Source organism: Aeromonas rivipollensis, from assembly GCF_010974825.1.
GTDB lineage: Bacteria > Pseudomonadota > Gammaproteobacteria > Enterobacterales > Aeromonadaceae > Aeromonas > Aeromonas rivipollensis.
The window spans coordinates 1-51,309 of the sequence record NZ_JAAILA010000027.1 but is presented as its reverse complement, the minus strand read 5'-3'; the positions used below and the strand labels follow the sequence as shown (position 1 = coordinate 51,309).

The following is a 51,309-nucleotide window of genomic DNA, read 5'->3' as shown; positions in this document are numbered from 1 at the left end:
TCTTCGTGTTTGAATTCAGCATTAAATGAGCGACGTAATCTTGTCAGTGAACACCTCAAGTCATGGTGGCGACTGTACCGACTAAAATGGTGTTCGGGATGATTAGGCCACTACACATGTATTTCAACTGAGCACAAGGAAGAGCGCGATTGGAACACCACAAAACTGACAAGGCACCGCCTGATTTAAATGAATTAAAAGAACAAATAGCGTTGGAGTACGGGCGAGCTCTCCTCCAGTTACAGCAGTTTGAATTGATGCTCAAAGCAGCCCTACCCACTCTAAAGGTGAGTGGGTTCTCCGATGAGTTAGCTCGTAACGTAGAACGTGACCGCCAGCTTCTAGGCGGAAAAACGCTGGGGCATTTGGTTGGTCAGTGGAGCCAAAGAACGACGTTGGAGAATGAGCAAGAAATTGATGATGACGCTCTAAACGGCCGAGCTTACTTCCGTGTCAGTTTTGGCCTAGAAGACGGGGAGTGGATGAATGAAAAGCTCAAACAGTTGGTCGAGTTACGAAATGAGCTGGTTCATCATTTTCTGTCACGTTTTGCATTGAACTCGGAGATTAGTTGCCAAGCTGCAATCAGCTATCTGTCTACAGCAGCCAGTACCATCAAGAGCAATAAGGATACGTTGATTTCCCTCCTGACTGCGTTTGAAGGTGGGAAGAAAGAACTTTTCGAGTTTATTAACTCACCAGTCGGAAAGAGTCTCTATTACTACGGCGTTATCCCTGGTGAACCGATCGACAATTGGGAAAACACAGCCATCGTCCAACAGATGAAATTTACAGAACACTCAATAGCTAAGGATGGCTGGGCCCAGTTAAATGAAGCCATCCGTAGTATCGGGCAAAGATGGCCAGATTTATCCCCCAAGCTGTACGGATGTCGTAGTTGGCGGGAGGTTATTCATCGTTCCCAGCTCTTCGAAGTAGACAAACGACTATCTCCCACTGGTCTGATGATGTGGTATCGCACCCGCCGGGCCTAAGAGAGTTTTGCTAATTTCTGCCGCTTGCACACTCAGAACAGGAGCGAAGTCGCTACACCACCTGCCACGGTCTTAATCAGATCAAAGGTCATGTCGAGCCCCTTGGTTGCAAAGGTCTCTTTGGTCTTGATCCAGACTGTATCGCTACAGATTGCATCTAAAAATTCGTGGCCTGTCCATGTAAGTCGAGTCGCCGTGAAATTTATAGGGCCACCGCCAAGAACTCGGCTCATTTTTCCTTCAACTAGTCCTGCTTCAATTAGCAGTTCCATGTGGTAGGAGATTGCATAAGCGACACTCACATCAGTAAGTTCGAAATCTCCAAGTGATAAGTAATGGTCTGTGCTAGGCAGACTCTCTAATTTTGTGAGTACATCTCTCACGGTGTCCCAATTCCTTTTCATTCTTCATCTCCGGCGTAAGTTGAAACGGATGTGTCTTTCCCTGAATTCGCCAACAAACTCATTTTCATAATCGTTTCTTTTATTTCTAGTTTTATCTTTTCTACATACTCTGAAATTATTAAGTGATCACGCCAATCTAATTCGATAGCCCAACGTTCACGCTGTGACGGTTGGCAGTAGATGGTCCCTTCAATATCTGACTTGATTTTGTGTATCGGAGCACACAGCAGCATTGAGTGATGTTCATCAGTAAAATACATGACTCCTTTCTGCTCTGATACGTTCAACTTAATACGGCTGTGCTTTACAGTCACTTTATAATTAGGCTGCATCTACAAAGGCTCCTGCTTCAAATTAACAAAGCCTATGTTACTAAGAATCAAGGAAAAATCCATGGGGCGGGGTGGAAATTTATGAAGTGATAAGGAGCTCTCATTCTGGTATAATAAGCTCAACTCCAGGCGCAAAGTAAAATAGTTGCGCTACGTGGCGTGACTTCTCAAATAAAATTATAATTGTGGCGCTGACAACAAAGTGAGATTATTATTAAATAATGCTATCAAATCATCACAAAATGAGAGTAAGAAAATAGGAATGTGCAAAAACGCTATTTTCACTATAACCGCAGTATGTCACCACACCTATGTCCGCCCTCGGTTAATTCTGGAAAAAATCTGAACGCCCTCTTCAGTGATTAAGCGCCCGCTATTTCCCCCCGTACTCCTTCAATTCTCCAGCCAGCCGGTCGCCCTGAAGTTCTCTTTCTGGGACCGTCTGAACGCTTGTCTGCACCTCTTTTTGTCCCTGCCCCAAGTTATCCCCTTGCTAACACATAGGCGATCCCTTGCGGCCTCCTGTCGTGTGTCTCTACCTTTTATTAGTCCCTTTTGGGTATAGATCCGCCAGCATGTCGCTCATGCGCCGACGCTGCACAGCGATGGCGGGGCCAGGGAAGCCATAGTGCGACGTCACCGCCAGCTGTTTCTGTCCCGCTTTCCCGAACTTGGGGAGCTGGCCTTCGCCCACAGCTGGTCCGGGCTCATCAGCGTGAGCCGCAATGGGGCGCCGCTGTGGGGCCAGTTCGGAGCAGATCTCTACGCTGCGTTGGGATGCAACGGGGCCCGGATCAGCAAGCAAACCATGGCGGGCAAGGCACTGGCCGATCTGGTGTGCGGGGTGGAGAGCCCCTGGGGCGAGCAGATGCGCGCTCTGGGCACGGCAAACTATCTCCCGCCACGGCCCTTTCTGGATCTGGGGGTGCAGGGTTATCTCTGGAAAGAGCGGCTGCTGGGGGCGGGGGAATACTAGCACCTGGCCACCATAAAGGCGTGTTATCGCGGGGCCTGTGCCTGGGTTGATCGGGCGCAGGCCCCGCGATGTTTTCACTCAAGGGGGGCGACGGGGACCTGCCGCTTGAAGGGGGTGGCGTTGTTGGCCTTGCGGTGTTCCGAGACCAGGATCAGCAGGCGCTGCAGGGCGATGAAGCTAAACAGCAGCAGGCCTATGATGATCTTGGTCCACCAGGAGCTGAGGGTGCCGTCGAAGTTGATGTAGGTCTGGATCAACCCCTGGATCAATACCCCGAACAGGGAGCCGAATACTGTGCCCACCCCGCCGCTCAGCAGGGTGCCGCCGATCACCACGGCGGCGATGGCATCGAGCTCCACCCCGACGGCGGCGAGCGGATAGCCCGCCGAGGTGTAGAGCGCGAATACGATGCCCGCCAGGGTCGCCAGGGTGGTGGAGAGCAGGTAGATGCGGATGGTGATGTGGCGCACCGAGATCCCCATCAGGGCCGCCGAGGTGGCGTTGCCGCCGATGGCGTAGACGTTGTTGCCAAAGCGGGTGCGGTTGGCGAGCAGGATGCCAAGCACCACCACCGCCAGCATGATGAGGGCCAGCAGGCTCAGGCGACCGCCCCCCGGCACCTTCCACGACAGGCTCGACAGGTAGGTGAAGCTGGGGTGATCGATGGGCAGGGACTGCTCCGAGATGAGGAAACTGGCCCCTCGCAGGAAGAACATGCCCGCCAGGGTGATGATGAAGGCGGGGATCTTCAGGGTGTCGATGAGCCAGCCCATCAGGGCGCCGAAGCCGGCCCCGAGCACCAGCACCAGGGGGATGGCCAGCAGTGGACTGACCCCCAGATCCCCGATGAGTTTGGCCAGCAGCACGCCGGTGAAGGCGATGACGGCCCCCACCGACAGATCTATGCCCCCAGAGAGGATGACGAAGGTCATGCCGACCGCCACTATGCCCAGAAACGCATTGTCCGTCAGTATGTTGCAGATGATGCGGGTGGACATGAAGGCGGGGAAGGAGGCCAGGCAGAGCAGATAGCCCAGCACGAAGACCATGATGGTCACCATCAGGGGGAGGTTGCGTTTAAACATGGCGAGTCCCTCGCTGGAACAGGTGGTTGAGGGCCGGCGACTGCATGACCAGCACCGCCAGCACCACCATGGCCTTGACGATCTGGTTCCACTGGGGCTGGTAGCCGGAGAGCAGGATCCCTGTGTTCACCCCCTGGATGATCAGTATGCCGATCAGGGAGAGCGCCAGGTTGAAGCGCCCCCCCATCAGGGAGGTGCCCCCTATCACCACCGCCAGGATGGCGTCCATCTCCAGCCAGAGCCCGGCGTTGTTGGCATCGGCACCGCGGATGTCGGCGGCGACTATCATGCCGGCGACGGCGGCCATGAGGCCGCTCAGCAGGTAGGTGGCGATCACCACCATGGGGGTGTTGAGCCCGGCGTTCTTGGCGGCCTTGATGTTGATCCCCACCGCTTCGATGAAGAGGCCGAGGGCGGTGCGCTTGGTCAGCAGCCAGAGCAGCAGCGCCATGCCCAGGGTGATGATGACGGGGGTGGGCAGATAGAAGAGGGAGCCGCTGCCGATCCAGGCGAGGGCCTCGTTGTTGAAGGTGATGATCTGCCCCTCTGTGATGAGCTGGGCTATGCCCCGGCCCGCCACCATGAGGATCAGGGTGGCGACTATGGGCTGGATCTTGAACACCGCCACCAGCAAGCCGTTCCACAGGCCGCACAGCAAGCCTACCCCAAGCACTGAGGCGACGATGACCGGCAGGCTGTGGCCGCCGGTGGCCAGACTGGCCATGGTGGCTCCGCTGATGGCCATCACGGCCCCCACCGACAGATCGATGCCGCCGGTGGCGATCACCAGCGTCATGCCGAGGGAGAGCAGGGCCACAGGGGCACAGCGGTTGAGTATGTCGATGAGGCTGCCAAACAGCCGACCATCCTGGACATGGATGGCGAAGAAGTTGTCGGCGACCAGGGCGTTGATGAGCAGTACGCAGAGCAGGGCTGTGCATTGGGCCGTGCCCGTGGGCAGGGCTCTGCGGGGGCGCGCCGGCCCGCCAGGAAGGGGGAGGGTGGATGACGTCATATCAGGCCTCGCATGCAATGGCGTTCATGATGGCAGGGACGCTGAGGGCGTCCGTCGCAAGTTCTGCCACCTGTTTTCTGTCGCGCAGGACTATTACCCGATCGGCATAGCCCACCAGCTCTTCGAGCTCAGAGGAGATGACCAGCAGGGCCAGCCCGTTGGCGCAGAGGGATTCGATGAGGCGGATGATCTCGGCATGGGCCCCCACGTCTATGCCCCGGGTGGGTTCGTCCAGGATCAGGAATTGCGGCTTGGTCAGCAGCCAGCGGGCCAGCAACACCTTCTGCTGGTTTCCCCCTGACAGAAACTGGATGGGCTGCTCCGGCCCCGGGGTCTTGATGGCCAGCTGCTCGATGAGGCGGGCGGTGATCTCGTCCTGCTCCTTGCGGGGCAAGGGGCGCAGCCAGCCCCGCTGGGCTTGCAGGGCCAGCATCATGTTTTCGCGCACCGAGGCCGAGGCGATGATGCCGGCGCTCTTGCGATCCTCCGGGCAGAAGCCAAAGCCATTGGCGGCCGCCTGGCGTGCACTGCGAATGGTCACCGGCTTGCCCCGCACCCGGCACTCGCCACTGTCTCTTGGCACTATGCCGAACATCAGCTCGGCGGTCTCGGTGCGACCCGAGCCGAGCAGGCCGGCCAGACCCACTATCTCCCCGGGCATGACGTCGAGACTGAAGGGGGCTATGACCCCGCGCTTGCCATAACCCCTGAACGACACCGTGGGCTGGTTGCTGCGCAGTGTCTTGCCGGCCCGCTTGAGGGCGTTTTCGTCAAGCTCGTGCCCCAGCATCATCTTGACCAGATCCAGTTGCGGCAGCGCGGCCGTGTCGCGGGTGCCGACCAGCTCGCCGTTGCGCAGCACAGTGATGCGATCGCTGATGGCGTAGACCTGATCGAGAAAATGGGTGATGAAGATGAGGCTCACCCCCTGATCTCGCAGGTTCCCCATGAGGGAGAAGAGCATCTGCACCTCGCTGGCATCCAGGCTGGCGGTGGGTTCATCGAGGATGAGGATCTTGGCCGACAGTGAGATGGCCCTGGCGATGGCCACTATCTGTTGCATGGCGACCGAATAGTGGCCGAGGGGCAGGGAGACATCCATCTCGAAGCCGTATCCCGCCATGATGGCCTGGGCCTGCCGGGTCATGGCGGCTCTGTCGATGAAACCGAAGCGGCGGGGCTCGTGGCCGATGAAGAGGTTGTCTGCCACCGACATGTTGGGCAGCAGGTTGACCTCCTGATAGACGGTGCCAATCCCCAGACGCTGGGCATGGGCGGTGTCCGTGGGGGAGATGGGGACGCCATCGAGTTCGATGCGCCCGCCGTCGGGCTGATAGACGCCGGTGAGGGTCTTGACCAGGGTGGACTTGCCGGCGCCGTTCTCGCCGAGCAGCGCCATGATCTCCCCCCTTCGCAGGGAAAAGTCCACCTGATGCAGGGCACGCACCCCGGGAAAGGTCTTGCAGATCCCGCGGGCGTTCAACAGGACATCCTGAGTGTTTTCTGACATGAATAGGGGCTCTCCGATATAACACGCCATATCGCAACCCAGCCGATATGGCGTCTTATTCAACTGGCTGGCTCAGCGGGCGAGCGGCATTAATAACCCATGTCTTTTTTCAGCTCGAGCTGAGCCTCTGCACTCTCAGGCTCGAACAGAATAGACTCCGTCTTGATATGTTTGGGGGGCAGGGCGCCATCCTTCTTATAGGCCAGCAGGGCATCGAAGGCTGGGCCCGCCATATTTGGCGTCAATTCCACCGAGGCATTGGCTTCGCCGGCCATCATCGCCTTGAAAATATCAGGCACCCCATCGATGGAGATGATCTTGATATCCGTGCCCGGTTTCAGCCCGGCTTCTTTAATTGCCTGGATGGCGCCTATGGCCATGTCGTCGTTGTGGGCGTAGACGGCGCAAATATTCTTGCCGTTATTTTCCGCCTTGATGAAGCTCTCCATCACCTCCTTGCCCTTGCTGCGGGTGAAGTCGCCGGACTGGGTGCGGATGATCTTGATGGTGGGCACGGCCGCGACGGTGTCGAGGAAGCCCTTCTTGCGATCCAGCGCCACGCTGGCCCCCACTGTGCCTTGCAATTCAACCACATTGCAGGCCTTGCCATCCTGCTGCTTGATGAGCCACTGGGCCGCCACTGCCCCTTCGTGGACGCTGTCTGCGGCGACCCCGGTCATGAAGAGGCCGTCATCTTTTACCGTGATGTTGCGATCCAGCAGGAACACCGGGATCTCGGCCTCTTTCGCCTCCTGCAATACCGGATCCCAGCCGGTCTGCACCACGGGGGCAATAAAGATGGCATCTACCCCCTGGGCAATGAAGGAGCGGATGGCCTTGATCTGGTTCTCCTGTTTTTGCTGGGCATCGGCAATTTTCAGGGTGATGCCGCGTTTCTGTGCTTCCGTCTTGGCGACCGAGGTTTCCGCTGCCCGCCAACCGGATTCAGATCCTATTTGAGAGAAGCCCACCGTCATCTCGGCAGAATATGCAGAGGCAGAGAGAATAAGGGTGCTGATAATGCCCGCCAGTTTCACTTTCTTATACATGTGACACTCCTTTGTGATGCATGGTGAAATAAACCGGAACGCGTCAGGTTTTTATTGTACGGGTCAAGGTTATAGGCTCTTGGGTTTAACGACGGGAGGTGGCTCACAGAAAATTTTCAGCAGCATGATGCTTCATACAAACAGCAGACAAGTTCATATATGGCGCCATTTTTATGCTTATTTACATGCATATTTATTCCGGAAGCCATGGTGTCCGGCTCGTCATGGAAGGGGCTGTCATTCTCTTGTGGGGTAGACCGCCCCGGGGGAATGAAGTGCCGCCAGGCGAGGGAAGGCGATCCCGGTCGGTCGGAGCCTAAAATGGGATTCGTTCAGGGTTGAAATTACGCAGCACGCCCCCTACACTGCCCGCCCCAAACAGCCTGGTAGAGAGGAGGATAGAAGATGAGAAGAGTCATTCTCACACCCTTGCTGGCTCTTGCCATGAACGGATGCGGGGGTGGAGAGGGCGGGAAAGACGATGCCATTCCCCCCACGATAACAACGTATTTCGAGGCATCCACCCAGAGCACCCAGGGTGGGCAGTTGAGCCCGGCCAGCCTGCGCCTGAGCGCCGGTGAGCAGGGCAGTTTCACCGTAGCACCCGACGCCGGTTATGTGTTGGCGCAGATTGCGGGTTGTGAGGGGACGCTGGACGGCCACACCTATACCACGGGCCCCATGCGCGGCGATTGCCAGGTCTCGGCGAGCTTCACTCAGGAGACGGCCCCCGTCTATTTCGAGGCCACCACCCAGAGCAGCCAGGGTGGGCGGCTGAGCCCGGCCAGCCTGCGCCTGAGCGCCGGTGAGCGGGGGCGTTTCACCCTAGCGCCCGACGCCGGCTTCGTGCTGGAGCACATAGAGGGCTGTGACGGCACCCTGCAGGGTCACGACTACATCACAGGCCCCATGGGCGCCGATTGTCAGGTGTCGGCTCGCTTCATCAAGCATGCCGCCCATGCCATTGCCCGTGAGGATCACGCCCTCGCCAGCGACGTGGAGCTGATCGCCCATGCCCGTGGCGCCATCGCCGACAGCGAGGCGCGTCGCACCGAATTGGTCCGCACCCTCTATCAGGGTCTGGGGGCCATCAGCTGGAACCCGAGCCACGACTCCATCACCTTCTCCAGCTTCCAGCCCGAAAACACAGTGACCCTGCTTCCCTCCAACATCAATGGCAAGGGGGAGAGCGAGATCCGTGGCCTGGTGATGGTCTCCGAGCAAGATGACTATCGCCGGGCAGCCATGGGGGCGAACCTGTTTGCGGTGGATCGCACGCCCCAGAGCGAGGCACTGCTCAAGGGTCTGATCGGCTGGCTGACCCGGGGGAGGGATAGTGATGACGATGGTCTTCGCATCCTGACCGCCCAGGTGCCGAGTCGCGCCGACAGCTGGTATTTCCCCCATAACGAGGGGATCCGGGACTGGCTCAAGGCCATGTATCCGGACGCGCACAGCATCAACCAGGCCGATGAGTGCGATTATCAGGCCCTCGGCGCCTGCATCGACCGCATGGCGCCGGATCTTATCGTGATAAGCGACCTCGATCGCCAGGGGCTGGGATACCAGGGCATAGCCCAGGCCATCGCCAAGGCGAAGGCCGCCGGGATCCCGCTGCTGCTATCCAACTACCGGCGAGAGGCGAGCCCCTTGCTGGCGCCCCTCTATCTGGAGATGGGGCTGGTGACCTGGGGCAACTACTGGTCGAAGCTCAAGGTCAGCAATCTGGCGGCGAGCACCATCATGGCGCCAGATCCCCAGCTGATGGCGGTCGATACGCTGCTGAGCAACCTTAAGGAGGGGGAATTCAGCACCCAATGGCTGGATGCCTGCAGCGGCAACTTCCTCAACTGCGGCGGTGTCGATGAGTTCAATCTGCAGTTCAAGAATGGCGCCGACTGGCTCAGGAATGCCGCCATCACCCTGGACAAGGCGGGGATCAGCCCCTTCGCCCGCGACGGCTTGGCACTGTTGCCGGCCAGCCTGCTGCTGGCCGACAAATACCGCGCCGCCATCGATTACCCCATCGCCTGGGACGAGCATCAGGCCTGGCAGCGGGCGATGTTTGCCGACTGGCTGGTGAGCTATGCCCGTGTTCGCAACCTGGCCCAGCCGGATCTGGGGGAGTATGTCGTCGATCGCAGCCAGGTGTTCAAGGGAGATCTGGCCCATTACGCCTATCCCGCCGTCATCAGCGACAGCCGCCGCATCTCGGTGCCCTATTCCGGGCAGTGGACCTCGACGGGCTGGTATGCCCTGCCGGGGCAGCGTATCACCCTGAGTCGCACGGATACTGCGGATGTTTCCGCTACCATTCGACTCAATTACCACAGACCCAACACCAACAGGGCCTATGAGCAGAAGGTCTATCGGGCGCCGCTGGAGTTGGCCAGCGGGCGGCTTCCTCTGAACAAGGGCGGCAGCGTCAGCTTCACCTCGCCCTATGGGGGCCCTGTCTATCTCTATCTGGAGGGGGGAGACGGGGCGCTGCAAGTGGAGCTGACCGCCACCGGCGTGACCCGCCATCCAGCCATCCTGGACTTCAGTGATGAGCAGCAGATCCGGGACTTCAACGAGCGGCTGGAGCAGACCGAGCTGCCCCATGTCGATCTCAGAGCCGATGGCGCCGAGCAGCATCTGCGGCGGGATCGCTTCACCGGGGCCATCGGGGGGGCCATTGCCGACACCGATGCCCTGCTGGAGAGCATTTCCCGGGATCATATCAACAGCGTCTATACCCTGGCGGGCTTCAAGATCCAGGGCAAGCGCCTGGAGGAGTCGCTGCCTGACGAGGTCCGGCGCGCCTGTGTCGCGCTGCTGGGGGATCTGTGTCTCGACGAATCACTGCATACCCGCACTATCATCCAGCATGCCAACTACGACCAGAATGCCCATTGCGGGGTCGGCTGCAGCGGCAACCCCTGGGACTCTTCCGGCAGCATCAGCCCGACCGGTTGGCTGGACAATCACGAGCTGGGGCACAACCTGCAAACCCAGCGCCTGAATGTGCATTATGCCGCCGCCAGCGATGCCGACAACTGGCGCGGCTATGGCAGCCGGGCCGGGGAGAACTCCAACAACATCTTCCCCTATGTGGTGAAGTGGCAGGCCCACTATCTGCGCGACGGCAACCAGGCGCCCATCAAAGATGGTCACATGAACCACAAGGATCTGTTCTACGCCTTCATGTCCGACGCGGCCGGGGTGAAGGATAAGAGCGGCAATCGGGTGGTGCTGGGGGCCAGCTGCAAGGTGCTGGATGCGGGTGAGAGTCGCTACGAGGCGCCCTGGCAGAGCAATGCCTATGCGGTCCACAACGGCTATCGCATGGCATTTTATATCCAGATGGCGCTGCGCGCCCACGGCATGAGGCTGGCGGATGGCACCCGCCTGAGCAACGGCTTCAATATCTTCACCCTGCTCTACCAGCATTCACGGATCTTCGGCGCCGTTGCCGACAACGAGAGCGACTGGAATGCCAACAGGGACAGGCTCGGCTTTGGCCTCTTCCCCTTCCAGGGGCATGGGGTCTATGGCGGCAAGCAGGTGAGAGACATACCGGGCAACGACTTCATGCTGGTCGCCCTCGGCAGGCTCACCGGCCTGGACTGGCGTAGCCACTTCGATCTGCTGGGTCTGCGCTACTCGACGCTTGCCGCCGCTCAGGTGCAGGCGAACCAGCCCTCGGGCGTCCTGCCCATGGGGATGTACGTGCTGGAGGACGATCTCCCGCCCGCCAACATGAGCGAGGGGCTGACATTCCTGCCCCTCTCAAGTACGGATGGCAGCACCCTCTGGCCTCGCGACCAGGGATCGCCGGCCAGCTGTCCTATTCCCTAATAAAGAAAAAACGCCCTCAGGGGCGTTTTTTCTTGGTCAGCGCAGGCTTGTCGAAGCAGGCGGGCGGTACTCGCGTTGAGCCTCGTAGCCCTGCGGGGTGACTCACTCCTGCAGCAGGCCGAGAAAGGCCTTCATGGCGGGGGTGACGCTGTGCTTGCGGGTGATGAAGGCGATGGTGCCGGCGCTCGCATCGCTCAAGGAGTGGCAGGGCAGCTTGAAGAGCTGATGGGCGGTGGCGGCGATGCCGGCACTGACCACGGCGCAGCCGAGGCCGTGGCTCACCCCGTTGGCCAGGTGGAACAGGGAGTCTGTCTCCAGCACTACCCGCAGGCTGAGCTGCTGGCGGGCGGCGGCCTCGTCGAGGTAGCGACGAAACTGCATGGTGGCGCTCGGCAGTATCAGGGGGAGATCCTGCAAGTCCGCCAGCCTCAGGGGCTGGCTCGGGGAGAGGTGCGGGGGCAGGGGCCCCAGCAGCGCCATGGGGTTGGGGTGACGCAACTGGACGTCGAGGGCGCGGCGCTGATGTTCGGTGAGCAGCTCGTCAAAGCCGAGGCCGATGTCGGTCTGGTGCAGATCCAGCTGCTCGAGCAGGGTGCCGTGGGTCATCACCGACAGGCGCAGGCTGACCTTGGGGAAGGCGTCGTTGAAGCGCTTGAGCAGCGGCATGATGTCGATGCTCGACTGGGGCACCATGCCGATGCGCAGGACCCCCGAGAGCGCGCCGCCAAACAGGCTCAGCTCCTGGCGCATGGCGTCCTGCTCCAGCAGCATGCGCTCGGCGTGGCGCAGCACCACTTCCCCCGCCTGGGTCAGCGCCACGAACTGGCTGTTGCGCACCACCAGCTCGGTGCCGAGGGATTTTTCCAGCGCCGTGATGCTGGCGGACAGGGTCGGCTGGGTGATGAAGCAGGCCTTGGCCGCCTTGGCGAAGTGGCGGTGCTGGGCCAGCTCGTAGAAATAGTGCAATTGCTTGATGTTCATCGAAGAGGAAGCGCCTGGCGTGGAGGATGGCTGACAAAGTTAATCAATCGACATCGTCATGGCAATAGAGTTTTTCTATCGGTGAATAGATTTGTTTCATTGGTTTTGGGGGACTGACTTATCTAAACTTGAGGCCCGAATACACGTTATAAGCGTCTCGCATGATCCCATTCAATTCACGGTTGCCCAGGCTGGATGAGCTGGTGGAAGAGGTGGCCGTGTCCGTCAACATCAATGGCATCAACCACGCCGTCATGATGGCCACCCCGGATGATCTCGACGACTTCGCCATCGGCTTCCTGTTTGGCGAGGGCATCATAGGGGGCAATCACGATGTGCACGACATCCAGATCACCCCCTCGGAGCACGGCGTCGTGCTCGACATCACCATTGCCAACCGCTGCCTGGCAGCGCTTGGCCAGCGCAAGCGTCGCCTGGCCGGGGCGAGCGGCTGCGGCATCTGCGGGGTGGAGGCCATAGAGCATGCGCTGCCCGAGTTGATCCCGCTGACCCCGGGCGCCCCCTTGGATACCGAGCGTCTGCGGGACTTGCGTCAGCGCATCGCCCCCTGGCAGAGCAAGGCTCGCCAGAGCGGCGCCCTCCATGCCGCCCTGGCGCTGGATGATCGCGGCGAGATCCTGGCCTGCCGGGAAGACATAGGCCGCCACAACGCCCTGGACAAGCTCATCGGCATGCAGCTGCGCCAGCCCACGCAGGCCACCACCCTGGTCATCACCAGCCGCTGCGGCAGCGAACTCATTCACAAGGCGGTGCAATTTGGCGCCGCCCACCTCATCAGCCTTGCTTCTCCCAGCCAGCTCGCGGTGCGACTGGCCCTGAAATACAACCTGACCCTCATTCATGTGCCCAGATCCGATGCCCCGGTCTGCTATGCCAGCCCCCGCGCCCAGGATCAGTTCGGAGACACCCATGTCCAGTCATATTGAGAAACCGGCCAAGGCCGGCGGCTTTTCCTCCCTGCAGTCCACCTTCAAGCAGGTGCTGCAGAGCCAGAAGACCCGGCAGAACATCAAGAACCTGTTGCGGGTCAACCAGACCGACGGCTTCGACTGCCCGGGCTGCGCCTGGGGTGACAACAAGCAGGGGGCCTTCCAGTTCTGCGAGAACGGCGCCAAGGCGGTGGCCTGGGAGTCCACCGGCAAGACGGTGGGGGCGGCCTTCTTTGCCGAGCATTCGGTGCGCCGCCTCTCTGCCCAGAGCGACTACTGGCTCGAATACCAGGGGCGGTTGACCGAGCCCCTGCGCTACAACCCGGCCACGGATCATTACGAGCCGGTAAGCTGGGAGCAGGCCTTTGCCCTCATCGCGGAAAAGCTCAAGAGCCTGGCCAGCCCCGACGAGGTGGAGTTCTACACCTCGGGCCGCGCCAGCAATGAGGCCTCCTACCTCTATCAGCTGTTCGGCCGTCTCTATGGCACCAACAACTTCCCGGACTGCTCCAACATGTGCCACGAGGCGAGCGGCGTTGGGCTCATCCAGTCCGTCGGGGTGGGCAAGGGCACTGTGGTGCTCGATGACTTCGACGCCGCCAAGGCCATCTTCGTCTTTGGCCAGAACCCGGGCACCAACCACCCGCGTATGATGAATGCCCTGCGCAAGGCGGCGCGCCAGGGCTGCCAGATAGTCACCTTCAACAACTTGAAAGAGGTGGCCCTCGAGCGCTTCGCCAGCCCCCAGAGCCCGGCGGAGCTGCTGACTCCGGCGGCCACCCGCATCAGCCACCAGTACCTCACGCCGAAACTCGGCGGTGACATGGCGGCGATTCGCGGCATGGCGAAATACATCCTGGAAGAGGAGGGGGGCCGCATCGATCTCGCCTTCATCGAGCAGCACACGGCGCACTTTGACGACTACCTGGCGCAGGTGAAGGCCACGGAGTGGGCGCAGATCGAGGCGCAATCCGGGCTCAGCCGGGAGGCGATCACTCAGGCGGCGCAGATCTTCGCCCAGAGCGAGAGCGTGATCAGCTGCTGGGCCATGGGGATCACCCAGCACAAGCACTCGGTCGACACCATTCGCGAAATCGTCAACCTGCACCTGATGTGCGGCCAGATTGGCAAGCCGGGGGCGGGGCTGTGCCCGGTGCGCGGCCACAGCAACGTGCAGGGCAACCGCACCATGGGGATCAACGAGAAACCCAACGCCGCCTTTATCGACCGCCTGGAGCGCCGCTTCCCGGTGGGCCTCAAGCGCACGCCGGGGCACAACGTCTACGAGGCGCTCAAGGCCCTGCACGCAGGCAACAGCAAGGTGCTCGTCTGCCTTGGGGGCAACCTGGCGGCTGCGGCGCCGGACACCGACTTCACCTATGAGGCGATGCGCAAGAGCGAGCTCAACGTGCAGATCAGCACCAAGCTCAACCGCAGCCATCTCATGGTCTCCCAGGATGCCCTGATCCTGCCCTGCCTCGGCCGCACCGAGCTCGATCTGCAGCGCAGCGGCATCCAGAAGATCACCGTGGAAGATACCTTCAGCATGGTGCACGCCTCCACCGGCATGAACGAGCCGGTCTCGCCGCTTTGTCTCTCGGAGATCGACATAGTCGCGCGCATGGCCGAGGCGACACTCGGCAGCGAGCGGGTGGACTGGCTGGCCCTGCGGGACGACTACGCCCTGCTGCGCGACCTCATCGCCGAGACCATAGCCGGCTTTGACGACTTCAACCGCCGCATCGAGGAGCCCTGCGGCTTCCACCTGGAGAACGGCGCCGCCCTGCTGCGCTGGAATACCGCGAGCGGGCGCGCCGAATTTCGGGCGAGCCGCTTGCCGGACTCCATCCTGCCCGAGTGCACCAGCCACGCCGAGCAGATGGTGGGCGAGCCCGTGCTGCTGCTCCAGAGCCTGCGCTCCCACGATCAGTACAACACCACCATCTACGGCATGGACGATCGCTACCGCGGCATCAAGGGGCGGCGCAACGTGGTCTTCATGAACGAGGAGGACGCCCGTCGCCTGGGGCTGGCCGAGGAGCAGCAGGTGGACATGACCGCCATCTGCAACGACGGGCGCGAGCGGGTGGTGCGCGGCTTTAGCGTCATCTTCTACGAGATCCCCAGGGGCAACATCGCCGCCTACTACCCGGAGACCAACCCCCTGGTGGCCATCGACAGCATAGGGGAGGGCTCTTTCACCCCCACCTCCAAGTCGGTCCCCGTGCTGGTGACCCCAAGCCAGGCACAGGCCGCCAGCCTCGCCGTCAATCTGTAAGCGTCCGCGTCTCGAACCCCTGCCCAGGCAGGGGTTTTTTCATGCCCGCTCTTCACCAGGACCTCTCGTTTGCCGAAGCTGTACGGCGATTGTATGGCGCACCATCTTGCTGTGGTCGGGGTCGGGGGATGCCGCTATGCTGCGGCCCTCTTCCGGCCCCTGATGCAAGGCGGCCGGCAACCTGAACCCCGACGTGCCTGCCGAGCAGGGTGGCCCAGCGCCGCCGGTTTGCCGTGCGCGATCCTGTGCGGAACCCACACATGCGCAATGCAATCTCCCCCCTGATGGCCGGCCTGGCCTTTATCCTGGCTGCCAGCCCCGCAATGGCGGCGGATCCCGCCAAGGAAGAAGCGCAGACGCGCGGTGACGAGCGAAAGGCAAAGGCGGCCAAGGAGGGCGAGCGTTCCCCCTGGTTGTTCGTGCCACTGCTGAGCTCCAGCCCCAAGCTGGACACGGCGGCGGGCCTGATGATGGGTTACCTGCACCAGTTCGATGAGGGCTCGCGCCCGTCCCTGTTCACCCTGTCCGGCAAGTACACCACCTCGGCGTCCCTGATCACCAGCGCCTTCGCCAAGACGTCGTTCGGGGCGGATCACCACCGCATCGTCGGTGGCGTCATCCTCGGCGACATCAACAACAGCTACCAGGATTACCTCGGCACCGGCCATGCCCTCGAGACCAACGACAACTTCCGCTCCGCCTTCCTGCGCTACCTCTATCGGGTGGAGGGGGACTGGTTCGTCGGCGGCATGGCGGCCTACTCCAACTACGAGGTGCAGGGACAGGATCTGGAGTCGGATCAGATCCTGGACGAGCTGGGGCTGGAGGGATTCACCTCGGGGGGGCTGGGGCTGGTGGTGCAGCACGACTCCCGGGACAGCGACTTCAGCGCGACCAGGGGCTGGTATTTGAACGTCAACAACCTGGCCTACCGGGAAGGGCTGGGGGGAGAGGGGGACTTTGACATCTATCGGGTCGACTATCGGGGCTACTGGAGTCACGGGGATGGCAATGTGCTCGCCTGGCGCAATCGCAACCAGTTCTCCCACAACGCGCCGAGCGGCTCCTATTCCCCCATCTACCTGCGTGGCTACACCCCGGGGGAGTACCTGGGTCAGCACATGTCGGCGGTGGAGGTCGAGGAGCGCTACCAGCTCGCCGAACGCTGGACCCTGACGGCCTTCGCCGGGGTGGCCTGCCTCTACGGCGACGCCGTGAACGGTGAGTCCCTCGACTGTGGCGACAGCGACAACATCTATCCCGCCTGGGGGGCGGGGGTGCAGTACCTGCTCAAGCCGGAGGCGGGCATAGTCGCCAACCTCGAGTATGCGATGGGCAAGGACGACAACGCGGGCATCTACCTCAAGATGGGCTACAGCTTCTGACGCCGGGCCTCAGGCGCCGGCCACCACCACGCAGTTGCGGCCCCTGTGCTTGGCCTGATAGAGCGCCTTGTCCGCCTGCTTGAGCACGGCACCGAGATCGCTGGCATCCCCCGGCCAGTGGGCGACCCCGAGGGAGATGGTGATGCACCCGGCCTGCTCCATCTCGTGGTTCGCCACCGTCTGCCGCAGTCGTTCGGCGATCCGCTGCGCCTGCACCAGGGAGACCCCGGGCAGTAGCAGCAGGAACTCCTCGCCGCCGCTGCGGCACAGGGCGGCATCGGCGCGCAGATCCCGCTGCATCAGGGTCGCCAGGGCGACGATGACGGCGTCCCCGACGTCGTGGCCGAAGCGGTCGTTGATGGCCTTGAAGTGATCGATATCCAGGGCGATAACCGCCAGCGGCCGGGACTGCGCCTGATAGTCGTCCAGCATCTGCTGCATGGCCCGCCGGTTGAAGAGGCCCGTCATGGGGTCTGTGTGACTGTCGGTGTGAAGCTGGTCAATCTTGGTGTTGAGCAGCCCCAGCCCCTTGAGGATGGCCTGCTTGAGCTGGGCCGCCTCGAAGTACCAGGCGCGGATGCTGGAGATGTTGGAGGCCGCCTCCTGCTGATCCATCAGCCTGGCCCTGTTGGCCAGCTGCCGCAGGGGGCGGGAGATGATGGTAGCTGAGAGCCAGATGATGAAGAGGATGAAGAGGGTGACCGGGATCATCCCCTTCAGGATGTCGAGCATCTGCTCATCCAGCCCGGCCAGGGTGGCGCTGCGGGGACGCTGGGCCACCACTCCCCAGCCCGCACCGGCCACGGGGGCGAAGCCCGCCAGCATCTCGGTTCCCCGGGAGTTGAGCACGGCTTGCGCCCCCTGGCGCCCCTGCAACACCTCGTCCACCACCACATTGTCACCTATCTTCTGGCCGATGCGCTTGGGGTTGGGGTGGTAGATCAGCGTCTTCTGCCGGTCGACCACGTAGAGATAGGAGCCATCCTGGTAGTAGTGCTGGCCCAGCAGGCTGGAGAGCACGCTGGCGGATTCCAGGTAGATGGTCCCGGCGACATAGCCGAGGTAGCGCCTGTCCGTCGAGAACACAGGGTAGGAGAGGCTGATGAGGTAGTTGCCCGAAAGGGAGATAAGAGGGTCCGAGATGGTCGGCTGCTGGTTGGCGAGGGTCTGGCGGGCGCTGCGGGAGCTGAGCTTGGCCCCCTTCACCTTCAGGGTCTCGGGGGAGACGGCGACTATGGTGGACTCGGTGTTCACGACGGCCACCGAGTTGAAGGTGTTGGTGCGCTCGCGTAGCTGGGTCACCTCCTGCTCCAGCCCCGCGATGTCGTTGGCCTGCAGCAGCGGCGCCAGCAGGGTGGCGCTGTAGGCAAGCTGCCCCTGGGCCGCATTCAGCATGGCCTCGGCGGAGGCGGCCAGTTTGGTGGCATAGACACGGTTGGCCTCCAGGGTACTGTCGATCAGCAGCTGTCGCTGTGCCTGATGGATGGCGTAGAAGCTGTTGCCGAAGGTGGCCAGCACGCCGAGCACGGCCAGGGCCAGGATGAGGCGATGGAGATCAAACCTCAGCAGCCAGTGAGATAGCATCGGAGAAACGAGTCCTTGTCGGTTGGCGCCGGGCGCCGGAGCCATGGTGCAATTTTACGGGGGCTGGCTGCTCAAAAGCTACCGTTAATGTGGTTCTCGAACGATGCCGCGTCATGTTCCAGCACAGCCCTGATCACCCAGAGTGGTGAGGGCGGGATCACCGAGCTCGGCCACCGTCTGCCAGAAGGGGGCTATGAGGGGGTTATCCCCTCCCGGCGGGCGAATGAGCCCTATGATCCAGCTCGCCTCGGCCTCGGTAAGGGGCAGGGAGATCACGTCAGGGTGCTCTATGGTGGTGGAGGAGGGTACCAGGGTCCAGGCGATGTCCGCGGCGGCGGTGGCGATGCCGGCGGCGAAGTCGTTCACATACTGGATGTCACGAAAACGCAGCCCGCTCTGGGCCAGGTAGTGCACGAACTGATCGTGAAAGGAGGGGGCCTTGTCCCGGCGCAGTATGGCCAGCGGCCTGTCCACCAGATCCGCGAGCCCCTTCACCCCGGCGTAGCTGGCGGGCAGCACGGCAATGAAATGGGCGCGCACCACCGGCAGGCAGTGCCAGCCCTTAGGGGCGGGCAGGCGGCAAAACCCCAGATCCAGCCGGCCCTCGGCGAGCGCCAGCAACTGGTGATGGGTGGAGAGATCGTTGAGCTCGATGCGCACCCCGGGGCGCGCCGCCCGCAGGCGGGCGATGGCCGCGGGCACCAGCAGCTTGGTGGCGACCCCGAAACCGATGCGCAGGGTGCCGCCGTTGCCCGCCAGCACGTCCCGGGCGCTGCGCCCGAGCTGCTCGCTCTGGGCCACCAGGGCGCTGGCGTCCGCATAGAGCGCGCGCCCGAGCAGGGTGAGCCGGGTGCTGCTGGCGTTGCGCTCGAACAGCTCGCCGCCAAATTCCCCCTCCAGCCGCCGGATCTGCTTGCTCAGGGCCGACTGGGTGATGTGCTGGCGCGCCGCCGCCTGACCGAAGTGCAAGACTTCCCCCAGGGTGACGAAGGCCTTCAGATCCCGCAACTCCATCACGACTCCTTCATTCCTGATTGGAATATTGAATGGCAAAAATTGTCATTGGACGGAATTCTAGAACTGTTCGATGCTGATGCCAATTCGTTTTGACCCCCGCCCATGCCCCAAGGGGAGAGGCGGCACCATCCTCAAGCAGCAGGAGACAAGCCAGATGCACCATCCCAAGTTCAACGACTTCCCCGCGGATTTCCTCTGGGGGGCCGCCTCTGCCGCCTACCAGGTGGAAGGGGCCTGGAACGAAGACGGCAAGGGCCCCTCGGTGTGGGATCTCTTCACCAAGTTGCCGGGCAAGACCTTCGAGGGCAGCAACGGGGACGTGGCGGTGGATCACTACCACAGGGTGGAAGAGGACGTGGCGCTGATGGCCGAGATGGGGCTCAAGGCCTATCGCTTCTCGGTGAGCTGGCCGCGCATCTTCCCAAGCGGGCGCGGTGAGGTGAACGAGGCGGGACTCGCCTTCTACGAGCGGCTCATCGACGCCCTGCTGGCCCACGGCATAGAGCCTGTGCTGACCCTCTACCACTGGGACCTGCCCCAGGCCCTGCAGGACGAATACGGCGGCTGGGAAGACAGGCGCATCATCGACGACTTCGAGCACTACTGCGTCACCCTCTATCAGCGCTTCGCCGGCAAGGTGAAGTACTGGGTCTCCCTCAACGAGCAGAACTACAACCTGACCAACGCCTACCAGCTCGGCACCCATCCGCCCGCTGTGCAGGACAGGAAGCGCTTCTTTGCCGCCAACCACATCGCCTTTCTCGCCAACGCCCGTGTCATCAAGGCGTTCCGTCAGCATGTGCCAAACGGCCTCATAGGCCCGAGCTTCGCCTATTCCCCGGCCTATCCGGCCTCCTGCGCCCCGAGCGACATGCTGGCGTTCGAGAATGCCGAGGAGTTCACCAACCTCTGGTGGCTGGATGCCTACTGCTTCGGTCGCTACCCCCAGGCGGCGCTCGCCTACCTGAGAGAAACCGGCGAGGCCCCCGAGATACTGCCGGGGGATCTGGAACTGCTGCGCGAAGGCACCCCCGACTACATAGGCGTCAACTACTACTACACCCTGACCTTCACCGACAATCCCCTCGGCGGCCAGACCATGCAGCGGATCAACACCACGGGGCAGAAGGGCACAACGCCATCGAGCGGTGTGCCGGGTCTCTACAAGACCACCCCCAACCCGCACCTGGAGACCAGCAACTGGGACTGGGCCATAGATCCCACCGGGATGCGCATCGCCCTGCGCCGCCTCTCGTCCCGCTACGGCCTGCCGCTGATGATCACCGAGAACGGCCTCGGCGAGTTCGACAAGCTGACCGCAGATGGCCGGGTGCAGGATGACTACCGCATCGCCTACCTGCACAGCCACCTCAAGGCCTGCCAGGAGGCGATGCAGGACGGGGTCGAGCTCATCGGCTACTGCGCCTGGTCTTTCACCGACATCCTGAGCTGGCTCAACGGCTACCAGAAGCGCTACGGCTTCGTCTATGTGGAGCGCGACGAGCAGGGGGGATCCTTGCGCCGCATCAAGAAGGAGAGCTTCCACTGGTACAGCCAGGTGATCGCCTCCGGTGGCAAGACGCTGTAAAGCGTTGACTTAAGGCGCGGGCGCATGGCGCCGCCCCAATGCAAAGGCCCCCTCGGGGGCCTTTTTCGTGGCTTTTTCATGGCGGCGTGCAAGCCTTGGGCGCCCATCCCGGCCTAGATAAACATGCCCCCCGAGGCCTCGATGCGCTGGGCGGTGATCCAGCGGTTGTCATCGGAGAGCAGGGCGGCGATGACACCGCCGATGTCGTCGGGCTGGCCGACTCTCCCCAGCGCCGTCTGGCTCGCGAGGAAGGCGTTGACCCCCTTGTCGTCGCGCACCACGCCGCCGCCAAAGTCGGTCTCGATGGCACCCGGGGCCACCACGTTGACGGCGATGCCGCGGGGGCCCAGCTCCTTGGCCAGATAGTGGGTCAGCACCTCCACGCCCCCCTTCATGGCGGCATAGGCGGCGTAACCCGGCATGGCGAAGCGGGTGAGGCCGGTGGAGAGATTGATGATGCGCCCGCCATCACGGATAAGCGGCAGCAGCCTCTGGGTCAGGAAGAAGGTCCCCTTGAAGTGGATGTTGAGCAGGGTGTCGAACTGTTCCTCCGTGGTCTGCTCGAAGCTGGCATGAATGCCGATGCCGGCATTGTTGACCAGGTAGTCGAACTGCGGCCGTTGCCACTCCCGGGCGAGCAGTTGCTTCACCTCCTCTGCGAAGGCGGCAAAGGAGGCGCTCACCCCCACATCCAGCGCCAGGGCATGGGCCTGGACCCCGAGCGCCTGGGCCTCGGCCACCACGGCGGCCGCCTCGTCGGCCTGGCTGCGGTAGGTGATGATGAGATCCACCCCCTTGGCCGCGAGGGCGAGGGCGCTGTGTTTGCCAAGGCCACGGCTGGCGCCTGTGATGAGGGCTATGGGTCTGGTCATGGTGTGACTCCTGTGGGTGGCAAGGGCTCGGTGCGAGCCGACCGGATCACTGTATTGTTCCTTTATTGCCGGATAAATAGCGTGATAATGAAATCACTGTTCCGTTTGAAGAGACAATCAGGTCATGGATCAACTGGATGCGATGAGGTTGTTCGTGCGGGTCGCCGAACTCGAGAGTTTTACCCGCTGCGCCGAGCAACTGGGCATCCCCAAGGCGACCCTCTCCGCCGCCATCCGCCGGCTGGAGGAGCGCATGGGCACCCGGCTCTTGCTGCGCACCACGAGACGGGTGCAGCTCACCACGGATGGCCAGCTCTGCTACGCCAGGTGCCGGGATCTGCTGGCGGACATGGAGGAGTTTGACGGCCTGTTTCGCCAGGGGGGCCAGATCTCGGGGCAGTTGCGGGTAGACATGCCGAGCCGGATGGCGCGCCATCTGGTGATCCCGGCGCTGCCCGCCTTCCTGGCGCAGCACCCCGACTTGCAGCTGATGCTGAGCAGCACGGACAGGCGGGTGGATCTGGTGCGCGATGGCTTCGATTGCGTGGTGCGGGTCGGGGCGCTGGAGCCCTCCAGCCTGGTGGCGCGCCCCTTGGGTCACTATCGCCAGATCAACTGCGCCAGCGCCGCCTACCTGGCCCGTTACGGGGTGCCGCAGACCCTGGCGGATCTGGCCGGGCACCGGCTGGTTCATTATGGGTCGGGGCAGGGGCGCAGCGATCCCGGTTTTGAATACCAGCAAGCGGATGGCAGCCGCGCCCTCTTGCCGATGGCGGGGGCCCTGATGGTCAACGACAGCGAGACCTACCTGGCGGCGGCGCTGGCGGGGCTTGGCATCATACAGATGCCGAGGGTAGGGGTGGAGGGGCTGCTCGGGCGCGGCGAGCTGATAAGCCTGCTGCCCCGGTGGCAGGCGCCGCCGCTCCCCATCCACGCCCTCTATGCCCATCGCCGCCAGCTGGCGCCCAGGGTCCAGCTCTTCATCCACTGGCTGGCGGACCTGCTCGCCGGGGCCCTGGCCGGGGAGTCAGAGCCGGCTGCGCCTTGAGCGGTATTCGCTGGGGGAGAGGGCGAACGCCTCCTTGAAGAAGCGGGTGAAGCTGCTCTGGCTGGCAAACCCGAGGCGCCCGCCCACCTCCTGCAGTTGCAGGCCGGGATCCTGCAGCAGCCGGCAGGCCTCCTCCCTTCTGACCTGCTCCAGCAATCCTGAGAAGTGGCACCCCTCCTCGCGCAGGTGGCGGTTGAGGGTCCAGCGGGTCAGCCTGAGGGCCTCGCAGATCCCCGCCAGCAGGGTGGGGGAGTCGACGCTCTCCTGCCAGAGCCGCTGGCGGATGAGCCCGAGCACCCGCTCCCTGTAGTGGCTGCTCGGGCGCAACTGCCGCATCTGGCCGTCGAGCTCCCCCAGCAGCAGGGGTTGCAGGGGGCCGTTGCAGCCCCCGTGGGCGAGATCGAGCAAGGCCGCGGGGAAGCGCAGCTCAAAGCTTTTTCCCCGTTGCAGCCGATCCCCCAGCCAGGCCCCCAGCTCGCGCCACAGCCTGGGCCGCACCGGGGTGGGCAGCACCAGTCGGCCCTGGCCTGGGTGGTAGAACTGCAGCAGGGCATAGAGGTGGCCGAGGTTGGCCAGGCTGCTCATGGCGATCACGTCCGGGTGATCGGACTCCGAATGGTAACTGAGCCTGGCCTGTCCCTCTTCCTCCCGCAGCAGTATCCGGTCGCACTCGCCAATGAGGGGGCGGTAGGCGAGGAAGAAGTGCAGGGCCTGGCGCAGGGTGGCGGCGTTGCAGCAGAGGCTCGCCAGCGGCAGGTAGTCGGCGAAGAGCCCCGAGAGCGAAGGGGGCGACCACTTGTGGGCCATGTCCACATGGGGGGCGACCTGGGTCAGCAGCCGGAAGTGGCGCTGGGCGTCGATCCGCCCCTGGGGGAGCAGCAGCTCTTCTCTGGCAATACCGGCACCTTGCAGGAGCTGGGCCGGATCCCGTCCCTGTCTCTGCCAGTGGTTGAGGCAGTGCAGGGCTATCCGGTTGGAGACTGTCTTCACGGCGAAAATCCTTGTCGGCGGTGGCCCACCATCATCCGCCATTGGCCATGAATTGCCGTGAGCCAGGTTCGGCTTCATGTTTCAGAAATGTAACCAAGGGTAACCCTGCAACCCTTTTCACACTTTTCGATCTTGCTCCCAACCGGCAATTCCCTGCACCCGCAGGGCAAGTGAGGCGGGCCGATTTTGCATAGAGTGGCCACTCCTACACACACATGGAAGATAACAATAATGACATATCCCCCCTTCGCTCTGACCCGCCTCACCCTGAGCATGGGCGTCCTGCTGCTGGCAGGGTGCAATGGCAACGACTCCAGCCCCAAGCCGGAGCAGCCCACCCTGGGGCACCGCACCGTCAGCCTGATCGAGCAGGATGGCCTGCAATTCAAGGATCTCGATGGCAGCGGCGCCCTGACTCCCTATGAAGACTGGCGCCTTGGCGCCGCCGAGCGGGCCCGGGATCTGGTGGGCAGGCTCTCCCTGGCCCAGAAGGCGGGCCTGATGATGCACGGCACCCTGGTGCTGGACGCAGACGGGCGGGTCAACCTCACCGCCATGGACAAGATGCTGCGCGAGGATGGCGTCAATACCTTCATCACCCGCATGGCGGGGGATCCGGCGGCCATTGCCGACGACAACAACCGGCTGCAGGCCCTGCTGGAAGGGGTGGGGCTCGGCATCCCCATGACGGTGAGCACGGATCCCCGCAACCACTTCACCCATGATCCCAACGCCACCAGCATAGGCGCCGGGGCCTTCTCCCAGTGGCCCGAGACCCTGGGGCTCGCCGCCATCGGCGATGCCGCCCTGGTGCAGCGCTTTGGCGACATCGCCCGCCAGGAGTACAGGGCCGTCGGCATTCACGAGGCCCTCTCCCCCCAGGCGGATCTCGCGACCGAGCCGCGCTGGGGCCGCATCAACGGCACCTTCGGTGAAGACAACCTGCTCGCCAAATCCCTGGTCAAGGCCTACATAGAGGGCTTCCAGCAGGGGAGTGACGGCATAGGCAAGGAGAGCGTGGTCACAGTGGTCAAGCACTTCGCCGGGGCCGGCCCCCAGAAAGACGGCCTGGATGCCCACAACCCCTGGGGCAAGGAGCAGGTCTATCCCGGCGGCCAGTTCGCCTATCACCTGGTGCCCTTCGAGGGGGCCTTCGAGGCCAAGGTGGGGGCCGTGATGCCCTATTACGCCCTGCCCGAGGGGCTGACCCATGAAGGTCAGGCCATCGAGGAGGTGGGCTTTGGCTTCAACCGCCAGATCCTCACCGACTTGCTGCGGGGCCACTTCAAGTTCGACGGCGTGGTGCTGAGCGACTGGGGCATAGTCAACGACTGCAACGCCCGCTGCGAGCAGGGGCTGACCCAGGATGAGGTGACGGCGGGGGTCAGCCCCTGGACTGTGCCCTTTGGCATGTCCTGGGGCGTGGAGAAGCTCACCAAGGCCGAGCGCTACGCCAAGGCCATCGACGCCGGGGTGGATCAGTTTGGCGGCGTGGAAGATCCCGCCCCCCTGCTGGCGGCGGTGCAGAGCGGCCTGGTAACCGAGGCGGCGATCACCACCTCGGCCGAGCGGATCCTGGAGCAGAAGTTCGCCCTGGGGCTGTTCGAGAACCCCTATGTGGATACCCAGGCCGCGGTGGCCCTGGTGGGCAAGGCCGAGTTCCAGCAGGCCGCCCAGGCCGCCCAGGCGGCGTCCCATGTGTTGCTGAAAAACGAGGGGGCCCTGTTGCCACTCAAGGCGGACGGCAAGCGGGTCTACCTGCATAACGTCAATGCCGAGGTGGCCGCGGCCAACGGCTATACGGTGGTGACGGATCTGGCCCAGGCCGATCTCGCCATAGTGCGGGTCAATGCACCGGGTGAACAGGATCCCCGCTTCCCGTTCGGCAGCATCCACTTCGGTCAGCTCGGCTTTGCCAGCGCAGATCAGGTGGTGCAGGAGACGGCCCACGAGGGGATCTATCGCGGGGCAGACGAGTACGCCGCCATCCAGGCCGTCGCGCAGGCCGGGGTGCCCATGGTGCTCTCCGTCTATCTGGACAGACCCGCCATCCTGACCGAGGTGGCACCGGCGGCGCAGGTGTTGCTGGCCAACTTCGGGGCCCTGGATCAGGCGCTGTTCGACGTCATCAGCGGCAAGGCCAAGGCCAGCGGCAAGCTGCCCTTCGAGCTGCCCTCCAGCTGGCAGGCGGTGCAAAACCAGCACCCGGACGTGGCGAAGGACTCCGCGAACCCGCTCTACCCCTATGGTGCCGGTCTGGCCTATTGAGGGCGAGCCCGACATCCATGATCACCAAGGCGCCTGCGGGCGCCTTTTCCATTGCCGCCATCGACAATCCCGGTTTGGCGCAAGGGGCTGGCTTGGGCATAATGACGCCCCATCAGGGGTTGCCGCGCCTCGCGACCGCGAGAGGCTCGCGAGGCGAGCGCACCCAGCAAGCGCGCAGAGGAGACAAGATGAAATTTATCGGAGCCCACGTCAGTGCGGCCGGCGGGGTGGAGAACACCATAGCCCGCGCCCAGGCTATCGGGGCCAACGCCTTCGCCCTGTTCACCAAGAACCAGCGCCAGTGGCAGGCGGCGCCACTCTCCGAGGCCAGCATCCGCGCCTTCAAGGCGGCCTGCGACAAGGGGGGCTTTCGCCCCGAGCAGATCCTGCCCCACGACAGCTACCTCATCAACCTGGGTCACCCGGATCCCGACGCCCTCGCCAAGTCCCGGGATGCCTTCCTGGACGAGATCAGGCGCTGCGAGCAGCTCGGGCTCTGCTACCTCAACTTTCACCCCGGCAGCCACCTCAAGCAGATCCCCGAGGCGGCGAGCCTCAAACTGGTGAGCGAGTCCATCAACTGGGCGCTGGAGCGCAGCCAAGGGGTCACGGCGGTAATAGAGAACACCGCCGGCCAGGGCACCAACCTCGGCTGGTCGTTCGAGCACCTGGCCACCCTGATCGAGGGGGTGGAGGACAAGAGCCGGGTCGGGGTCTGCTTCGACACCTGCCACGCCTTCGCCGCCGGTTACGAGCTGCGCACCCCCGAGGGGTGCGCGGCGGTGTTTGCCGACTTTGACCGCATCGTAGGCTTTGAGTACCTCAAGGGGATGCATATCAACGGTGCCAAGTGTACCTTCGGTAGTCGGGTCGATCGTCACCACAGCCTGCGGGAGGGGAACCTGGGGGAAGCCGTGTTCCACCACATCATGAACGATCACCGTTTCGACGGCATTCCGCTGATCCTCGAGACCATAGACGAGACGATCTGGGGCGACGAGATAAGTTGGCTGCGCAGCCTGGCCAGGACCTGAGCCGCAGAGCAGCCTGAGCAGAGACCGGTGCCGCGCCTTCCCTCGCCATAAAGGGGGGGGAAGGGCATTACCCATACGAGGAGACGAGATGCAATCACAGGGAACAGCGCCACTGCTGCGCTGGGGGATAGCCGGGGCGGGAGCCATCGCCCGACGTTTTTGCCGCGACGTCAATCTGTACGCCAGGGGCGGGCGCGTGGTGGCGATCGCCGCCCGGGATCAGGGGCGGGCCGACGAGTTCGCCCGTGAGCTGGGGTTGGGGCTGGCCTATGGCAGCTATCAGGCCCTGGCACAGAGCCCCGAGGTGGAGGCCGTCTATGTGGCGGTGATCCACCCGGAGCATGCCGCCCTGATCAGGCAGATGCTGCTGGCGGGCAAGCACGTGCTGGTGGAGAAACCGGCGGTGACCCGGGTGGCGGATTGGGACGCCCTGGTGGCGCTTGCCCATGAGCGCGGCCTGCTGCTGCTCGAAGCCATGAAGGTGATGTGCTTCCCCGCCATGCGCGCCCTGTTGCAGCGGCTGCCCCTGCTGCCCGCGCCTCGCAGCCTGCGGGCGGCGTTCGGCTCGGCCCCGGCTCCGGTCGGCAAGCTGTTCGATCCTGCCCTCGACGGCGGCGCCGCCTGGGATGTGGGGGTCTATCCGCTCTGGCTCTATGCCGCCTTCTGCGAGCGGCTGGGGCTCGCGACCCAGGCCCCCGAGGTGGCGCTGGACAGGGCGCCCGGGGAGGTGGATCTCGCGGCCCGCTTCAGCTTCGGCGGCCCCTTCTCGGCGGAGCTTGGCGCCTCCATCGTCGAGGATCTCGATCGGGATGCCTGGCTCTCGGGGGAGGCGTGGACCCTGGTCATCGAGGGCAAGTGGTGGAATCCCCAGCACATTCGCTGGCAGGGGGATACGCCGCCTGCCGCCTGGCCGGCGGACATCTACCTGCCGGTACAGGGGGGCGGCATGCAGCACGAGGCGGATCACTTCGCCGATTGCCTGCGCCACCGGCTGCTGGACTCCCCCTGGGTGCCCCACGCCCTGACGCGGCGGGTGCTGGGCTGGGTCGAGGCGGGGCTGCACCGGGGGGGCTGATGGCGCCGCACGCTATCTCGCAAGAGATCCTCCCAACACCTTTCTTGAACAACAGAGGGCGCCACGGCGCCCTCTGTTTTTTGACTGCGGCTCAGGGGGCGGGCAGGGTCTGGGCGCGGCAGAAGGCGAGGAAGCGGCGCAGGGCCGCGGAGTGGAACTTCTGCTTGTGCCAGACGAGGGAGAGCTGGCGGGGGAAGGTCTGGCTCGGGGTGAGCGCCACCAGGCGGCCGCTGTGCAGGCGATCGGAGACAGCGAGGCGGGAGATAAAGGAGATGCCGAGCCCCTTCTCCACCGCCAGCATCACCGCCTCCAGGGTGTTGAGCTCGAGCCCCGCCTGCCAGCGCGGCAGCCTGGGCTGGATCTGCTGCTCGAACTGCTCGCGGCTCCCTGACTGGGGCTCGCGCAGTACCCAGGTCTCGCCTGCGAGCAGGCGAAGGGGCAGCTCCAGCTGCCCGGCCAGGGGGTGCTGGGGCGGGGCTATGATCAGCATCTCGTCTTCGAGCCAGGGCTCGCTCACCAGATCCGGGTGATGGTTTTCCCCCTCGATGAGGGCCAGATCCAGCTCGAAGTGGGCGAGGGAGTGGCACAACAGGTGGGTGTTGGCGATGGTCACCCTGGGGGCGGATCCCAGCTCCTGGGCGCCCCCCGCCAGCAGGCTGGGCAGCAGGTAGTTGCCTATGGTCTGGCTGGCCCCCAGCCGCAGCTGGCCGCTCGGCTCGGCGTCCGGGCCAAACAGCTGCTCTATCTCCTGCATCCGGGTCAGCAGCTCCTCGGCGGCCGGTTGCAGCAGGCGCCCCTCGTTGTTGAGCTGAAGCCTGGGATGCACCCGATCGAACAGCGGGGTGGCGAGCTGGCGCTCCAGCTCCTGCAACGACTGGGAGACGGCCCCCTTGCTGAGGCAGAGCTCGCTGGCCGCGCCCCCCAGGTTGCCGTGGCGGGCTATGGTGGCGAACACCTTGAGTTGTTGCAGGGTCAGCTTCATGTCGTTTGATTTTCCTAAACGCTTAGTTCAATTCATTTAGATATCGTAAACGATAGACCCTCTTTATCCTATGCACATCGTCATCAACAAGAGGGTACCAGTCATGATCGCACGCACCCGTCGCTCCCTTGCCGCCGCCCCGACCCCCATGGCCGGGCTGGCACTGGGGATCGCCAGCCTCGGCTGGTGTTGGGAAAATGCCGGTCAGTTCGATGGCCGCCTGCAACTGCTGGGGGCCGCCATCGCCGCCGTGCTGCTCCTCGTCCTCACCTTCAAGTTCCTGCTGCACCCGCGTCTGCTGTGGCAGGATCTCGCCCACCCCGTGGTGGGCAGCGTGGTGCCCACCTATGCCATGGGGACCATGGTGGTCTCCAAGGCGGTGGGGCTACTGGCCCCGACCCTGGGCCAGGGGCTCTGGCTGTTTGCGGTGATCATTCACCTGGTGTTCCTCGCCACCTTCGTCTGGCACAGGGCCAAGGCGTTTGAAATTCACCACATGGTGCCGAGCTGGTTCGTGCCGCCGGTGGGGATCATAGTGGCCGACGTCGCCTACCCGGGTGGCCCCTTCGCCGCCCTGGCCAATGGCCTGCTCTGGTTCGGCATGGCCTGCTACGGCCTGATGCTGCCGCTGATGCTCTATCGCCTCATCTTCAGCCACGAGGTGCCGGATGCCGCCAAGCCCACCATCGCCATCCTGGCGGCCCCTGCCAGCCTGTCGCTCGCCGGCTACCTCACCGTGAGCCAGGATCCGTCGCTGCTGCTGGTGGCCGTGCTGCTGGGGATAGCCGTGCTGATGACTGGCATCATCTACCTGGCCTTCATCAAGCTGCTGCGTCTGCCGTTCTCGCCGGGCTATGCCGCCTTCACCTTCCCCCTGGTGATCGGCGCCACCGCCCTGTTCAAGGTGGGTCACCTGTTGTCGCAGTGGCCAGAGGCGGCCCACTATGCGGCGCAGATCAACCAGCTGGCCTATCTGGAGCTCGGTGCGGCGACCCTGATCGTCGGTTATGTGGCGCTGCGCTACCTGATGTTCTTTCTGCCCCTCGGTCAGGTCGGCATGCTGGAGCAGCCCCTGCGCCGCTAAGGTCGCAACCCGTCTCTACCAAGAGCAGACCCCGCCTGGCGGGGTCTGTTGCATCCGGGGCTGGTACAAAGCGTGAGCAGCGCCCACGGCCTGGGGATCAGGGGGCGCTGTCAATCCGTGAAAAGGCTCAAATTGTCGCTCATTCAGGCGATATTAAGGTGGTTTTCACTGGTATTACCTGTCAGGATTGCCGTAATTGCCCACTTCTACTGTTTGATAGTACCCATGTCCTCCCAAGATCCCGTGTTTGACTCCGCATTCCAGACCCGTTTGCTGCACCCGCGTTACTGGGTGAGCTGGCTTGCCCTCGGCGTGCTCGGCGTGCTCGCCTATGTGCCGCCCCGTTGGCGCGACAAGCTGGCCGACGCCCTGGCGCCCCTGGTGCTCAAGATCTCGAAAAAGCAGGTCTATATCGCCAGAACCAACCTCGCCATCTGCTTCAAGGAGCAGAGCGAGGCAGAGCGGGACGCCATACTGATGACCTCGATCCGGGTCGGCCTCAAGAGCCTACTGGGGTTTGGCGAGTTCACGGTGCGCAGCCCCGAGTACCTGATGAAGCGCATCCAGGTGAGCGGATGGGAACACATCGAGGCCGAGCAAGCCGCCGGTCGCCCGGTGATCCTGGTGGTGCCCCACAGCTGGCCCATCGATGCGGCGGGCTACTACTTCTCCCAGCGGGGCCTGCCCATGTGCACCATGATGAAGAGCGCCCGCAACCCTGTGTTCGACTGGCACATCAACCGCGAGCGCGCCAAGAATGGCTGCCGCGTCTATGAGCGCAGCGCCGGCATCAAGCCGGTGATCAAGGCGGTGAAATCCGGCCTTAGCTTCTTCTACCTGCCGGATCAGGATCATGGCCGCGAGGCCAGCCTGTTCGTGCCCTTCTTCAAGCATCCCAAGGCGACCCTGCCGGCCCTGCCACGGCTGGTCAAGCTGACCGGTGCCCGCGCCGTGCCTGTCTTGGCCTGCTATGACGAGGCGGCGCACTGCTACCGGCTGGAGATAGAGGCCCCCTTCGCCGACTACCCGAGCGATGATCTGGTGGCCGACACCTGCCGCATGAACGACAGCGTGGAGCGGCAGCTGACCCGTCACCCGGGTCAGTACATGTGGTTCCTCAAGATCTTCGATACCCGCGAGGATCAGGAGGGGGAAGACGGCCTCTACGAAGAGGGGATAAGGCGCATCCGCAAGGGACTCAGCCCTCATTCCTGAACCGCAACTTAATGCGTCTTTATAAGTGGCCCCATGTGGGCCACTTTTTATTTCTAACTAGTCTGATCAGTGACTTGGAAACCCCGCTTGGGGGATACCGGGTAGAAAAAATTGTCAGGATCACTAAAATGACGGTCTGTTTTGATGATTCGATGGCGACCATGTCCGCACAAGATCCGGTGTTTGACACCTCCTTTCATCTGCGTCTGCTGCACCCCCGTCTGTGGGGCAGCTGGCTGGCGCTTGCCCTGCTCTCCCTGCTGGCCTGGATCCCGGCCAGCTACAGAGACAAGCTGGCCGATGCCCTGGCCCCCCTGCTGCTGCGCTTCTCCAGGAAGCAGGCCTACATCGCCGAGACCAACCTCAAGATCTGTTTCCCCGAGCTTGACGCGGCCGGGCGCGAGCGGCTGCTGCTCAAGTCCATCCGGGTCGGCCTCAAGACCTTCATGGGTTTTGGCGAGCTCACCTGGCGCAGCCCCGCCTTCCTGAAAGGGCGCATCAAGGTGCGTGGCTGGGAGCATATAGAGGCCGAGCTGGCCGCCGGGCGCCCCATGATCTTCGTGGTGCCCCACACCTGGGCGGTGGACATGATAGGCCGCTACCTGACCGATGAGGGGGTGCCCCTGTGCACCATGATGAAGAGCCCCAAGGATCAGGTGTTCGACTGGTATATCAACCGCGAGCGCAGCAAGGGCGGGCGTGTCTATGAGCGCAGCGTCGGCATCAAGCCCGCCATCAAGGCCCTGCGCAGCGGCGACAGCTTCTTCTATCTGCCGGATCAGGATCACGGTCGGGAGGCGAGCATCTTCGTGCCCTTCTTCGGCCACCCCAAGGCGACCCTGCCGGCCCTGCCCAAGCTGGTCAAGCTGACCGGCGCCCGGGCCGTGCCCATCCTGGCCTGCTATGACGAGGATCAGGGCTGCTACCGGCTCGAGGTGGAGCCGCCGTTCGATCCTTATCCCACCCAGGATCTGGAGGCAGACGTCAACGCCATGAACCGCATGGTGGAGCAGCAGCTTGGCCGCTTCCCCGAGCAGTACATGTGGTTTCTCAAGATTTTCGAGACCCAGGCGGATAACGAAGGGGAGGATGGCCTCTATGAGGAGGGGATCCGGCGCATCCGCCAGGGGTTGCCCCCCGAGCCTTGAACCACAGGGCTCCCCTGCGGGTCGTGTTGACAGCCAGGGAAAGGCGGTTGGGGCAGGGCAAACCAGGCCACCCCCGGCAAGGGGCCGGTGGGGGACCAAAGCGGGGCCCTGTCTGGCCTACCGCCACGCAAACAAGGTGCAAACAAGGTGCAAATAAGGTAAAAGGGCGGTCATGAAAATTCCAAATCGAATCCAACCTCTGGTTGATGACGGCCTGGTCGACGATGTCATCAGCCGGCTGATGAGCGGCAAAGAAGCCGACGTCTATGTGGTGCGCTGCGGCGACGAGATCCGCTGCGCCAAAGTCTATAAAGAGGCCTCCAAGCGCAGCTTCAAGCAGGCCGTGGTCTATCAGGAAGGGCGCAAGGTGCGCAACAGCCGCAGTGCCCGCGCCATGGAGAAGGGCTCCAAGTACGGTCGCAAGCAGCACGAAGAGGTGTGGCAGAACACAGAGGTGGATGCCCTGTTCAAGCTGGCCGCCGCCGGCGTGCGGGTGCCCACCCCCTATGTCTGCCTGGATGGCGTCCTGCTGATGGAGCTCATCACAGATGCCGAGGGCAACGTGGCGCCCCGCCTCAACGACGTGGCGCTCTCGGCCGAGCAGGCGCTCATCGATCACGGCAAGGTGATCCGCTACGTGGTGCGCATGCTCTGCGCCGGCCTCATCCACGGGGATCTCTCCGAGTTCAACGTGCTGGTGGATGCAGAGGGCCCCGTCATCATAGATCTGCCCCAGGTGGTGGATGCCGCCGCCAACAACCAGGCCAGGGCCATGCTGGAGCGGGACGTCAACAACATGCGCAACTACTACGGCATCTATGCGCCCGAGCTGCTCAAGACCCGTTATGCCAGGGAGATGTGGGCGCTGTTCGAAGACGGCAAGCTCACCCCGGAATCCGAGCTGACCGGCCTGTTCGAGGAGAGCACCGAGGCCATCGACATCGATGCCGTGCTGCACGAGATCGAGAGCGCGGAAGAGGAGGCGATGGAGCGTCGGGCCCGCATGAAGGCCGAGCAGGAAGAGGAGTTCTGATGCGAACTTGAGGTGTTCCCTCTGCCTACATCCCCTGTGTTGGGGTGCCGGATTTTAGCAGGCTGGTTGTGGAAGGGTATTGCAATAATGATGAGGGGCAATGTGCCCCTCTTCGTTTAAACGGCGGACCCAGCCGGGAGCCTTAGCCCACTGAACAAGTCGGGTCAGCAAGCCAGCCGATTGGCGCGGCGCGCAACCACAAACACCAGCGTACACAAGGCGATCGGCACCAGAAAATCCAGAACACTCCCCAGTTCCCAGACTCTGGGATCGAATCCGCCCCACCAGGGCATGTTGGCCCTCCGCCCCTGGCCGAACAGCGCTATCCACCTGTATTCCGCCTGTGTCTGCTCTCGTGCGACAAACCATATGCACCCAATGAGGCCGCCATATCCCCAATGCCCCAAACGATATCCGATCAGAGCCTGTATCGAGACCGCTGCGCTGGCGTGATAGAAGGGAGATAAATCCATAAACAATCCTTGGTACTCACCGAGAGAGCCCGCCACCTGCTTTGTGTAAACGGCCTGTGCCAATGCGGGTAAGCGGGTCTGCGGGCAGCTTTTTGTAGATATATGCCATTACGACATGCCTGCCTCGCCGGGATCAGAGCCCGGCCAGGGGCGGGGCCTTGAGGCGGGGGCCGGGGTAACCCTTGACCTCGCCGAAGCGGGGATGGCCGCTCTCCCAATCCGAGGCTGCGGTGCGAATGGCCTCCGGGCTGAAGCTCACGAAGTTCCACCAGATCTGCAGCGGCTCGGCCAGGGGCTCGCCGCCGATGAGCAGCAGGCGAGTGCCCGGGCCGAGTGTCACCGCCAGCTCCCGGGTGCCCGGCGGCAGATAGAGGAGCTGCTCGGGGGCGAGCGCCTCCCCTGCTATGGTCGCCTCTCCCTGCAAGGGGAAGAGGCCGTGCTCGAAGGCCGGATCCAGCGGCAGCACTATGTGCCCGCCATGGGGCGAGTGCAAGTCCAGCCCGAGGATGGGGGAGAAGCTGAGGGTGGGGGCTTGGCGCCCGGCATGGTCGCCGATGAGCAGGGTCAGGTTGGTCTCGCTCTCCTGCCAGCTGGGCAGCAGGGGGTAGTGATCGAAGCGGGGTTGGGTCTCCTGATCACGCTCAGGCAGCGCTATCCAGAGCTGGGCGGCGTGCAGGTCGGGGTGGCCCGCCAGGGACTCCTCGGTGTGGGCTATGCCGCGCCCGGCGGTCATCAGATTGACCTGGCCCGGGCGGATCACCTGCTCGCTGCCGAGACTGTCACGGTGCAAAATCTCCCCCGCCAGCATCCAGGTGAAGGTCTGCAGGGCGATGTGGGGATGGGGCCCCACGTCCAGCCCGGGGGCGTCGGGGGCGAAGCGGGTCGGCCCTATGTGATCGAGAAAGCACCAGGGGCCTATGGTGCGCCGCTCCTTGACCGGGAGGGCGCGGGCCACCGGGATGCCGCCCACGTCGGTGAGGCGGGAGGAAATGCGTTGCCACTGTTGAGTCATGTCGTGCTCCTTGCTGGGCGGTGATCCTGCTGCATCAGGATAGTGTATCCCTCGCGCTCGCCGAGAGGGGGGGCTAGCGGCGGCGGCCCCCGCCCCCGAAGCTGCGCATGGGGGTGAAGCCTGGCCTTATCGCCGGTCTGACGGTGGGGGCGCGCACTGGGGGGGCCATGGCGCGGGGAAGGTGCGGTCTGGTATCCACCCTGGGCTGGGTCCCGGGGAGCAAGAGGCCGTTATTTGTCTTGGGCAGGGTGGAGGGTATCAAGAGGCCGCCGTCGACCTTGGGCCGTGCCCCTGGGGTCAGCAGGCCGTTCTCGGCCCTGGGGAGAGTGCCCCCCTTGTCATCCAGCGGTGAGCGCGGGCCCCTGTCCGGGTTGCTGACGCTGGGTTTGTTCTGCCGGTTGTCACGCAGGGCCTGTTGCTGCTCCGGCGTCATGGCATTCCAGCGGCCCGCCAGCTCCCCTCGCAGGGCGGCCACATCGGGCTGGCCATTGTTCTCCTGCCAATCCTGATACTTCTCCTTGATCTCCTGCTGGCGCTCAGGATCGAGCCCGCTCCACCACTTCTTGATCAGCTCGTCAAAATCCCCCTGGTTGTCGCAGCACCAGGGGTAGTAGTCATCCCAATAGCCGTAATAGTCGTCATACCACCAGTAAGAGGCGCCATAGTGACCGCCGTAATAGTCACCAGCGCCAAGCCCCACGCTGGCGCCTGACGAGGAGGTGTTGCTGCAGCCGGCAAGGGCCAGGGCCAGCAGGGGAATGAGGAGGGCGATGCGCATGATGCTCCCGGTGCCACGAAAGGACGCAATGGACGGATGATAACCTGACTATGCACCAATCCGGCCGCGGATGGCAGACCCAGCCCCCATCAGGCGCCGGGTAGCGAGGATCTCCCCGGCATCGAGGGCAGGAGAGGGAGTGGTGGGCCCTAGATTACACCCTGCTGCATAGCCCCGCAGGCTAGTAGCCAGCCATTTGGGTCAAATCGTGCCACCTGATAGTGCGACTATCCCGCCTCGGCACAGTCGACCATATAACGGCGCCAGGTGGCATTCGAAACGGGTCGGTTCTGGTTGATGCTGCATCTTGATGGTGGTGTCGGCCATTTAATCTGCTGCCACTATCGGCAATACCATGACGCAGGCCTCTCGGCCCAGATGGGTCAGCAGACGGCGCACATCGTCGAGGCGGATGAGCAGGGTGGCGGTATTGACCAGCGGGTGGCACTGCACCTGCTCGGCCTGCCAGATACGCTCGTCCACCACCAGCTCCACGGCATGCTCGCTATCGCGCACCATGGCGAGCAGGGTGACCGAACCCGGGGTGAGGCCGAGCACTGCCTCGAGCCGTTCGGGGGAGCCAAAGCTCAGCCGCTTGACCCCGAGCCGTGCCGCCAGCGCCTTGAGATCGACCCGGCTCTCCTCCGGACTTACCACCAGAAACAGCCGCTCGCTTTTCGGATCGCGCAAAAAGAGGTTCTTGGTCTTGGCAGCGGGCAGGTCGGGCAGCAGCCTGCTCGCCTCCTCGCAGGTGAAAACGGGGGGATGATCGATACGCTGGTAGGGGATGGCGAGCCGATCCAGCAGGGAATAGATTGCCACAGTGACTCCTTTCGTCGGCGAAGCGCCGTAATAAAAGGGTTGATGAGGATGACGACGGGATCGAGCTTACCAGTTTGACTCAGGCCCCGCAGCCTAGGGTGACGATTGCGAGCAGGCACTGTATGAACGTACAATAGTCCCATCCCAAGACCGACCCCTATTGCCCATGACCGCGACCCAGCCCCCCGTTCCCGCCGACCCGCCGCTCGACGGCTTTATCCTGACCCGCCACGGTCGGGACGTGCGCGGCCGCGACGGGCACGCCGCCACCACCGAAATCGTGATGTGGCTCTGGAGCGCCCAGGGGCCGGTGCGGGTGGTGGTGCCGGGGCAGGAGCCGGTGTTCTTCCTGCCACAGAGCCATATGGCCGAGGCCGCCGAGCTGTTCAAGGGCGCCGGGGTGAGGGGGCGGTTTCGCCGCCTGCCCATGCACACCTTCGACGGCCGCCCTGTGGTGGGCTGCTATTTTGCCACCCTGAGCGCCTTTCACCGCGCCATCGAGCTGCTGCTCATTCGCGGGCTGGAGCATTTCGAGGCGGATATCCGGCTGCCGGAGCGCTTCCTGATGGAGCGCTTCATCACCGCTGGCGTGCGCTTCGATGGCCGGGCGGTGAAGAAGGGGGGCAGGCAGGGCTACTGGGAGGTGAACGAGGCACGCTGCGCCCCCCAGGCGGTGACGCCGACCCTCTCCTGGGTGTCGCTGGACGTGGAGTGCGCCATGGACGGGGCCCTCTTCTCGGTCGGTCTTTACAGCGAGCAGGATGCGCGGGTCATCATGATAGGTACCCCGGAGGCGGATGCCGACAGCTGGGGCACCCAGGTCGAGTGGGTGGCGGATGAAAGTGCCCTGCTCGGCGCGCTGGAGAGCTGGTTCCAGCGGCACGATCCCGATCTGGTGATCGGCTGGAACGTGGTGAACTTCGACTTTCGTCTGCTGCTGCGCCGCGCCGAGCTGGGCAAGCGGCGACTGCGGCTCGGGCGGGGGCGCGAGCTCTGCTTCTGGCGCTCGTCTCGCAATGACCCCCAGACCGGCAACGTCATCATCCCGGGGCGCATGGTGCTCGACGGCATCGACACCCTCAAAAGCGCCACCTGGCAGTTTGCCAGCTACAGTCTGGACGCGGTGGCAAGCGAACTGCTCGGTCGTGGCAAGGACATCGAGGATGTGGCGAACCGGGGGGAGAAGATCACCGAGTTGTTCCACTCCGACAAGGAGGCGCTGGCTCGCTACAACCTGGAAGACTGCAAGCTGGTGTGGGAGATCTTCGACTACTGCCACCTCATCCCCTTCGCCATAGAGCGGGCTTCCCTCACCGGGCTGGAGCTCGACAGGGTGGGGGGCTCGGTAGCCGCCTTTACCAACCTCTATCTGCCGCGGCTCCATCGCGGCGGCTACGTGGCCCCCAATCTGCCCGCAGACGGTGGGCTGGCGAGCCCCGGCGGCTATGTGATGGACTCCAAACCCGGTCTCTATCGCCATGTGCTGGTGCTCGATTTCAAGAGCCTCTACCCCAGCATCATCCGCACCTTCTGCATCGATCCCATGGGATTGGTGGAGGGGCTGCAACACCCGGAACAGGCCATTCCCGGCTTTCGCGGCGCCCTGTTCTCCCGCGAGCGGCACTTCCTGCCGGATCTCATCGCCACCCTCTGGGCGGCGCGGGACAGGGCCAAGGCGGCCAGCAACAAGGCGCTCTCCCAGGCCATCAAGATCATCATGAACTCCTTCTACGGCGTGCTGGGCTCGGGGGGCTGCCGCTTCTACGATCCGCGACTTGCCTCATCGATCACCCTGCGCGGTCACAGCATCATGCAGCAGACCCGGGAGTGGATAGAGGCTAAGGGGTTCGAGGTGATCTATGGCGACACCGACTCCACCTTCGTTCACCTGAACAGGGAGACCAGTCCGCAGCAGGCCGAGCAGACAGGCCGCGAGCTGGCCGCCATGATCAACGACAACTGGACGGCACTGATCAGGCGCGAGTTCGATCTGCCCTGTTATCTCGAGATCGAATACGAGACCCACTACCGCCGCTTCCTGATGCCCACCATCCGCGGGCTGGAGAAGGGGAGCAAGAAGCGCTATGCCGGGCTGGTTGGCGGCGAGGGGCAGGCCGGATCTGAGCAGCTGGTGTTCAAGGGGCTCGAATCTGTGCGCACCGACTGGACCATGCTGGCCAAGCAGTTTCAGACCCGGCTCTACGAGCTGGTGTTTCACGACGAAGATCCCAGCGGCTATGTGCGCACCATGGTGGACGAGACCCGTGCCGGCCTGCACGACGATCTGCTCATCTATCGCAAGCGGCTGCGCCAAAAACTCGAGGAGTATCAGAAGAATGTGCCCCCCCATGTGCGGGCGGCGCGGCTGGCGGACGAGGAGAACCTGCGCCGCGGCCAGCCCCAGCGTTATCAGCACAGGGGCACCATCGCCTATCTGATGACCCTCAATGGCCCCGAGCCGCTGGAGTACAGGCGCAGCGCCATCGACTACGAGCACTACATCGACAAGCAGTTGAGGCCCATTGCCGACGCCATACTGCCCTTTATCGGCGAGTCGTTCGACCGGATCTGCGGCCAGCAGCTGGATCTCTTCTAGCGAGCTAGTCCCCACAGCCGGGGGCTGACCCGGATCAGGAGGGTCGGAAGGGCAGGGAGAAGGCGCAATGCAAAAAGCCCGCTCGATGAGCGGGCTTTTCTAATTTGGTGCGTCCTAGTGGATTCGAACCACCGACCCCCACCATGTCAAGGTGATGCTCTAACCAGCTGAGCTAAGGACGCAGGGTGCGCAATGCGGCTTTTTCATTTGCCAGAAGTGGTGGGTTTAATTGGATTCGAACCAACGACCCCTACCATGTCAAGGTAGTGCTCTAACCAACTGAGCTATAAACCCACATCTGTGTTCAATTGTATTAAAACCAACGACATCGCCTACGCCATGTCAAAGTACTGTTCTAACCAACTGAGCTATAAACCCACATCTGGAATATCTGTATTTCTTTCAAACTGAATGGTGCGTCCTAGTGGATTCGAACCACCGACCCCCACCATGTCAAGGTGATGCTCTAACCAGCTGAGCTAAGGACGCATAATCAGTGTTCTGTAATGGTGCGTCCTAGTGGATTCGAACCACCGACCCCCACCATGTCAAGGTGGTGCTCTAACCAGCTGAGCTAAGGACGCATCACAGAAAAAGTGGTGGGTTTAATTGGATTCGAACCAACGACCCCTACCATGTCAAGGTAGTGCTCTAACCAACTGAGCTATAAACCCACTCGATGAAATGAATTCGAACCAAAGACACAATCTTCACCATGCCAAGTTCATGCTCTGACCAACCGAGCGTTAAACCCACTTCAACTACGCCAGCACTGCTGACGTGGTCGGCATACTACCCATGCCCCCCAAGGCTGTCAACAAGGGACATGCACAAAGGAGACTGTTTGCCCAGTTCTTGCGCAGCCTGTTGATTTTGCAGGCGAGCCGCTCGATTGAGCGGCGCTGTGGCGCCCTTTATTGGGCCCGGGAAAGGGTAGTGCAGGCCTCGGGACTCGCGAAGCGACCATAGATGAATCTCAGCCTTGCACCCAGCATCAGGGCCGCGCCGGTGAGGCCGACGATGAAGCCTACCCAGAAGCCCTGGGGCCCCATGCGCGGCACCACCCAGTCGGTCAGCCCCAGGATCATGCCGGTGGGCAGCCCCAGTCCCCAGTAGGCGACTATGGTGACGTAGAAGATGGCCTTGGTGTCCTTGTAGCCACGCAGGGCCGCGGCCGCCACCACCTGCACCGAGTCCGAGACCTGATAGATGGCGGCGAAGAACAACAAGGTAGCCGCGAGGGTGATCACCTGGATGTCATCGGTGTAGATCCCCGCGATATGTTCGCGCAGCAACACCGTCAGGGCGGCGGTACCGGCGGCCACCGCCATGCCCAGCATCAGGCCGGTACGGGCGGCGACGCGGGCGTGCTCCGGCTGGCCTTCCCCTATGCTGTGGCCGACTCTGATGGTCACGCCGACGCCGATGGAGAGCGGCAGCATAAACACCAGGCTGGAGAAGTTCAGGGCTATCTGGTGGCTCGCCACCGTCTCGGCGCCGAAGGGGGCCAGCATCAGGGCCACCACGGTGAACAGGGTCACCTCGCAGAAGATGGCCATGGCGATGGGGAAGCCTAAGCGAAACAGGCGCCAGATCCGGCTGCCGTTGGGGCGCGCGAGCTGGGCGAACAGATTGATCTTCTTGAAGTGGGGGGAGAGCTTCACGTAGGCAATCATCGCCAGCAGCATGGCCCAGAGCACTATGGCGGTGGCCACGCCGCAGCCGACCCCGCCGAGCTTGGGCATGCCGAAGTGGCCGTGAATGAAGATGTAGTTGGCGGGGATGTTGACCGCCAGTCCCACGAAGCCAATCACCATGGTGGGCATGGTGTGGGAGAGCCCCTCGCTGAAGTTGCGCAGCACCTGGAACAGCACGAAGGCGGGCAGACCCCAGAGGATGGCGTGCAGGTAACCGGCGGTCTTGTCCGCCATCACCGGATCCACGTCCATGAACTGCAGCGCCAGCGGGCTGAAGTAGAGCGCCACCATGGCGATGGGGGTCACCATCAGCGCCAGCCAGAAGCCCTGGTGCACGGCCGGGCGGATCTCGTCCCGCTTGCGGGCCCCGTTGAGCTGGGAAACGATGGGGGTGAGCGCCATGATGATGCCCTGCACCAGCAAGATGATGGGTAGCCAGAAGCTGGAGGCGACCGACACGGCAGCGAGATCCACGGCGCTGACCTGTCCCGCCATCACGGTATCGACGAAGTTCATGGCGATCTGGGCCACCTGGGCCACCAGTATGGGGCTGGCTAGACGAACGAGCTGCTTCGCCTCGGTCCAATAACGTTGCACTGACACCTCCGAGTGGATCAGATAAAAGAGAAAAGAACGGGTAAATGAGAGGGGCTTTTATCTCCTGCCGGGAGGAGACAAAACGCGGGGGTGTCATTCTAGCCTGAAAATCCGCCAACGGGGAAGGTTGGCGGCGCATTTCTACCCGGGATCAGGCGTCCTCGTGATCGCTGATCAGCAGGTTGGCGGCGGCGTAGGCGGCCTGCTCGCGCAGATCTGCGGGCACCCTATCGTCGCTCGCCACGGCGTTGAGCGCCCGTATGCTGGCGGCGATGGCCTGGGGCACATAGCCCTGCTCACCTGAGCCTATCTGGTTGTAGGCGATGCGAATGGCTTCACAGCATTGATATACCTGCATTTTTGTTTCCTCGTTAAGCCTGGATTGAATGGGGTCACTATAACGATCGGGGCCTGCCTTGTCAGCCGGCATGCTTGTCTTGCACTGTGGCCGGGGGTAACCTGCCGACAATTTTGTTACAGCGTGGAGACGAGACATGTTCACCGGCATAGTACAGGGGACCGCCGAACTGGTGGCCATCGAAGAGCTGCCCAACTTTCGCACCCATGTGATCCGCATGCCGAGCCCGGCCTGGGGCGAGGGGCTGGCACTCGGCGCCTCCGTGGCCCACAACGGCTGCTGCCTGACGGTCACCCGCATCGAGGGGGAACTGGTCAGCTTCGATCTGATGCAGGAGACCCTGCGCCTGACCAACCTCGGCTCGCTGGCTGTCGGGGACAAGGTCAATGTGGAGCGGGCCGCCCGCTTTGGGGACGAGATTGGCGGCCATGCCATGTCCGGCCACATCATGGGCACGGCCGAGGTCAGTGCCGTCATCGACACCCCCAACAATCGCCAGCTGTGGTACCGCCTTGCCCCCGCGCTCATGAAATACGTGCTGACCAAGGGCTACATCGGCATCGACGGCATCAGCCTGACCGTGGGCGAGGTGCGCGGCCATGAGTTCTGCGTCAACCTGATCCCCGAGACCCTGGCCCGCACCAACCTGGGTTGGGTCAAGGCGGGCTGGCAGACCAACATAGAGATCGATCCCCAGACCCAAGCCATAGTCGACACCGTGGAGCGGGTGCTGGCGGCGCGCCAGCCAGCCTGATCCGCCCAAGTCCGCCATCTCAAGCAGGGTCCGCAGCAGGGGGCCCTGTTCTGTCTCGTGAATATGAGGTGAGGCTTCGGGCAGAACGCCATCCCTTGTGTGGCAGCCAACCCTGGCTTACGGAGCCTGAGCTTCAGAGGCTGGCCTAAGGATGAAACCGTGCCTACACTTCTTGTGTCTGGCACATCCATGAGCCGACAACCATCACATAAGAGACAAGGCCCCTTGGCGAACTTCAGGATGATTTGAGGTTCTCCGAGGGGCTTTTCTTTATGAGGGAATGTGCCGCGAAGGGGAGGGACTCAGGCATCTGGGGAGAAGCAAGCAGGGGATGGGCGGCATGGCGTCGCCCCAGTCCCCCTCGCTTGCCTGGTCAGCGAAAGGCAATCAGAACATCTGCTCGTCGTCCGCATCCACAAACAGCTGCAAACAGTCGCGGGCTTCGTCCCGGTGCAACCGCAGGTGGATCGGATTGCAACAGGCCATGCAGTCCTCGTAGAACTCCTGATCCCCCTGGCTGGCATCCAGCTCGACCCGGGTGTGGTGGCCGCAGTGGGGGCAGACGATGCGCTTGCTGGTGTACTCGATCATGGTGACCTCCTGGGGCCGACTGGCCGCCTCTTTCCCCTGATTCTAGTCGGCAAGAGGCGGCGCAACCGCGAGCGGGCGCACGTTTATGACAGGGATCAGGGGATGCGCCTAGCCCCTAAGGTCTGATCCGGCGCACCCCTGGTTCCGTGCGGATTCACCCCACCCAGCGGGCCAGCATGTCTGCATCCAGTTCGGCCAGCGAACGCAGCTGGTGATCGGCGATGGCCAGACGGGGGTCGCCCACCAGCGCCGGGTCCGGCACTATCAGCGCCTGCATGGACGCCGCCTTGGCCGCCAGCAGGCCGGTGAAGCTGTCCTCGATGGCCAGACAGTGCACAGGTTCGACGCCCAGCTTCTCGGCGGCGTGGATATAGACGTCCGGGTGGGGCTTGCCAAAGCGCTCCACCTCGGCGGAGTGGACCGCCATGAAGCGATCCTGGATGCCGAGCTTGCCGAGCACAGCCTCCACCATGGTGAAGGGGGAAGAGGTGGCCAGGCCAATCTTGAGACCACGGGCCTCGATGAGGGAGAGGGCCTCCAACACGCCCTCCTTGGCCTGACCTTCCTGCAGGATGAGTGCTATCACCTGATCCAGGATGCGTTGCACCACCTCTTCCTGGGTCGGGCCGCTCCAGGGACGCAGGCGATACCAGTGGGCCACCAGCTGATCGATGCGCACCCCTATGGTGGAGTTGCAGTCTTCCTCGGTGTGGAAGTGGCCCAGCTCGGAGAAGACGGCCATCTGGGCCCGTTGCCAAAAGGGTTCCGAGTCGATCAGAACACCATCCATATCGAAGATCACGGCAGTTAACATCTTGTACTCCTGACATAGGTGAAGGGGGGATTATAAGCCCGACGCCTCAATGGAAAAGGGGCAGAAGCCCGCCCCTTGCGCCGGATCACGCAGATAAACGTTTGTTTTTACGTGACAAAGAATGCGCTCTAGAAGAGCACCTCGACCCGGGCGGCGACCGCCTTGGCCTTTTCCACCGCCTCTTCGCACCCTTGCCCACGGGCCAGCGCCACACCGAGACGACGGCGACCGGCGATCTCGGGCTTGCCAAAGAGACGCAGCTGGGCGCCCGGCACCAGGGCCAGCGCCTCGGCAACCCCCTGATAGCGGATATTCTGGCTGTGGCCATCGCGCAGCACCACGGCGGAGGCACTCGGCCCGAACTGGGTGATGGTGCCGACCGGCAGCCCCAGGATGGCGCGCACGTGCAGGGCGAACTCGGAGAGATCCTGAGAGATCAGGGTCACCATGCCGGTGTCGTGAGGGCGGGGAGAGACCTCGCTGAACCACACCTCGTCACCCTTGATGAAGAGCTCCACCCCGAACAGGCCATGGCCACCCAGGGCCTCGACCACCTTGGCGGCGACCTCCTTGGCGCGGGCCAGCGCCAGCTCGCTCATCGCCTGGGGCTGCCAGGATTCGCGGTAGTCACCGTCTTCCTGACGATGGCCTATGGGATCGCAGAAGTGGATGCCGTCCACGGCGCGCACAGTGAGCAAGGTTATCTCGTACTCGAAGGGGACGAAGCCTTCGACTATCACCTTGCCACGGCCGGCGCGGCCCCCCTCCTGGGCATAGGTCCAGCTCTCGTCCAGCTTGGCGAGATCCCGCAGCAGGCTCTGGCCCTTGCCGGACGAGCTCATCACGGGTTTCACCACACAGGGCAGGCCTATGGCCTCGACAGCGGCAATGAACTCCTCCTTGCTCTGGGCGAAGCGGTAGGAGGAGGTGGGGAGGCCGAGCTCTTCGGCGGCGAGCCGGCGGATCCCCTCCCGGTTCATGGTGAGCTGGGTGGCGCGGGCGTTGGGCACGACCCTGACTCCTTCCTGCTCAAGCTCTGCCAGGGTATCGGTGGCGATGGCTTCAATCTCGGGGATGATGAGGTCGGGCTTGACCTCGGCCACCAAGGCGCGCAGGGCGGCGCCATCGAGCATGTCCAGCACCTGGGCGGCGTGGGCGACCTGCATGGCGGGGGCGTGGGCGTAGCGGTCGGCGGCGATCACTTCTATGCCAAGGCGTTGCAGCTCGATGGCGACTTCCTTGCCGAGTTCGCCTGAGCCGAGCAGCAGGGCACGGGTGGCGCCGGGGCGGGTGGCAGTTCCAAACATCTGATCTCTCCTGATGTCCATGGTCAGGGTTGCTGACCCGAGTGAGTAAAAAAAGAGGCACGCATGGCGTACCTCAGGAAACGGATTTGTGGGCGCGCTGCTCCAGATGGGTCAGCAGTGTGATGGCGCCTATGATGATGGCAGCGCCGAGCCACAATCGGCCGGGGGGCGCCCAGCCAAATACCAGCCAACCCGCCAGTACGTTCATGGGCAGCTTGGCAAAGTCAAAGGGTTGCACGAAGGAGGCCTCGGCCACGCTGTAGGCGCGGGCGATGGACATCTGGGCCAACGCCGACAGCACCCCTGAGACCGCCACCAGCAGCCACTGGGTTTCGCTCGGCCACTGCCATTCGGGCAGGGCCAGCATGGCGTTGAAGGGGGTGCTGAAGATGAGCAGGTAGACCACTATGGTGTGGGACGATTCGCTCGCCGCCTGATAGCGCACCAGCAGGGAGTAGCCGGCCCAGAACAGGGCGGCCGCCACTGGCAGCAGGGAGGCCCAGCTGAAGTCATCGGTCCAGGGAGCCAGGATCAGCATGGCCCCGACAAAGCCCGCCAGGGTAGCCAGGATGCGCGCCCGGCTCACCTGCTCCTTGAGCAGCAAGGCCGACCCTAAGGTGGCAAACAGGGGGGAGGTCATCAAGAGCGCTATGCCCTGCCAGATGGGCACGGGCACCGCCAGCGCCCAGAGCCAGAACTGGATGCCGATGACCGCCAGGGCGACCCGCAGCAGGTGCAGCCGCAGCTGGTTGGTCATCAGGGATTGGCGCAGGCCGTGGCGAACGAGCCAGGGCAGCAGGCAGATCAGGGCGACCAGATACTGGTGAAAGGCGACCTGGGTCGAGGGGAGGCCGAGCTTGAAGCTGACATACTGGCTCAGGCTGTTGACGGCGGCAAAGCAGAGGCCTGCCACCATCATCCAGACGGCGCCGGCAAAGGGGGAGTGCCTGCGGGAGGGTGCCATGGGATCCGGGTCACTGAAAAAAGTGCGGCGGATCATAACGGCAATCGTTTGTTCTGCCAAGGCCGGGGTGCTTGCTGAGTACCTCGCTGGCGACTAAGTGCACAAGCATCAAAATATTTGAATAACTTGAGCATCTATTTTCGCTATCCGCCTTGAACCTCAATCTTTATAGTGACCTCCATCGACAGCACAGCTGTTCAACCGACAACCAAATGGAGTTTCACCATGGCCAATATCCTCGTTCTCAAGTCCAGTATCCTGGGCCAGTATTCCCAATCCAACGCCCTGATCGACGGCTACCTGGCCGAACGCCAGGGTGACAGCGTCACCGTGCGTGATCTGGCAACCCTGAACCTGCCGGTGCTCGACGGCGAGCTGGCCATGGGGCTGCGCGGCGGTGAAAACCTGAACGAGCGTCAGCTGGCCGTGCTGGCTCAGTCCGACGAGCTGGTGGCCGAGCTCAAGGCGAGCGATCTGGTGATCATTGCGGCCCCCATGTATAACTTCAACATCCCGACCCAGCTGAAGAACTGGATCGATCTGGTGGCCCGTGCCGGCGTGACCTTCCGCTACACCGAGACCGGTCCGGTCGGCCTGGTGGAGAACACCCGCGCCCTGGTGGTCAGCCCCCGCGGCGGCCTGCACCTGGGTAACCCTACCGATCTGGTGACCCCTTACATGCGCACCGTGCTGGGCTTCATCGGCATCAACGAGGTGGACTTCATCTACGCCGAGGGCATGGGCATGGGTCCCGAGGCACAGGCCAAGGGCATAGAGCAGGCCAAGGAGCAGCTGGAAACCCTGGCATACTGATGCCGTGACGCTTGCCTGCTCACCCAGGTCCAGAAACAACAACGCAGCCATCAGGCTGCGTTGTTGTTTTCAGATGGCAGAGACGCCAATCTTCAATCCCAGATGAAGCGACGGCAGCCGCTGCCGACCAGCAGGCAGACCGCCACCAGGGATCCCAGCAGCAGGCTGCTGAGCCACTGCTCTGTACTCTGGGGCAGATGAGGGGAGAAGAGGCCGATCGTGAAGAGGGCGCTGATGATGATCAGGCTGGTCTGTCGGGTCAGGATCATGGTGTCGTCCTTGGCTGATGGTGAGCAAATTAAGGCTAACCGCCGTCTGTGACAGCCTGATGTATCCATACCTCAGGCCCAGGGTCCAGCGGGGTTGCCTCTCACCTTAGCAGTTTTTGCCGCCACGGCCAGCGCCACGAGACAGCTTGTGATCCGGATCCCTATCTGAACTGCTTTTGATCAGGCTGGTAGTGGAAATCGCCGCTGGCCAGCCGCGCAGTCAGGGCCTCCTTGTCGAGATCCTGCGCCCGGCAGAGATCGTCCAGATCGGCGTAATGATCACGAAGCTGCATGTTGACCAGGCTCAGCAGCATGTTGATGTCCATGGTGGCAAAGCGGGTCAGTGTCATGATTGTTGCTCGCTGTCCAGCAGGTGGAGTTGTTCTATGGCGTCGCTCACGCTTTGCAGATGCTGCCGTATGCTCTGGCGCGCCTCGGCGGGCAGATAGTCGGTGAGGGTGTGCTGCCAGCTGCCCGCTTCGGTCTTGAGCTGCTGGAACAGGGTGAGCCCCGCCGGGGTGAAGGAGACCAGACTGATGCGCTTGTCCTGGGCGCTGCTTTCGGTGAACAGAATGCCCTTCTCCACCAGACGGTGGATCTCGCGGGAGATCCGCACCTTGTCCATTCCGCTCGCCTCCACCAGCTCTTTCTGGCTGATGGGGTAGTGGGGGCCAAGCACCATCATCAGGCGCCATTGGGGCACCGTCAGCTGGTACCGCTGCTGGTAAAATTGTTCAAAGGTATCGCGCACCATTTCAGCGGCATGGACCAGCTGATAGGGGGGATAGTGCGCGAGCAGCTCTATGATCTTCGACATATGACATCCTGCTGTGGCGGCTGCATCGGGTGCAGTTTCTCTTGATACTTTGACCTTGATGATACGTAACACAAGGGCATTTGTCTGAACGGGCACCAGAAAAATGTGCGTTTGCGCACGTGTTGCGTCACGGATCCGGCAACCAGGGTCTCAACTGGCCTTGCTGTTTACACTTTTACGCAGCCAGATCAAGGCATTATGAGCAAGCCAGGCCTCGCGGCTCTGGAGCGCATAGAGCGCAGCCTCGTCGCGGCTTCCCCCCTGCCAGTGGCGGGGTTCCTGCTTGGGCAGCCTGCGCTGGCCCAGCAGGGTGGCGGGCACATGGGGGTTGGCGCCAAGGGCGGCGGCCAGATGGGGCTGCGCCGCCTGCTCGCCTTCGGTGGCAAACACCATCAGCGCCTTGTTGTAGCGCAGCCAGCAGGAGGCTTCATTGAAGCGCACCAGCAGGTCCTGCAGGGCGGCCCAATCCCCTTGCCAGGCATAGAGGCTGGAGAGAGGGTGACGACAGCCCGGTTCGTCGGCCTGACAAAGGTCGAGCAGGGCCAGGTATGCCTGGCGGGCCTGCTCCTGCTGCCCCAGTCGCAGCAGGCAATCGGCCCGACCCGCCTGGGCCGCGATCAGTGGGCGGGCCTCGGGGGCGCTCCAGCCGCGGCCTGCGTGTTGTTGCCAGAAGGCCTCGTCGAACAGGGGGCTGGCATCGGCGATGATGCGGTCAAACCAGGAGAGGCGGGCGAGGGGATCGCGGCACTGCGCCGCCTGCTCGAACCACTGCTGCCACTGGCGGGTCTGTTCGTTGTCGGGAAGCGGTTCTTCTTCATGCCGTGCCCCATCCTGATCCAGGGTCAGCAGAAGGTTGAGGGCCGTCTTCATCTGCTGGCGCTGCCGCTTGCAAAAATCCAGGAAGGGCAGCTCGCTGGCCGCGGCCTGATGCAGCATCTGGGCCATGGGCCTGTCACGGAACAGGCAGAGCTCGGCCACCAGGCTGAAGCGGTGCCGGGTGGCGGTATCGTTCAGATCCGTCGGCGTGGGCCAGCGGGCTACACCCTGACTGAAGCCGTAACTCCACTGGCCGAGGGGGTGGCTCTGCTCGAATACCTGCTCTGGGGTCTCGTTAGAGAGCCGGCACTGGCTCGGCAAGACCAGCTGGGCGTCGTCGGCCTGGGCCTCCAGCTCGGCGATCAGGTGATGCAGCGCCTCGGCACTCTTCTCGTCAAGCTCGGCGTCACGGGGCAGCAACCCGGCCAGGGGATCTTGCCAGTCAGGGGCGGTCGGCCCCGTCAGGCGGGCGCAGAGAAAGCCGTGCAGGGCCGGGTAACTCATGTCCTGCTGGCTGTGGCTCTGGATCCATTGATTGAGATGACGGGTACGAGTGGCTGGGTTCATCGACGCTTCCTCTGGATTTGACGGCCGCGAAGTCTACCTAAAAGTGGGGTTATTTGCAGCCAAGGGGCGACCGAGTGCTGCTAATATCGCCAGTACGGGGCCGCCCCGAGGTGAAAATCCTGTGGGGGGACGGGCAAGGGACTAGGTCCTGTCACGGCTCTGGGGTAACATGCGCGCCTGCATGAAAAACCTGAGCCCTTGTCCTCCCTCAGCCGACGACAGGGGCGATGCGCATTATTACGGGCCATGAACTGCAGGCCCATCCAGATATTGAAAGAAGAGATCACCATGTTACAGATTGGCAAGATGAACACCCTCACCGTAGTCGAGCTCGAAGATCGTGGCGCCTGGCTGGCCGCGGGGGAATATGGCGAGCTGCTGTTGCCCAAGCGTCAGCTGCCGGAAGGCGTCGCCGAAGATGGCGAGGTGTCCGTCTTTCTCTATCTGGACGCAGATTGCGAGCCGGTGATCACCACCGACAAGCCCTTTGCCATGGTGGGTGACATCGTTGGCCTCAAGGTGGTCAACGCCAACAAGATCGGCGCCTTCCTCGACTGGGGCATGAAAAAGGATCTGTTCGTGCCAAGCCGCGAGCAGAACAAGCCGATGCAGGTGGGCCATGTCTACCTGGTGCACCTGATGCTGGACAACGAGGGACGCATGGTGGGCACCAGCCGCCTCGAGCGCTTCCTGCGCGTCGATCCCCCCTTCAAGGCCGGTGACGAGGTGACTGCGCTGCCGGGGGAACACACTCCCCTCGGCATCAAGGCAGTGGTCAACGGCCAGTACTCCGGCATGCTGTTCAAGAACGAGGTGTTCGGCCGCTTGATGACGGGCCGACCGCTGACCGCCTGGGTCAAGCAGGTCCGTGAGGATGGCAAGCTGGACCTGACCCTGCAAAAACCGGGGCAGGATCGGATGGATGATGCCGGCGGCCGTATTCTCACCCGCTTGCAGAAGCAGGGCGGCAGTCTGGCGGTGGGGGACAAGAGCGAACCCGAGCTCATCTACAAGATGTTCAACATGAGCAAGGGCACCTTCAAGAAGGCCATAGGCGGGCTCTACAAGCAGGGCAAGATCGTCATCGAAGACAACTGCATCACGCTGGTTGCAGCAGAGACCAGCTCGGCCCAGGACGGCGAATAAGGTGCCGAGTCCCTGCATCGGCGACTGCCGGGCCAAGGATGGGCTCTGCCTCGGTTGCGGCCGTACCCTGACCGAGATAGGCCAGTGGTCCGCCATGGACAGCGAGGCCCAGCTGGCCCGTATGGCCGAGCTGGATGGCAGGCGCAGCACTCATCAGTGCCCGGGATGCGGCGAGCCGGCGTTTTGCGCCGTCTCCGCCGGTGAACCCATAGAGCGCTGCTGGTGCAGCCAGCTGCCCCCCTTGCCCATGAGCGAGGCGAGCGCCTGCTGGTGCCGTCGCTGTCTGGCCAAGGCCATAGCGGCGCGTCCTTGAAGGGGTAAACCGCAGAGACGAAAAAGGCGCCAGGGGCGCCTTTTCTTATGGCTATGTCCCAATTACG

At 63.2% G+C, this 51,309-nt stretch carries 46 protein-coding genes and 5 tRNA genes; 20 read left to right on the top strand and 31 right to left on the bottom strand.

Going from position 1 to position 51,309, the window contains the following annotated elements:
* Positions 1-149: 149 nt before the first annotated feature.
* Complete coding sequence (locus G4923_RS16490) at positions 150-995, top strand: OST-HTH/LOTUS domain-containing protein (protein ID WP_163137719.1); 846 nt, start codon at positions 150-152, stop codon at positions 993-995.
* 32 nt (positions 996-1,027) lie between these two features.
* On the opposite strand, the gene G4923_RS16485 is transcribed toward G4923_RS16490, so the two are convergent.
* Together G4923_RS16485 and G4923_RS16480 are read right to left on the bottom strand one after the other, a co-directional pair.
* On the bottom strand, positions 1,028-1,399 hold the full coding sequence (locus tag G4923_RS16485) for a DUF2513 domain-containing protein (protein WP_163137718.1): 372 nt from the start codon (positions 1,397-1,399) through the stop codon (positions 1,028-1,030).
* On the bottom strand, positions 1,396-1,731 hold the full coding sequence (locus G4923_RS16480) for a hypothetical protein (protein ID WP_163137717.1): 336 nt from the start codon (positions 1,729-1,731) through the stop codon (positions 1,396-1,398). Before G4923_RS16480 ends, G4923_RS16485 begins: the two co-directional genes overlap by 4 nt.
* A gap of 628 nt (positions 1,732-2,359) precedes the next feature.
* On the opposite strand from G4923_RS16480, the gene G4923_RS16475 reads away from it, so the two are divergent.
* The gene (locus G4923_RS16475) at positions 2,360-2,707 is read left to right on the top strand and encodes an FAD-binding oxidoreductase/lyase (RefSeq protein ID WP_163137716.1); all 348 of its coding nucleotides are present in this window, start codon (positions 2,360-2,362) and stop codon (positions 2,705-2,707) included.
* Between the two features lie 74 nt (positions 2,708-2,781).
* Here the strand turns inward: G4923_RS16475 and yjfF are convergent, their stop codons facing one another.
* The 4 genes from yjfF to ytfQ all read right to left on the bottom strand — a co-directional run bounded on the left by yjfF (position 2,782) and on the right by ytfQ (position 7,366).
* A complete protein-coding gene (yjfF, locus tag G4923_RS16470) occupies positions 2,782-3,792 on the bottom strand; it encodes a galactofuranose ABC transporter, permease protein YjfF (protein WP_163137715.1) in 1,011 nt (336 codons plus the stop codon).
* Complete coding sequence (gene ytfT / locus G4923_RS16465; protein ID WP_163137714.1) at positions 3,785-4,807, bottom strand: galactofuranose ABC transporter, ATP-binding protein YtfT; 1,023 nt, start codon at positions 4,805-4,807, stop codon at positions 3,785-3,787. Before ytfT ends, yjfF begins: the two co-directional genes overlap by 8 nt.
* A 1-nt stretch (position 4,808) precedes the next feature.
* Entirely contained in the window at positions 4,809-6,317 is a 1,509-nt protein-coding gene (gene ytfR / locus G4923_RS16460) for a galactofuranose ABC transporter, ATP-binding protein YtfR (RefSeq protein WP_163137713.1), read from the bottom strand.
* A gap of 89 nt (positions 6,318-6,406) precedes the next feature.
* Positions 6,407-7,366, bottom strand: a complete 960-nt coding sequence (ytfQ, locus tag G4923_RS16455) for a galactofuranose ABC transporter, galactofuranose-binding protein YtfQ (protein ID WP_163137712.1) — start codon at positions 7,364-7,366, stop codon at positions 6,407-6,409.
* Positions 7,367-7,771: 405 nt separating this feature from the next.
* Here ytfQ and G4923_RS16450 point away from each other — a divergent pair, with 405 nt between their 5' ends.
* Positions 7,772-11,206: an ImpA family metalloprotease gene (locus tag G4923_RS16450; RefSeq protein WP_205597021.1), complete on the top strand. Its 3,435-nt coding sequence runs from the start codon at positions 7,772-7,774 to the stop codon at positions 11,204-11,206.
* 102 nt (positions 11,207-11,308) lie between these two features.
* Here G4923_RS16450 and G4923_RS16445 read toward each other — a convergent pair whose 3' ends face one another.
* Positions 11,309-12,187, bottom strand: a complete 879-nt coding sequence (locus G4923_RS16445) for a LysR family transcriptional regulator (protein ID WP_163137711.1) — start codon at positions 12,185-12,187, stop codon at positions 11,309-11,311.
* 161 nt (positions 12,188-12,348) lie between these two features.
* Between G4923_RS16445 and fdhD the strand changes: the two genes are divergently transcribed.
* The 3 genes from fdhD to G4923_RS16430 all read left to right on the top strand — a co-directional run bounded on the left by fdhD (position 12,349) and on the right by G4923_RS16430 (position 16,800).
* Positions 12,349-13,134: a formate dehydrogenase accessory sulfurtransferase FdhD gene (gene fdhD, locus G4923_RS16440; RefSeq protein WP_163137710.1), complete on the top strand. Its 786-nt coding sequence runs from the start codon at positions 12,349-12,351 to the stop codon at positions 13,132-13,134.
* Positions 13,118-15,415, top strand: coding sequence for an FdhF/YdeP family oxidoreductase (locus tag G4923_RS16435; RefSeq protein ID WP_163137709.1), 2,298 nt, complete (start codon positions 13,118-13,120; stop codon positions 15,413-15,415). The genes fdhD and G4923_RS16435 overlap by 17 nt, the downstream gene beginning before the upstream one ends.
* Before the next feature lie 260 nt (positions 15,416-15,675).
* Positions 15,676-16,800 carry a BamA/TamA family outer membrane protein gene (locus G4923_RS16430; RefSeq protein ID WP_234678206.1) on the top strand — a complete coding sequence of 375 codons (1,125 nt, stop codon included), beginning with the start codon at positions 15,676-15,678 and terminating at the stop codon, positions 16,798-16,800.
* A 9-nt stretch (positions 16,801-16,809) separates the two neighbouring features.
* Here G4923_RS16430 and G4923_RS16425 read toward each other — a convergent pair whose 3' ends face one another.
* Both G4923_RS16425 and G4923_RS16420 read right to left on the bottom strand, forming a co-directional pair.
* Entirely contained in the window at positions 16,810-18,384 is a 1,575-nt protein-coding gene (locus tag G4923_RS16425) for a sensor domain-containing diguanylate cyclase (RefSeq protein ID WP_163137708.1), read from the bottom strand.
* A 111-nt stretch (positions 18,385-18,495) separates the two neighbouring features.
* Entirely contained in the window at positions 18,496-19,398 is a 903-nt protein-coding gene (locus G4923_RS16420) for a LysR family transcriptional regulator (RefSeq protein WP_163137707.1), read from the bottom strand.
* A gap of 157 nt (positions 19,399-19,555) precedes the next feature.
* Between G4923_RS16420 and G4923_RS16415 the strand changes: the two genes are divergently transcribed.
* A complete protein-coding gene (locus G4923_RS16415) occupies positions 19,556-20,989 on the top strand; it encodes a glycoside hydrolase family 1 protein (RefSeq protein ID WP_163137706.1) in 1,434 nt (477 codons plus the stop codon).
* 113 nt (positions 20,990-21,102) lie between these two features.
* Here the strand turns inward: G4923_RS16415 and G4923_RS16410 are convergent, their stop codons facing one another.
* Positions 21,103-21,861: an SDR family NAD(P)-dependent oxidoreductase gene (locus tag G4923_RS16410; protein WP_111913709.1), complete on the bottom strand. Its 759-nt coding sequence runs from the start codon at positions 21,859-21,861 to the stop codon at positions 21,103-21,105.
* A gap of 124 nt (positions 21,862-21,985) precedes the next feature.
* Between G4923_RS16410 and G4923_RS16405 the strand changes: the two genes are divergently transcribed.
* Positions 21,986-22,909, top strand: coding sequence for a LysR family transcriptional regulator (locus G4923_RS16405; RefSeq protein WP_163137705.1), 924 nt, complete (start codon positions 21,986-21,988; stop codon positions 22,907-22,909).
* Here the strand turns inward: G4923_RS16405 and G4923_RS16400 are convergent.
* On the bottom strand, positions 22,889-23,899 hold the full coding sequence (locus tag G4923_RS16400) for a helix-turn-helix domain-containing protein (RefSeq protein WP_163137704.1): 1,011 nt from the start codon (positions 23,897-23,899) through the stop codon (positions 22,889-22,891). The genes G4923_RS16405 and G4923_RS16400 overlap by 21 nt on opposite strands.
* A gap of 231 nt (positions 23,900-24,130) precedes the next feature.
* Here G4923_RS16400 and G4923_RS16395 point away from each other — a divergent pair, with 231 nt between their 5' ends.
* The 3 genes from G4923_RS16395 to G4923_RS16385 all read left to right on the top strand — a co-directional run bounded on the left by G4923_RS16395 (position 24,131) and on the right by G4923_RS16385 (position 28,276).
* Positions 24,131-26,167, top strand: a complete 2,037-nt coding sequence (locus G4923_RS16395) for a glycoside hydrolase family 3 protein (protein WP_163137703.1) — start codon at positions 24,131-24,133, stop codon at positions 26,165-26,167.
* Positions 26,168-26,355: 188 nt separating this feature from the next.
* Positions 26,356-27,201: a deoxyribonuclease IV gene (gene nfo, locus G4923_RS16390; protein WP_163137702.1), complete on the top strand. Its 846-nt coding sequence runs from the start codon at positions 26,356-26,358 to the stop codon at positions 27,199-27,201.
* Between the two features lie 88 nt (positions 27,202-27,289).
* Complete coding sequence (locus G4923_RS16385; RefSeq protein WP_163137701.1) at positions 27,290-28,276, top strand: Gfo/Idh/MocA family protein; 987 nt, start codon at positions 27,290-27,292, stop codon at positions 28,274-28,276.
* Positions 28,277-28,367: 91 nt separating this feature from the next.
* On the opposite strand, the gene G4923_RS16380 is transcribed toward G4923_RS16385, so the two are convergent.
* A complete protein-coding gene (locus tag G4923_RS16380) occupies positions 28,368-29,258 on the bottom strand; it encodes a LysR substrate-binding domain-containing protein (RefSeq protein WP_106886883.1) in 891 nt (296 codons plus the stop codon).
* Between the two features lie 103 nt (positions 29,259-29,361).
* Between G4923_RS16380 and G4923_RS16375 the strand changes: the two genes are divergently transcribed.
* The 4 genes from G4923_RS16375 to G4923_RS16360 all read left to right on the top strand — a co-directional run bounded on the left by G4923_RS16375 (position 29,362) and on the right by G4923_RS16360 (position 33,738).
* Complete coding sequence (locus G4923_RS16375) at positions 29,362-30,342, top strand: TDT family transporter (protein WP_163137700.1); 981 nt, start codon at positions 29,362-29,364, stop codon at positions 30,340-30,342.
* A gap of 225 nt (positions 30,343-30,567) precedes the next feature.
* Positions 30,568-31,557: a lauroyl-Kdo(2)-lipid IV(A) myristoyltransferase gene (gene lpxM, locus G4923_RS16370; protein WP_139746321.1), complete on the top strand. Its 990-nt coding sequence runs from the start codon at positions 30,568-30,570 to the stop codon at positions 31,555-31,557.
* 152 nt (positions 31,558-31,709) lie between these two features.
* Entirely contained in the window at positions 31,710-32,705 is a 996-nt protein-coding gene (locus G4923_RS16365) for an LpxL/LpxP family acyltransferase (protein WP_163137720.1), read from the top strand.
* 172 nt (positions 32,706-32,877) lie between these two features.
* A complete protein-coding gene (locus tag G4923_RS16360; protein ID WP_106886881.1) occupies positions 32,878-33,738 on the top strand; it encodes a PA4780 family RIO1-like protein kinase in 861 nt (286 codons plus the stop codon).
* Between the two features lie 164 nt (positions 33,739-33,902).
* Here the strand turns inward: G4923_RS16360 and G4923_RS16355 are convergent, their stop codons facing one another.
* The 4 genes from G4923_RS16355 to G4923_RS16340 all read right to left on the bottom strand — a co-directional run bounded on the left by G4923_RS16355 (position 33,903) and on the right by G4923_RS16340 (position 36,823).
* Positions 33,903-34,211 (bottom strand): hypothetical protein, encoded by a 309-nt coding sequence (locus tag G4923_RS16355; RefSeq protein WP_163137699.1) that lies wholly within the window; start codon positions 34,209-34,211, stop codon positions 33,903-33,905.
* A gap of 133 nt (positions 34,212-34,344) precedes the next feature.
* Positions 34,345-35,223, bottom strand: a complete 879-nt coding sequence (locus tag G4923_RS16350; RefSeq protein ID WP_163137698.1) for a pirin family protein — start codon at positions 35,221-35,223, stop codon at positions 34,345-34,347.
* A 73-nt stretch (positions 35,224-35,296) separates the two neighbouring features.
* Positions 35,297-36,001 carry a DUF3106 domain-containing protein gene (locus tag G4923_RS16345; RefSeq protein WP_163137697.1) on the bottom strand — a complete coding sequence of 235 codons (705 nt, stop codon included), beginning with the start codon at positions 35,999-36,001 and terminating at the stop codon, positions 35,297-35,299.
* Positions 36,002-36,328: 327 nt separating this feature from the next.
* Complete coding sequence (locus G4923_RS16340; protein WP_163137696.1) at positions 36,329-36,823, bottom strand: YbaK/EbsC family protein; 495 nt, start codon at positions 36,821-36,823, stop codon at positions 36,329-36,331.
* A gap of 166 nt (positions 36,824-36,989) precedes the next feature.
* Between G4923_RS16340 and G4923_RS16335 the strand changes: the two genes are divergently transcribed.
* A complete protein-coding gene (locus tag G4923_RS16335; RefSeq protein WP_163137695.1) occupies positions 36,990-39,419 on the top strand; it encodes a DNA polymerase II in 2,430 nt (809 codons plus the stop codon).
* Between the two features lie 105 nt (positions 39,420-39,524).
* Here the strand turns inward: G4923_RS16335 and G4923_RS16330 are convergent.
* From G4923_RS16330 to G4923_RS16300, 7 genes are all read right to left on the bottom strand, one after another.
* Positions 39,525-39,601 (bottom strand) — tRNA-Val (locus tag G4923_RS16330).
* Positions 39,602-39,636: 35 nt separating this feature from the next.
* Positions 39,637-39,713 (bottom strand) — tRNA-Val (locus tag G4923_RS16325).
* 118 nt (positions 39,714-39,831) lie between these two features.
* Positions 39,832-39,908 (bottom strand) — tRNA-Val (locus tag G4923_RS16320).
* 18 nt (positions 39,909-39,926) lie between these two features.
* Positions 39,927-40,003: transfer RNA gene (locus tag G4923_RS16315), tRNA-Val, on the bottom strand.
* A 13-nt stretch (positions 40,004-40,016) separates the two neighbouring features.
* A tRNA-Val gene (locus tag G4923_RS16310) sits at positions 40,017-40,093 on the bottom strand.
* Between the two features lie 240 nt (positions 40,094-40,333).
* Positions 40,334-41,713 (bottom strand): MATE family efflux transporter, encoded by a 1,380-nt coding sequence (locus G4923_RS16305; RefSeq protein ID WP_106886877.1) that lies wholly within the window; start codon positions 41,711-41,713, stop codon positions 40,334-40,336.
* Between the two features lie 151 nt (positions 41,714-41,864).
* Complete coding sequence (locus G4923_RS16300) at positions 41,865-42,071, bottom strand: YaeP family protein (protein ID WP_005324956.1); 207 nt, start codon at positions 42,069-42,071, stop codon at positions 41,865-41,867.
* Positions 42,072-42,207: 136 nt separating this feature from the next.
* Between G4923_RS16300 and G4923_RS16295 the strand changes: the two genes are divergently transcribed.
* Positions 42,208-42,825 (top strand): riboflavin synthase subunit alpha, encoded by a 618-nt coding sequence (locus G4923_RS16295; RefSeq protein WP_163137694.1) that lies wholly within the window; start codon positions 42,208-42,210, stop codon positions 42,823-42,825.
* Positions 42,826-43,212: 387 nt separating this feature from the next.
* On the opposite strand, the gene G4923_RS16290 is transcribed toward G4923_RS16295, so the two are convergent.
* The 4 genes from G4923_RS16290 to G4923_RS16275 all read right to left on the bottom strand — a co-directional run bounded on the left by G4923_RS16290 (position 43,213) and on the right by G4923_RS16275 (position 46,501).
* Positions 43,213-43,416, bottom strand: a complete 204-nt coding sequence (locus tag G4923_RS16290) for a CPXCG motif-containing cysteine-rich protein (RefSeq protein WP_005301298.1) — start codon at positions 43,414-43,416, stop codon at positions 43,213-43,215.
* Positions 43,417-43,570: 154 nt separating this feature from the next.
* Positions 43,571-44,230 (bottom strand): hexitol phosphatase HxpB, encoded by a 660-nt coding sequence (hxpB, locus tag G4923_RS16285; protein ID WP_111912684.1) that lies wholly within the window; start codon positions 44,228-44,230, stop codon positions 43,571-43,573.
* Between the two features lie 128 nt (positions 44,231-44,358).
* Positions 44,359-45,537 (bottom strand): formate-dependent phosphoribosylglycinamide formyltransferase, encoded by a 1,179-nt coding sequence (gene purT, locus G4923_RS16280; RefSeq protein ID WP_163137693.1) that lies wholly within the window; start codon positions 45,535-45,537, stop codon positions 44,359-44,361.
* A gap of 73 nt (positions 45,538-45,610) precedes the next feature.
* Complete coding sequence (locus G4923_RS16275; RefSeq protein ID WP_139745468.1) at positions 45,611-46,501, bottom strand: DMT family transporter; 891 nt, start codon at positions 46,499-46,501, stop codon at positions 45,611-45,613.
* Between the two features lie 225 nt (positions 46,502-46,726).
* Here G4923_RS16275 and G4923_RS16270 point away from each other — a divergent pair, with 225 nt between their 5' ends.
* A complete protein-coding gene (locus tag G4923_RS16270) occupies positions 46,727-47,314 on the top strand; it encodes an FMN-dependent NADH-azoreductase (RefSeq protein ID WP_025326879.1) in 588 nt (195 codons plus the stop codon).
* A gap of 92 nt (positions 47,315-47,406) precedes the next feature.
* Here the strand turns inward: G4923_RS16270 and G4923_RS16265 are convergent, their stop codons facing one another.
* The 4 genes from G4923_RS16265 to G4923_RS16250 all read right to left on the bottom strand — a co-directional run bounded on the left by G4923_RS16265 (position 47,407) and on the right by G4923_RS16250 (position 49,783).
* Positions 47,407-47,583 (bottom strand): hypothetical protein, encoded by a 177-nt coding sequence (locus G4923_RS16265; protein WP_163137691.1) that lies wholly within the window; start codon positions 47,581-47,583, stop codon positions 47,407-47,409.
* Between the two features lie 161 nt (positions 47,584-47,744).
* On the bottom strand, positions 47,745-47,933 hold the full coding sequence (locus G4923_RS16260) for a DUF4250 domain-containing protein (protein WP_163137690.1): 189 nt from the start codon (positions 47,931-47,933) through the stop codon (positions 47,745-47,747).
* A complete protein-coding gene (locus G4923_RS16255; RefSeq protein ID WP_163137689.1) occupies positions 47,930-48,400 on the bottom strand; it encodes a MarR family winged helix-turn-helix transcriptional regulator in 471 nt (156 codons plus the stop codon). The genes G4923_RS16260 and G4923_RS16255 overlap by 4 nt, the downstream gene beginning before the upstream one ends.
* Positions 48,401-48,550: 150 nt before the next feature.
* A complete protein-coding gene (locus tag G4923_RS16250) occupies positions 48,551-49,783 on the bottom strand; it encodes a UPF0149 family protein (protein ID WP_163137688.1) in 1,233 nt (410 codons plus the stop codon).
* Between the two features lie 270 nt (positions 49,784-50,053).
* On the opposite strand from G4923_RS16250, the gene G4923_RS16245 reads away from it, so the two are divergent.
* Entirely contained in the window at positions 50,054-50,929 is an 876-nt protein-coding gene (locus tag G4923_RS16245; protein WP_106886869.1) for a CvfB family protein, read from the top strand.
* Between the two features lies 1 nt (position 50,930).
* A complete protein-coding gene (locus G4923_RS16240; protein ID WP_106886868.1) occupies positions 50,931-51,242 on the top strand; it encodes a DUF1289 domain-containing protein in 312 nt (103 codons plus the stop codon).
* Positions 51,243-51,309: the final 67 nt, after the last annotated feature.

Excerpts from the sequence above, each read along its gene's own strand:
- G4923_RS16435 (WP_163137709.1), top strand. The coding sequence starts at position 13,118 with ATGTCCAGTCATATTGAGAAACCGGCCAAGGCCGGCGGCTTTTCCTCC.
- G4923_RS16420 (WP_163137707.1), bottom strand. The coding sequence starts at position 19,398 with ATGGAGTTGCGGGATCTGAAGGCCTTCGTCACCCTGGGGGAAGTCTTG.
- G4923_RS16445 (WP_163137711.1), bottom strand. The coding sequence starts at position 12,187 with ATGAACATCAAGCAATTGCACTATTTCTACGAGCTGGCCCAGCACCGC.
- purT (WP_163137693.1), bottom strand. The coding sequence starts at position 45,537 with ATGTTTGGAACTGCCACCCGCCCCGGCGCCACCCGTGCCCTGCTGCTC.
- yjfF (WP_163137715.1), bottom strand. The coding sequence starts at position 3,792 with ATGTTTAAACGCAACCTCCCCCTGATGGTGACCATCATGGTCTTCGTG.
- G4923_RS16300 (WP_005324956.1), bottom strand. The coding sequence starts at position 42,071 with ATGCAGGTATATCAATGCTGTGAAGCCATTCGCATCGCCTACAACCAG.
- ytfT (WP_163137714.1), bottom strand. The coding sequence starts at position 4,807 with ATGACGTCATCCACCCTCCCCCTTCCTGGCGGGCCGGCGCGCCCCCGC.
- ytfR (WP_163137713.1), bottom strand. The coding sequence starts at position 6,317 with ATGTCAGAAAACACTCAGGATGTCCTGTTGAACGCCCGCGGGATCTGC.
- G4923_RS16265 (WP_163137691.1), bottom strand. The coding sequence starts at position 47,583 with ATGATCCTGACCCGACAGACCAGCCTGATCATCATCAGCGCCCTCTTC.
- G4923_RS16260 (WP_163137690.1), bottom strand. The coding sequence starts at position 47,933 with ATGACACTGACCCGCTTTGCCACCATGGACATCAACATGCTGCTGAGC.
- nfo (WP_163137702.1), top strand. The coding sequence starts at position 26,356 with ATGAAATTTATCGGAGCCCACGTCAGTGCGGCCGGCGGGGTGGAGAAC.
- G4923_RS16375 (WP_163137700.1), top strand. The coding sequence starts at position 29,362 with ATGATCGCACGCACCCGTCGCTCCCTTGCCGCCGCCCCGACCCCCATG.
- G4923_RS16345 (WP_163137697.1), bottom strand. The coding sequence starts at position 36,001 with ATGCGCATCGCCCTCCTCATTCCCCTGCTGGCCCTGGCCCTTGCCGGC.
- G4923_RS16480 (WP_163137717.1), bottom strand. The coding sequence starts at position 1,731 with ATGCAGCCTAATTATAAAGTGACTGTAAAGCACAGCCGTATTAAGTTG.
- G4923_RS16430 (WP_234678206.1), top strand. The coding sequence starts at position 15,676 with ATGCGCAATGCAATCTCCCCCCTGATGGCCGGCCTGGCCTTTATCCTG.
- hxpB (WP_111912684.1), bottom strand. The coding sequence starts at position 44,230 with ATGTTAACTGCCGTGATCTTCGATATGGATGGTGTTCTGATCGACTCG.
- G4923_RS16335 (WP_163137695.1), top strand. The coding sequence starts at position 36,990 with ATGACCGCGACCCAGCCCCCCGTTCCCGCCGACCCGCCGCTCGACGGC.
- G4923_RS16350 (WP_163137698.1), bottom strand. The coding sequence starts at position 35,223 with ATGACTCAACAGTGGCAACGCATTTCCTCCCGCCTCACCGACGTGGGC.
- G4923_RS16415 (WP_163137706.1), top strand. The coding sequence starts at position 19,556 with ATGCACCATCCCAAGTTCAACGACTTCCCCGCGGATTTCCTCTGGGGG.
- G4923_RS16405 (WP_163137705.1), top strand. The coding sequence starts at position 21,986 with ATGGATCAACTGGATGCGATGAGGTTGTTCGTGCGGGTCGCCGAACTC.
- G4923_RS16290 (WP_005301298.1), bottom strand. The coding sequence starts at position 43,416 with ATGATCGAGTACACCAGCAAGCGCATCGTCTGCCCCCACTGCGGCCAC.
- G4923_RS16295 (WP_163137694.1), top strand. The coding sequence starts at position 42,208 with ATGTTCACCGGCATAGTACAGGGGACCGCCGAACTGGTGGCCATCGAA.
- fdhD (WP_163137710.1), top strand. The coding sequence starts at position 12,349 with ATGATCCCATTCAATTCACGGTTGCCCAGGCTGGATGAGCTGGTGGAA.
- G4923_RS16485 (WP_163137718.1), bottom strand. The coding sequence starts at position 1,399 with ATGAAAAGGAATTGGGACACCGTGAGAGATGTACTCACAAAATTAGAG.
- G4923_RS16250 (WP_163137688.1), bottom strand. The coding sequence starts at position 49,783 with ATGAACCCAGCCACTCGTACCCGTCATCTCAATCAATGGATCCAGAGC.
- G4923_RS16355 (WP_163137699.1), bottom strand. The coding sequence starts at position 34,211 with ATGGATTTATCTCCCTTCTATCACGCCAGCGCAGCGGTCTCGATACAG.
- G4923_RS16395 (WP_163137703.1), top strand. The coding sequence starts at position 24,131 with ATGACATATCCCCCCTTCGCTCTGACCCGCCTCACCCTGAGCATGGGC.
- lpxM (WP_139746321.1), top strand. The coding sequence starts at position 30,568 with ATGTCCTCCCAAGATCCCGTGTTTGACTCCGCATTCCAGACCCGTTTG.
- G4923_RS16275 (WP_139745468.1), bottom strand. The coding sequence starts at position 46,501 with ATGGCACCCTCCCGCAGGCACTCCCCCTTTGCCGGCGCCGTCTGGATG.
- G4923_RS16410 (WP_111913709.1), bottom strand. The coding sequence starts at position 21,861 with ATGACCAGACCCATAGCCCTCATCACAGGCGCCAGCCGTGGCCTTGGC.
- ytfQ (WP_163137712.1), bottom strand. The coding sequence starts at position 7,366 with ATGTATAAGAAAGTGAAACTGGCGGGCATTATCAGCACCCTTATTCTC.
- G4923_RS16380 (WP_106886883.1), bottom strand. The coding sequence starts at position 29,258 with ATGAAGCTGACCCTGCAACAACTCAAGGTGTTCGCCACCATAGCCCGC.
- G4923_RS16365 (WP_163137720.1), top strand. The coding sequence starts at position 31,710 with ATGGCGACCATGTCCGCACAAGATCCGGTGTTTGACACCTCCTTTCAT.
- G4923_RS16255 (WP_163137689.1), bottom strand. The coding sequence starts at position 48,400 with ATGTCGAAGATCATAGAGCTGCTCGCGCACTATCCCCCCTATCAGCTG.
- G4923_RS16425 (WP_163137708.1), bottom strand. The coding sequence starts at position 18,384 with ATGCTATCTCACTGGCTGCTGAGGTTTGATCTCCATCGCCTCATCCTG.
- G4923_RS16450 (WP_205597021.1), top strand. The coding sequence starts at position 7,772 with ATGAGAAGAGTCATTCTCACACCCTTGCTGGCTCTTGCCATGAACGGA.
- G4923_RS16385 (WP_163137701.1), top strand. The coding sequence starts at position 27,290 with ATGCAATCACAGGGAACAGCGCCACTGCTGCGCTGGGGGATAGCCGGG.
- G4923_RS16360 (WP_106886881.1), top strand. The coding sequence starts at position 32,878 with ATGAAAATTCCAAATCGAATCCAACCTCTGGTTGATGACGGCCTGGTC.
- G4923_RS16270 (WP_025326879.1), top strand. The coding sequence starts at position 46,727 with ATGGCCAATATCCTCGTTCTCAAGTCCAGTATCCTGGGCCAGTATTCC.